We start from the raw sequence: 57671 nt of genomic DNA, 5'->3' as shown, positions 1-57671 counted from the left end.
GGGCCAACCCTCACCCTCGGCGTGGCCGTCGGCATGTGGTCGCTGTTCTGCGGATTTACCGCGCTGGCGACCGGTTTCTGGTCGATGCTGATCCTGCGTATTCTGTTCGGCATGGCGGAGGGCCCAATCTGCGCCTCGGCCAACAAGGCGATTAACGGCTGGTTCCCGAAAAAACAGGCGGCCACCGCGATGGGGCTGCTCAGCGCCGGTTCACCGCTCGGCGGCGCGATTGCCGGCCCGATTATCGGCTATCTGTCGCTGGCTTTCGGCTGGCGCCCGGCGTTCGCCATTATCTGCTCGATCGGCATTATCTGGATGGTGGTGTGGTTCTTTATCGCTGCCGATAACCCGCTGAAGAGCAAGCTGATTAGCGAACGCGAGCGCGCCCTGATCGCCCAGATGAAAGACGAGCAGCTGAGCGCCGAGGAAGAACTGTCCCAGTCGCAGCACGGCCTGGGCCACTATCTGCGCCAGCCGATTATTCTGGTCACCGCCTTCGCCTTCTTCTGCTACAACTATATTCTGTTCTTCTTCCTCAGCTGGTTCCCGGCCTATCTGGTGCAGTCGCACGGGCTGGATATCAAGGCGATGAGCATCACCACCATGATCCCGTGGATTGTGGGCTTCGTGGGGCTGGCGCTGGGTGGGATCATTTCCGACAAGATTTTCCGCATGACCGGCAAACTGTTGCTGTCACGAAAAATTGTGCTGGTGGTGTGCCTGCTGGCGGCGGCGGTCTGCGTAGCCTGCGCGGGAACGGTGAAAGACGTGGTGCCTGCGGTTGGACTGATGTCGGTGTCTATCTTCTTCCTGTATATCACCGGGGCGATCTACTGGGCGATTATTCAGGACGTGGTGCATAAAAGCCGCGTCGGCAGCATCAGCGGCTTTATCCACCTGATCGGCAGCATCTCCGGGATTATCGGGCCGATTGCGACCGGCTACATCGTGCAGCATACCGGTAAGTTTGACAGCGCCTTTATCCTCGCCGGTGGCATCGCCGCGCTGGGTGCCCTGCTGGTGCTGGTGGTGGTACGTCCGCCGAAAAAATACAGTAAGACTGTTTCAGTTTAAATGGTTGTGCGGGGCGCTCCCCCGCACCTTCAATTAAGGATCATTTATGTTGTCTGTGGAGAACCTTCCAGCAAGCGTGCAGAAACCCGCTTACGACCGTAGTGCATTACGAACGCGAATGGTGCATATCGGCTTCGGTGCCTTCCATCGTGCGCACCAGGCGGTGTGCAGCGACAGGCTGGCTGCCGAGCAGGGCAGCGACTGGGGTTACTGCGAAATCAATCTGAACAACGGCGAGGCGATTCATGCGCTGCGCCAGCAGCAGCTGTGCTACAGCGTGGCGGAAATGGCCGATGACCGGCTGGATCTGCGGATTATTGGCGTGGTCACCCAGGCTCTGCACGGGCAGTCGGACGGCGTGGAGGCGGTGATTGACGCGCTAAGCCAGCCGGAGGTGGCGATTGTATCGATGACAGTAACCGAAAAAGGTTACTGCCACCATCCGGCCAGCGGCGAGCTGAATCTGCAACACCCGGCGATCGTTCACGACCTCGCGAATCCCGATGTTCCGCAGTCGCTGCCGGGGATTATTCTGGCCGCCATCCGCCGCCGCCGTGAACGGGGTCTGCCACCGTTTAGCGTGATGTCCTGCGACAATATGCCGGAGAACGGCCACGTCACGCGCCGGGTGATTAGCCAGCTGGCGCGTCAGCAGGAGCCGGAACTGGCGGAGTGGATCGCCGATAACCTCACCTTCCCTTCCACCATGGTGGACCGCATTGTTCCGGCAATGACCGATGAAACGCACCGTGCCCTACGTGAACAGCTGGGCTGCGACGATCCGGCGGGCGTGGTGTGTGAGCCGTTTTTCCAGTGGGTGATCGAGGATAATTTCGTCAGCGGACGCCCGCGCTGGGAGCTGGCGGGGGCCGAACTGGTGGAAGACGTACTGCCGTTCGAAGAGATGAAACTGCGCATGCTTAACGGCAGCCACTCGTTCCTCGCCTATCTGGGTAATCTGGCAGGCTACGAGCATATCAGCGACTGCATGGATGATGAGCTGTTTCTGCTGGCCGCACGCCGCCTGATGCTGTCTGAGCAGGCGGTAACCCTGCGCACCCGCGGCGTGGACCTGGAAGCCTACGCAGACTCGCTGATTGCCCGCTATCGCAACCGCGCCATCAAACATCGCACCGCGCAGATTGCCAATGACGGCACGCAGAAGCTGCCGCAGCGCTGGCTGGACAGCATTCGCTGGCATTTACAGCACGGTAGTGATTTCGATTTGCTTGCGCTGGGCGTGGCGGGCTGGATGCGCTACGTTGGCGGCGTCAGCGAGCAGGGGGAAGCGATTAGCATCAACGATCCGCTGCGCGCTGAGCTGGCCCAACGCGTGGCCGGGAGCCGGGAAGGCAGCGAACGCGTCGCCGCGCTGCTGGCGCTGAGCAGCGTATTCGGCCACGATCTGCCCGCCAGCACCGCGTTTGTCGCCAGAGTGAATCATTTCTACCGCCTGCTGCTGGATCAGGGGGCAAAAAGAACCGTTCATCAACTGGTCAAGCCGGACTGCTGACCGCATTTGCACCACCCACATGCCGGGGCCGATAAAGCCCTGGCGCTCCGCCATCTTGCTGATTAGACTGAACGCTTTGCTACCATGCGCAGACGGGTTGAGATGACCTGCCGCTAAAGGGACGTTGCCGAATGTCGACTGTATATACCATTACCGCCAGCGAACCGGTAAATCAGCAGATTTACCGCTATCTGCGCCATGAAATTGTCACCTGTGCCATTCCTCCCGGCTGCCTGTTGTCCGAAAAAGACGTCTCCAACCGCTTTAACGTTTCTCGCCAGCCGGTGCGAGAAGCCTTTATCAAACTGGCCGAGGCCGGGCTGGTTCAGGTTCTGCCGCAGCGCGGCACCTTCGTACGCAAGATCTCCGCGCAGCGGGTGGCTGACGGGCGTTTTATCCGCGAAGCCGTAGAAGTGGCCGTGGTGCGCAGAGCGGCGCAGGAAGCCAGTGCAACCGGGCTTGCCGCGCTGGAGCATAACCTGCAGCTGCAAAAGCTGGCGGCGGAGCGCCACGACAGCCAGGCCTTTCTGGTACTGGATGATGAGTTCCATCGCCTGATTGCCGAAAGCATTGACTGCGGGCTGGCGTGGGAAACGGTAGAAAACATCAAGGCCACCATGGACCGGGTACGTTTTCTGACCCTCAGCAAGGTCTCGCCGCCGGAGAGTTTGATAGAGCAGCACTGGAAAATCTATCAGGCGCTGGTGGCGAAAGACGCTAATGCTGCTGAAAGCGCCATGCGCACTCATCTGCAGGAGATGATCTTCTCTATAACTCCGATAGCAGAACAGAATAGCGAGTGGTTCGAAGCTGTATAAAACAGCGCTTCGGGGCGAAAAATGCGCCCCGCCCCTCTTTTTTCACTATTCATGAGGCGTACAGACAAGAATTGACGGTGTAAGACATTTGCGGCTGTACACTGAGCCTTTATAGTAGATCTACATCACAAGATCGGCGTAATTAGCGACTCCTGATATTTCATTAATATCAGCACCTGCTGATTTTCTTCCAACGTCATCACTATTCGTTATCGATATTTAGTGTTTCATAATAAATAACAGCAATCATTGCAGTTAACCAACTTAAATAAGGCTGTACTTTATGAGTTATATCATATTAAATAAATGTGATTATTTCAGCCATGGATTAAAAAGCGTTATCAATGAAGCAGGCGGTAAAAAAAAGGATATTCATCTGCTGGATAATCTTCCTAACTGCGCACGACTATTACAGCAAGGCTCCACGCAAATAGCGTTTATTTGCGAATCCGTTTACAACACGGAAAACGACAGGGAAGAGATAAAAAAACTGATTGCAATGAATCCGGAAACCCTGTTTATTATCTTTATGCGGGTGGTTCATTCATCATTTGAAGATTACATTTACATCAAGCCGAACGTGGTGATTATGGCGCAGAACGTGTCAATCAACACCGTAAAAAACCTGTTTTCAAACAACAGGTTAAAGCAGGCCGCTCAACCTGTTGGGCTCTATCCGGCTGATGAAACACCGCTGTCGTTCAGCAAGCGCGAGTCTGAAATACTTAATCTCTGGATGAAAGAAAGAAGCTCGGTAGAGATTTCTGAACATATTAACATCAAGCTGAAGACCGTACTTTCTCATAAAAACAATCTGAAGAAGAAAAGTAAATCAAAGCGGACTAAAGTGCTGTTCCAGATAATCAATCTAGCCAAAAGCCTGACTCACGTACCGCATTTGAGTTAGTCGTTTGTTGGTGGGAAGATTGCGCCAACACCAGGGTGTTTTATATAGCAAGTGGCAGGATATGACAGGCGGATATTTTATGTCCGCCTGTCATATTATTAAGCTATGGTGACTTTTTTATCCAGATAGACATCCTGAACGGAATTAATAAGCGCCACGCCGTCTTTCATTGATTTCTTGAATGCTTTACGGCCAAGAATCAGCCCCATTCCTCCGGCACGCTTATTAATCACGGCAGTACGTACGGATTCCGCAATATCGGTATCCCCCGCTGCTGCACCGCCGGAGTTAATCAATCCTGCTCGTCCCATATAGCAGTTAGCCAGCTGATAACGCACCAGATCGATGGGGTTATCAGTGGTCAGCTTGCTGTAAACCCGCTCATCGGTATGACCGAAGTTCACCGCCTTGTAGCCGCCATTATTTTCCGCCATTTTCTGCTTAACGATATCTGCACCGATGGTCGCCGCCAGATGGTTTGCCTGACCGGTGAGATCCGCACTGGCATGATAATCCACACCGTCTTTTTTGAAGTCGTTGTTGCGCAGATAGGCCCACAGCACCGTGACCAGCCCCAGTTCATGCGCGCGCTCAAACGCTACCGAGATCTCTTCGATCTGACGGCGCGACTGCTCGGAACCGAAATAGATGGTTGCCCCCACGGCAACGGCCCCCAGGTTAAAAGCCTGCTCAACGCTGGCATACAGGGTTTGATCGTACTGGGTAGGATAACTGAGGGTTTCGTTATGGTTCAGCTTGACCATAAACGGAATGCGGTGCGCATAGCGGCGGGAAACGGAAGCCAGCACGCCATAGGTGGAGGCGACGCAGTTACAGCCCGCTTCAATCGCCAGCTCGACGATATTCTTCGGGTCGAAGTACAGCGGGTTTGCGGCAAAAGAGGCGCCGGCGGAGTGCTCAACGCCCTGGTCAACCGGCAGGATAGAGAGGTAACCTGTCCCGGCTAAACGACCGGTGTTATACAGGGTTTGCATATTGCGTAAGACCGCCGGGGGACGGTTATTATCAACCATCACCCGGTCTACGTAATCCGATCCCGGAAGATAGAGGCTGTCTGCTGGAATAGTCATGCAGCGATGTTGCAAAAGAGAATCTGCTTCTTTGCCCAATAACTGTACGATGTCCGTCATGATAACTCCTGTCAAAGGTAGGGAGGGCCACGACCAGCCAACGGTCAAATGGCCCGCTGTTCAGAAATACGACTGATTTCTGACCTCAACAGGGTGAACCTAAACCTTTAACCAGGCAAATTGCTGACTGGATTTTTCAGACTAATGCGCACAAAAGCGCGTTTGCCCCTGCATTCATTACCACCATTGGTGGAAGTGATGAACCGGACCAATCCCCTGCCCGACTTCAAGCGAATCCGCCTGCTCCAGCGCACCCTGCAGCCAGGTCTTCGCCGCCTGCACGGTTGCCACCCAATTATCGTGGCGCGGGCGCAGCGCGGCCAGCGCCGCAGAGAGCGTGCATCCGGTGCCGTGGGTGTGGCGGGTATTCACGCGCGGCGCGGTGAAGCGCTGTTCCAGCTCGCGGGTGAACAGCCAGTCCGGGCTTTCCGACTCGCTGAGGTGGCCGCCCTTCATCAGCACCGCCTGGCAGCCCATCGCCAGCAGTTCCCTGCCCTGCTCGCGCATCTCCTGCTCGTTGCTCGCCATCGGGCAGTCCAACAGAGCAGCGGCCTCCGGCAGATTTGGCGTGATAATCGACACCTGCGGCAGCAGGCGTTCGCGCAGTGTGGCAACCGCCCGTTGAGAAAGCAGCGGATCGCCGCTTTTTGCCAGCATCACCGTATCCAGCACAACCCAGGGTGTGGTGGCTGCCTGCAAACGCTCGGCCACCACTTCCACAATGTCGGATTCCGCCAGCATACCGATTTTGATCGCATCGATACGTACATCCGACAGCACTGAATCCAGCTGCGCGCCAACAAAATCTGGCTCAATACGATAAACCGACTGCACGCCCCGGGTATTCTGCGCAACCAGCGCGGTGATCACGCTGGTGCCGTAAGCGCCCAGCGCCGAGAACGCTTTCAGATCCGCCTGGATACCCGCTCCGCCGCTGGGATCGGTACCGGCAATGGTCAGTGCATTAATCCGCTTCATGCCAGTTCCTCCGGGGTCAACAGATAGAGCGCATCAAGGAAGGCAGGGATAAAGCTCCCCGGTCCTGTTGCGATCGCGGCGGCACGCTCGCCGGCCAGTGATACCACGCGGCAGGCGCTGGCAACGTGGATCAGGCGATCGCCGGGCAGCGAGGCAAAACCCGCCACCACCGCCGACAGCGCACAGCCTGTACCAACCACGCGCGTCATCAACGGTGAACCGCCGCTGACACTGAGAGTCCGCTGACCGTCAGTAACAAAGTCCACTTCTCCGGTGACCGCCACAACCGCCCCGCTCTGCAAAGCGAGCTTCTGTGCGGCCTGGATCGCGGCATCGGACTGATGCCGGGAATCGACGCCGCGCCCTGAAACGGCTTCCTGCGCCAGCGCCTTGATCTCTGAGGCATTACCGCGGATGGCGGCAGGTTGATGATTCAGCAGCTGATGGCAGAATTCGGTACGGAAGGCTAACGCCCCGACCGCCACCGGGTCCAGTGACCAGCTGCGCCCTGCACGGTTTGCTGACTCCACCGCCGCCAGCATCGCCGCGCTGCGCGAGCGGGTCAGCGTGCCGACATTGACCAGCAGCGCGCTGGCTACCGCACTAAACTGCGCAGCCTCTTCGGCATCGATCACCATCGCCGGGGATGCCCCAAGCGCCAGCAGAACGTTGGCCGTAAAGGTCTGTACCACATCATTGGTCATGCAGTGAATAAGGGGGGATTGCTGGCGGAACAGCGCCAGAGAGTGCGCCACATCGTGGTGGCTGAGGGGAATGGGTTGGCTCATCTATACTCCCAACCGGCGATCAAGAAGGCGATGCCGGTTGGAGGCATCTGACTTCCCTCCGCTGGCATTATCCAGTTCAGGTTATGCGGGTTTTTCTCAGCCTTGTCCTGGGAAAACAGGAGGGGCACCCCGAGTCATGTGTTTCGACGGAAAGAATATGTAAAGGGATGGGCTAAATCAAGCATAAGAATTCTAAAGTAAAAAACCCGCCGAGGCGGGTTTTTATTCATCTTAAAGCCTGTCCGACATAGTCTTATCATAAGGTCCAGATTAATAAGCAGCTTTATTAACGAAACCTTTAAAGAAAGTCAGGAAAATAATTTTCAAATCCAACCAAATGCTCCAACCACGAATATAAATCAGGTCGAAATCAACACGCTTTTGCATTTTGTCCAGCGTGTCCGTTTCACCACGGAAGCCATTAATCTGCGCAAGCCCTGTTATCCCCGGCTTAACTTTGTGGCGCAGCATATAACCTTCAATAAGTGAGCGATACTGTTCGTTGTGCGCAACGGCATGAGGGCGTGGACCCACTACTGACATCTGACCAAAAAGCACGTTAAAGAACTGCGGCAGTTCATCCAGTGAGGTATTGCGTAAAAACTTACCGACTTTGGTCACGCGAGGATCGTTTTGCTTAGCCTGGGTAACTTTAGCGCCGTTTTCCATGACTGACATGGTTCTGAACTTCCATACCATTATTGGTTTACCGTCCATGCCATAACGAATCTGGCGGAAGATAACCGGACCAGGAGAACTCATCTTCACAGCACAGGCAATAACAATCAACGGCAGTGAGATAAACAGCAGAATAATCGATGACACAATAATGTCTTCAAGACGCTTGAATACCATATTGATACCGTTAAGAGGCGTATCAAATAATGGGACTACCGGCACACCATTAATCTCTTCAGTACGAGACTGAAGAATATTGAAAGTGAAAACGTCCGGTATTAGTAAAACAGAACAGGTAGTGTCCGTTAAGCGTTTGACAATATCTTTAATTTTGGATTCATCTTTCATGCTCATCGCAATGTAGATACGATCCAATTTGCCTTCGCGGGCATCCTCGATTAGTTTGTCAAAGTCACCCGCGTATTTAATACCATTGGTGTTTTCAATTGGCTGCTCATCATAGACGCCGGCAACAACAAAACCCATCCACGGCTCTTCAAGAAAACTGCTGATCAAGTTGATACCGGCTGGCATAGTCCCCACAAGCGCCACGTTACGTGTGTTGTATCCCATCTTTCTTAGCATCCCGGAACCAATACGAATGGCCATACGGCATACAAGGAAACCGGCAACGACAACCAAATACCATTGAATGAATATTTTGAAGCTCAGATCAAAGTCACTTAACAGGGAGCTTAACCCCAAAGTCAGTAACAGACTTAACGTCCAGTTCTTGGAGATCAGGATCAGCTCTGCGGAAGATTTCACTCCTCTCCAGGAACGGTAAAAATCGGTCATTCCACCGATCATTTGGAAGACAACCAAAACTACGAGTGCAATCAATACATGTTTATAGTCGAACTGCCGATCGTTGAAATAGGCAACAACATATAAACCCAAGAATATAATAGAGATATCTGAAAAACGCTGCACCATTGATATCAATGAGGCATTGGCATTTGAGCGTGTTCGATGATGTAGAATTGTCATTCTAGTGTCACTCTTGTTAGCTGTAGGTCAACAACCTGAAGTGATTAGGTATATTTATAGCATCAGATGATTGCGTTCTTAAATCAGGCTGAGTTCGTGAAAAAGCCCAACCATGATTAAATCAGTAACGAATTTTTTTAGTTTCGTTAAATAAAGACCATTTTCCCTCGACGTAATCAGCAATTTCCTTCTTAAATCTTTCGCTTGAGAAACGCACAGCATTTTCACGGCAGTTTTGTGGCGTGATTGCATCGTCAATCGCATCGAATTTTTTAACAGCTTCAATTACGGATTCAATCGTTTGATGATCGAAGAATATTCCCGTTGGTTTTTCAACCCCGTAAGGACGAATTGTTTCCAGGGCACCACCTTTACCAAAGGCAATTACTGGTGTACCACAGGCCTGAGCTTCTACCGGAGTAATACCGAAATCTTCCTCTGCGGCGAAAACAAAAGCCTTAGCTCTTTGCATATGATCAACCATAACTTCGTTTGACTGGTATCCCATAATTTCAACGTTACTTCCGGCTTTAGACTTAATCTTAGCCATTTCAGAGCCATCGCCGATAACAACTAATTTTTTATCCGGCATTTTACTGAAGGCTTCAACAATCAGATCGATACGCTTGTAAGGAACCATTCGTGAAGCTGTAAAATAGAAATCATCTTTCTTTTCATGCAGTGTAAATCTATCCACATCTACCGGTGGATAAATGACATCAGCTTCACGCCCGTATACTTTCTTAATTCGACGCGCGATGAACTGAGAGTTAGCAATAAAATGATCTACACCGTTTGCCGTTCTATAGTCCCACACTCGGACTTTATGCAGCAACCATTTCGCCAGGAATCCTTTAAGACCTTTATTCAAACCAGCTTCTCGCAGATATTGGTGTTGCATATCCCAGGCATAGCGAATCGGGGAATGCACATAGCTGATATGCAGTTGATCGGGCCCGGTCAGAACTCCTTTTGCAACAGCATGACTGCTTGAAAGCACAACATCATGTTTTGAAACATCAAGCTGCTCAACGGCCATCGTCATAAAAGGCAGATATTTTTGATATTTCTTTTTCGCTGATGGGAATTTTTGAATGAATGTAGTGTTAACTTTTTTATTGTGGAAAAGTTTTTTTGCATCATCATTTAAAAACTCAACAACTGAATAAAGCTCAGAGTTTGGATAAACATCCACAAAATCCTTCACTACTCGCTCGGCACCAGCATAAGTCACTAACCAATCAACAACAATGCCAATGTTTTTTTCCGTAGACATATCATACCCTCTGGCTTAAATATTAACCCTGATGAATAGATTTTTTATTTATTCTTACATCAAGATTTTTGAAAAAATGAGTTATACAGGTGGGTATCCCCACCTGTCAGAAATAAACTATTTTCGTAAAATTTCCAAGATCTCATTCGTTCTTGACTGCATAAGAGCTTCATCAGCACGAGACTCAACATTCAAACGTACTACAGGCTCAGTGTTGGAACTGCGGAGATTGAAGCGCCAGTCGGCATACTCAACGCTGATTCCGTCGGTGTAATCCACATTGATGGCATCATGCTGATATTTTTCGAGAACGCGGGCGATTGCATCTTTCGGGGCAGATAACGAACTATTGATTTCGCCGGATGCAGGATAAGCCGCCATACGATCGCCAACGAGTTCGCTGAGGGTTTTGCCTTTAACACACAGCAGTTCGGCAACCAGCAACCATGGGATCATACCGCTGTCGCAGTAAGCGAAATCACGGAAGTAGTGGTGCGCACTCATTTCACCGCCGTACACGGCATCTTCCAGGCGCATACGCTCTTTGATAAACGCGTGGCCGGTTTTGGACATCACAGGTACGCCACCAGCTTTTTCTACAATGTCTACGGTGTTCCAGCTCAGGCGAGGGTCGTGAATGATGCGCGATCCCGGGTTTTTCTCCAGGAATGCCGCAGCCAGCAGGCCAACAATGTAGTAGCCTTCAATAAAGTTACCTTGGTTATCAAACAGGAAGCAGCGGTCGAAGTCACCGTCGAAGGCGATACCCATATCTGCCTGATGAGCAACAACGGCATCCGTTGTGTCCTGGCGGCATTCTGGCAGCAGCGGGTTAGGAATACCGTTAGGGAAGTTACCGTCGGGGGTATGGTGAACCTTAATAAACTCTACATTAACCCCTGCCTGCTTAAAGCGGGCCTCAACAGCATCGACTACGTGCCCCGCAGCACCATTACCGGAGTTCAGAACCAGCTTCAATGGGCGATTAAAGTTGTTTAAGTCAACGTAGCTAAGCAGCTTGTCTACATAGGCATCAAGAATAGAAAGCTGCTTGTAAGAACCGCGCTTGCTTTCATCAACGGCAGCAAAATCGTTAGCTTCAGCGAGTTTTTGAATATCGCGCAGACCGGTATCACCACTGATTGGCTTTGATTCTTCACGCACCAACTTCATGCCGTTATAGTCTAACGGGTTATGGCTGGCAGTGACTTCAATGCCACCATCGACGTTCAGGTATGAGGTTGCGAAGTAGATCTCTTCAGTACCGGTCAGGCCGATATCAATGACGTCAGTACCGGCATCCTGTAGGCCTTTTGCCAAAGCCAGCTTAAGGCCTTCACTCGTCAGGCGAACATCGCCGCCCAGGACCATTTGTTTTGGCTTAAGGTATTCACCGTAGGCACGGCCAATGCGATAGGCGATATCTTCATTAAGCTCTGCACCTAATTTTCCGCGGATATCGTAAGCTTTAAAGCACGTTAATTCACCAGACATATTGTTTTCCCTGAAATTAGCAATGGCCGTAATGGTCTTTTAATCGAATAATGTCATCTTCACCCAGATAGGAACCGGAGGAAATCTCCAGAAGCTCCAACGGGATTTTCCCCGGGTTTTCCAGCATGTGGACAGAACCGATCGGGATAAAGGTGGACTGGTTTTCAGTCAACAGATAGGTTTTGCCTTCAAGAGTCACTTCCGCAGTTCCCGACAGCACAACCCAGTGTTCCGCACGGTGTAAGTGCTTTTGCAGCGAGAACTTGCCGCCAGGTTTAACCGTTACACGGTTAATCTGATAGCGCGGCGCATCAACCACTTTGTCGTGGCGGCCCCAGGGGCGATAAGATTCGCGGTGCACTCTGTATTCACGACGGTCGTTTGACTTCAGGAACTCAACAACCTTCTTAACATCCTGAACCTGCGATTTATCAATGACTAATACGGCATCTTTAGTGTTAACAATCACCAGATTCTCAACACCAATTGCAGCAACCAAGGTGTCGTCGGTGTTGATATAGCAGTTGGTGGTTTTATGAGTGAAGATGTCGCCAGTCAGGGCATTGCCATTATCATCGCGCTCGTTAACTTCCCAAAGGGCTGACCATGAACCAACGTCATTCCAACCTGCATCCAGAGGGATAACAACAGCGTCGGTTGTTTTTTCCATTACGGCGTAGTCAACGGACTCATCCGGGCAGGCAGAGAAGGCTTCAAGATCGACACGAATAAAGTCCTGCACCGAATCAATCTTCACATCAGCCATTGCCAGCTGGCATGCAGCCAGGATGTCTGGTCTGAATTCACCCAGCTCTTCCAGATAACGCTTCGCGCTAAACAGGAACATTCCGCTGTTCCAGTAGTATTCACCGCTGGCAAGATATCCAGTTGCAGTGGGCAGATCAGGTTTCTCTACGAATCGTTTTACGTTAAACGCTGAGTCGCCGAAAGAATCACCACGTTGAATATAACCATAACCTGTCTCTGGGCCAGTTGCCACTATACCAAAGGTGACCAGATTGCCCTGCTCTGCCAGAGGCGTTGCTAACTGAATTGCGTGGTGGAAAGCATCCTTGTTCTCGATCACGTGATCGGCAGCCAAAACCAGTAAAAGTGGGTCCTCGCCGTTGGCAGTGGCACTCAGAGCTGCAAGTGCAATGGCCGGTGCAGTATTACGCCCTACCGGCTCGAGGATAATATTATTAGACAGCTGATTGATTTTACGTAACTGCTCAGCGGCCAAAAAGCGATGTTGCTCGTTACAGATCAGCAGTGGTTCTGAAACATTCAGGCCATCCAAACGAGTCACTGTATCCTGTAGCATTGACTGCTCACCATTGAGGCGCAGAAATTGCTTTGGAAAAAGCTCTCGTGACATTGGCCATAAACGGCTACCGGTACCACCGGCCATAATAACTGGAAGAATCATAACTGCCTCCGCAGTAAAAAAATCAAAATGAATATGGAAGATTGATTTCAAGCAGAAATATTATTTCAATGAATCCACTTTCCGATACTTAATCATATGAAAAATGCCAACAATGTCTCTTTTGAAAAAGACATACGTACTCAAGGCATAAATTAAAGCACAAGAAAAAATCTGCACAAATAAATACAAGAATAAATTTATGGAGTGAAAGTTTTCTTTTAAAATTAAAAAAGATATTACAAGAACACCCAGCGGAAGAAAAGGCTTCAATATAACCTTCAAATAGTCAAAAACTGAAATATCGAGCAACCTGCTGATATAGTAAATAGTATATGGCCAAGTCAGATAAGTTTTTATTACAATGGCCATAATCACATACTCGGGACCATAGCCTGCCAACATTAGAGCTAAGATACCAGTAGTTACTTGCTGAAATAGTTGATATTTAAATATCCACCCTGTGAATCCTTTCGCCTTAATCAAAGATAACTGTAAACTTCCTATGCACGATAAAAAACCGAACGCGAAGAAGAACTTTATCGTAGGCACTGCTGAAGACCATTGCTGACCAAATATAAAAGGAACTATATCATCCGATATCAATATAAGCCCCATAAATATAGGCATGCTTACTAAAACCGAAAAATATATCGTTTTGAGATATATTGCCTTCAATTTATCACCATCACCATGGCTTAGCGTAGAATATATAGGATATGATACGTTGGAAATTGCACTACTTATGATATCAGTGAAAATGCTTAATACTCGCTTTCCAAAGCCATAAATACCAAGTGTTGAAAGACTACCAAAAAAACCCAAAAATATATTATCAAAATTGAATGAGTTTACAATTTTTGTCAGAGAGTTATTAATCCCAAAGTTATAAATCTCAGATAAATTCTTTCCAGGGTACACTAACCGGGGTTTATAACCAGCGGAAAGCCACAGCACAGAAAAACTAACCAAACTTGTAGTTAGCAAACTTATAATTATTGCATAAAAACCATTATGAGTAATTAACGCAGGCACAGATATCAATGCCGACAATATTGAACATAGGATAGTCCTTATTGCAATTTTTTTAAATTCCATTTTTCTTGAAAGAATAGCAAGGGGAACAAAAGAGACTGAATCCAAAACCAATTTAATACCTAAAACTGGATATGTGTTTGCTACTAAGGGACTTACACCGTAATTTACAAGAAAAAAAAGGACGGACACCGAAAATATATAAAAAAGAATGCTTAATGAAAAAATCAAAGTAAATATAGCATCGATTTCAGCTTTTTTCACATCCTGCCTATTGACAATAGCATCAGCAAACCCAACAGCACTTACATTTATTAAAATAGTTATAACTGTAGTGCAAAGGGTGATACTACCTAATTCAATAACAGATATCGAATGGGATGCAAAAGTGAAAATAAAAAAAGCACTTAATGCTGGAAAAACATTACTTATAAAATACCATACGATGTTTAATATGGATAGCTTAGACTTATTCATTACGAAATCCTATCCCCTCTCATAGAGAGGGGTACAATTATTTTAACTTCAATAACGATTCTTTACATTCAAGCAAACGTTCAATGTTTCTATAGAAATCAACATCCTTACTGAGGAAACCATTACTTGATTTTAATTCAACTAAAGCTTTGATGATAGCAACTTGATATTTCTCATCAAATAACCTCTCAACTAAATCATTTGAGAGAAGCTTATTAGGCGCTGAAAAAACCAGTTTTTCTGTAGTCGTTTTATATGTACGCCACCAGGAGTTTGATTTTAAATTTCTTTTCCGATAAAAATCTGAAACTGCATCATCAATCGATAAGCTTTTTATGAAATAATTCTCACCATATAGTGAAAGTGTTCGACTTCTGTATGCTTCCCTGAAACTACTGGAACCCAATATTTTTGGTTCATATGATAGATTTACAGTTTGTGTCCAATCCAACCATTTGAACGTATTAATTTGAGGTGATGTTATGACAGGGACCCATGGAACACGCATAGCATCTGCAATGATTGCAGCATGCATAGCATCAGCAATTACTAGTTTTGCATGTCTTATCTTCTGTATCACGAGTTTAGAATCCCATTGAGGGTTCACGAACTCCACGCCAGCATGCTTGCAGGCTAATTCCCATTTTCCTGAAAGCAGTGCATGATGATGAGGTATGAAAATTACACCATTCCTTTCGCTTTCAGGCAATGGCTGGAATTCATCAAGCGTATTAAGTAGCGCAGCTCCGTCTGTAATAGCCTTACTTTTGTCAAGACCAAGCACTTTTGCAGACAAAGGTCCACGAACACTAAGCACATTCCAACTATCATCGCCAAAGTTTACTGGTGGGTAGCCATATCCAACACCGCTAGTAAAAACATACCATTTTTTTGCCGGTGGCATTGAAGTATTAATTATGGTGCCGATGCCTGATAGTCTTACTGTATCATCAGTATCAAAATAATTTGGAAGTAAAGCATCCCACAACCAAGAATTCAAGTCATCACCAAAGTTACCGACGGGGTCTTTGAAATAATATATTTGCATGAAACACCTTAAAATTGTTAGCTCAAATACAATCAAAATAATTAATGAGGTAAGACTATTTTTCCAACCTGGATAGGAACAAGATATGGTTATATAACCAATCATTGAGAGAATTATAAATATTTATATTTTGAAATGTTATACAACTAAAAAATCATGAATTTGATTGCAATTGCATACTTATAGTAAGTTATGATAGTATTTCAAATCATTAAAACTTTATTCACTGGCACTGAAATTCATTTTATCTTTATGTTCGACGATGCGTTTCTTTATCTTTTCCCCTAAATCCTCAATGGAATCGAACAACTTCTCACTATCTAAATAATCTATCATACCATCAATATTTGAAGCCAACACATCTATCCTTAACTCTATAGATTCAAGCATAACTAATGGGACACCTTCAAATCTTGAAGGAATAACAATCAAGTCTACATGATAGATTTTTTCCCATGGTTCTTTACACCATCCATGATAAACAACACTCAGATTGGCACAGTTTTTAGATACAAGATTTTTAAGCAACTTCAGATCTTTGCCATCTCCTACAATATGTAGTCTGATCTTATCACTTATTTCGGTTGGAAGTTGGGCAAGAGCTAAAATCAGTTTATCATGCCCCTTCTGCTTAAGTGAGATGCGCCCCACAATCGCAATTTCGTACTTCATGTCAGATTTATCGCAACATTCTTGTCTCTTATTCTTTATGTCATCGAGACATCTCACATTATTTTCCACAATATAAACATTCGAATTACTGTTTAAACTTATTAATTCTTTCTTGAATTGCTCACTTATTGTGATATAGTTTTTAACTTTTTTATACAAGACTGGATAATAAAGATCACGAAAAAAAGCCAAAGCTTTATTCATTTTCTTCGCAGAATGCGCATAGGGAATGTAAGAATATAAATCAATATTATTTTTTTTGGCTGAGTTAATATAGGCCGCACCTAGTTCGATATCTCCTTGAACCACTACTATATTTCCGCTTGCGAAAGAATCCATCTTCAGCATTGATTTATCAACTTGATTACAGTAGTAAAAGTTAAATAAAGCATGTAAAAACTCAAACCTTGGTTGTTTTAAATTAATAACCATGAAATCAATATCAATGCCATTTTTTGAAACTCTTTCTTTAAGCTCTTCATTCTGTGACAAATAAGCAACACTGATACTTTTTCCCTTTTCATAAAGCTGCTTTATTAATTCAATAGCCATTAATTCATGGCCACCTATTATTTTAGAAGGGAAAAAAAAACATATTGGTTCATTAAGAAGATCGTGAGGTAAACTACTAATGCTGTACTTCATTAATCACCTCACTCCATTTTCTTTTTATGTTATTTATATCATACTCCATGGCCGTTTTCCGTGCACCAGCCCTTATGAAATCAAGTTCCATATCTTTAAGGTTATTAATACTTTTGATTAAATTATCTTTCAAATTTACATCTGATATCAAAAATCCATTTTTTCCGTTGCTTATTATTCCTCTTGGCCCAATGTGATCACTTGCAATGACTATCAAACCACATGCCATTGCCTCAATTATCACCAAACCAAATAACTCTTCCCAGCCATCAATTTTTTTTGAGGGTAGGACTAATATATCGTGTTGCTTAAAAACCTCTGCAACTTTACTTTTTTCGGCTATGTGCCCCAGAAATTCAACATTTTTGAATTGGTTCAACTCACTTACAAGTTTTTTCTCTTCAACACCTGCACCTACTATTGTAAAAGTATATTCAGAATCTAATTCTCTAATTGCTTCAGCGAGTTCGAAAACACCTTTTTCTTTAACCAATCTACCTACATATAGTATTTTTTTTGCCGAATTTTTTTCACCACCGTCATGTTTAAATAAATCTATATTGACCGCGTGAGGGATAAAAGAACACTCCAATTTTGAATTGGTTAGTTCGCTACTGATACTTTCAATACAAGGTTCGGTTACACCTACGACCTTAAAATTTAAATTATTTAAGTAAAATTTGAAAATATTTTTTATTATTAAGTTTTTTCCATTATATGGATAAGGAACATTATCCCCCCACCAATATGGCCATGAAGTGTGATAAATAATATTGTTTCTAATACCTAACAATCCATAAAAAGCAAAGCGTAAATTATAAGGTGCTATACCGAATATAATTGTTTTGTTCTTTAAAAATGGCAACTGCAATCTGAACAAAGTATTACTCAGCCCGCGCTTGAACCATAATGAGACATCTTTTCTTTTAATTATGGCTGATAACATTTTTTTTAGAACAGAAGTCTCTCTATATTTTATGCTTCCAATTAATTTGTCATCTGAAAGTTTTTTTAATGCTTCAAAATAAATTCGCCCATCGACATCATGAAGAATTATTAAATCTTTATTTTCCTTCATCCAATCCCCCTAATGTATTAGATAAAAAAACTACCCAACCATGGATAGTTAAACCATAATCCATAAATGTTATTGGCATACGGCCCCAGTCTAACAAACCTTAGAATGCAGTAGGCCAAAAGTAATAATCTGAATATTGTCACATACCTTTTGAAGCATATAAAAAATAAACCGCCAAGCATGAATCCCGTTATTGGCATAAACAACCTGTCTGAAGCAAAAGGGATTAATGTCAGTGCTAAATAAGCCGGGCAAGAATAAAAGATAAGGCTTTTATATGATTCAGTTGAATTATCACGGATAAATCGTGACAAGACAAATAGCACAATAAAATGTAGAACAAACCCGGCACCAGCCGTTGTTTCTATTACATCATTTTCATATACGGCCATTTTATATGTAGCTACGCCAAAAATGTTGTGCGCTACAATAAACCCAATAAGAAACTTAAAGGATATGACAGAAAAAACGATAAAAGACACAAATGCCACTTTAAGATACTTTCTGCTACTGAGGAAAACTATAAACAACGGAATTATAATGGCTGATGATAGATGACAAACACAAGCGATGATAAAGAAGATAATACCTTTTCTATTTTTATGCTCTTGAAAATAACCAATACTGAACAAAACAAATAATGATGCCAATGACTGACGCATCAAATGAACTAAAATTAGATAGTTAAAGAAAAGTAATAAAGCTGCCAAAGCTATTCCTTTATACTTATCTTCAATGTTCTTTAGAAAAAAACGCTCTACCCATAAGATGAATATAAACGAATAGATAAATGTAATAATCCCACTCAGTTGAATGTAGTTAGCATCAGGAAAAAATTTATTTATTATATAAAAAAATAAAGGCAATCCAAATTCTACACCGCCAGAGAAAAAGGAGAAAATACTACCACCTTTACCAATTGACTCATAGACTGGAATATAAACATTATAATAATCATCACCATGCCCATATCCAACTTGGATTGAGGCGGCAATAACACTCATGCAAATAATTGCGAATATTTCACCGGGTAATCTTAATATTACAGAATCCACCTTTACAAACAAAAAGTATAATATAGTTAAGTAGAGCCCTAATAACGGGGAAACAAAAAGAGTAATAGAGCAGGCTATCGAAACCAACAGGAAAATAACATATTCTCTAGATAAGCCCATATGGCAAAATGTGTTCATCTTTTTTCAACCTTATAAATAGTTTATTATAGCCCCTTCGCCATTGAAATAAACTTGTTTACTACTGGCTTATCCATTTTATTTACATTCAATAATCCAAAATTATGCTCGATATTGTCCTTATTATCTCCATCATCAATTAAATCATACCACCAAACACCTTTAATATAACTTTTTGATTTTAACAAGGGTATCAATCTTTCAAAATAATCAGCTATATCACTATCGTTATAGCGGGCTGATGAAATTCCAGGCACACCAATCTCTGTAATATAAAACGGAATAGGGATTCCATCCTTGCCACTTCCACTTCCATGGAGATAATTTTGTAATTCATCCAATTCTTTAACTACACTTTCAGCATTTATTGTTTTTCTTTTCGGGAAATAATGATAAGCATGTAAAGAAATCCCATCAACACATTTCATATCAAGGTTGGTAATTAATGATCTTAACCAAAAATTAGATTTATTATCAAATGGACTCGTAGAGCCGATAATAACTTTTGCATTTCTATTATTGTTTTTTATTGCAAAACACGTTTTATTTATTAAATTTGAGTAACTTCTAAGGGAAGCATCACTCAACGTAATTTTTTTACCACCACCGCCTCCCTGCACCCATTCATTCCATATTTCGAAAATAACATCTTTATCTGCAAAATGATTTGAAGCCCACGTTGCATAATTTACAAAGCCAGCAACAGATTTTTCTCCAATAGGTTTCATCCTTGGGTTATTTTTTGTTTTTTCATTATATATTGGATTTCCATAACCTAGGATTATGATCGGTGTAATATTTTTATCTATTGCTTTATTTAGTGTATCTTCTATTTCTTTATTAGGTACTGTATAAACTCCTTTACTACCCTCAACCTGATACCAAGGATAATCTGTTCTAATAGATTGCGCATGAAGCCTTTCTATTTGCCTAAAGAGAGACTCAGCCCCCCCCGGAAAAGACTGAGGATGTACACCAACTCCTAAAAGAAAATCGTTTGCCAAAGCGATTGACGGCCCTATTAGTATCGTCAATAGGGATAGATAATGTACCATTTTTTTAAGCATATTCGCCTTCTTATTTAAAAATCAATATTTTTTTCAACCCTTTAATTATCTTGTATATTTTTGTGTTAAATGGAATCATATATATAATATCAGACCAGTGTAGCAATGGAAAAACACTAAGGCCCTGTTTTTTGTGCTCTTCAAAATAAAATTTTGGAATATCTTTCCTTCCATAAATCATAAGCTCCTTGCATAGGATTGTTATATTTTTCTTTTTTTCTATAGTAACATCAGATTTATATGAGGAAATAATTTGGATATTTTTTTCATTCACCAGTCTTATATTTTCAATTTTCTTGTATGACTTTACAGTGCTCAGCGTTCCATCTTCATATATTATATGGTTGTAAATAGTCACATCGCTAACGTAGCATTGCCCTTGATTTGAAAATATGTTTAAGTTGAACATTCTATCTTCAGCATTCGATAGTTTGACATCAAAGTTGTGGCCCTCAAGAATACTTCTACTATATATCTTATTCCACAACGTACTAATTCCATTATTTTTACCGAAGTAATCATGCTCTAATAAATAATCCCTAAAATCATATTTTTTATTTTCCGCCCCTATGTCGCGGAAAATTATTTTTTTTCCTTGCTTACTTTCCTCATATGAAAACACATATAAGTCTGCATTTTCTCTCTCTAACAATTGAGTTATTGAATCTCCATTAACAATAACTTCATCATCGGGGTCACAAAACCAAATATATCTAGCGGTTGCTAGCTTCAACCCCATATTTCTGGCAGATGACACCCCTCCATTCTCTTTATTGAAAATTTTTATATTTTTGTTTTTGTATTTCGAAACAACTTCTTCTATATTATCGGTTGAGCCATCATTAATCAAAATAAGATTAAAATTTCCATCGGATAAGTTATTCAAAAACGAGCGAATAAATAAATCTATAAGATGGGCTTTATTATAGACAGGGCAAATAATATCGACCGAATAGCTTTGTGAGATTTTATTCATCTGGATACCATTTTCAATTGTATTAAATTATTCATACATTCTATTATGACTCATTTAATACATCAGTTTTTTTAAATAGGTATCAACATGCTTGGCAGTTTCATCCCAATTGAATCTTCTACTATTTATTATACCATTCGCTACTAATGAATCTCTCAAAGAGATGTTATTGCAAATATCAGATATACCTTTTGCTATTTCATCAGTGCTATTGGGATCAACCAAACAAGCAGCATCTCCAGCGATCTCCTCTAGCGAAGAGCCGTATGATGTTAGAACTGGTACTCCACTCGCCTGAGCCTCTGCAACTGGCAAACCGAATCCTTCATAAAAAGAAACAAATACAACACCTAAAGCTGAACGGTATAATTTAGGTAAATACTCTTCCTCCAAATAGCCAGTAAATACTACTCTTTCTTGAAGACCAAGTTCAGCTATTTTATTTTTTATGAAACCATCGGGATTCCCAGTAAAAATAATTTTTATTTCAGGATCAATTTGAGCTTTTTTAAATCCTAGCAAAGTTCCTAATTCGTTTTTATGTCCTTTCCTATTACTAACACACAGAAGATATTTAAAACCCAAATGCACCCTTTCACCATTAGGGAAAAACAATGGAGATACACCATTACCGACATTTATCACTTTGTCGGCATCAACACCAGACCATTCTACAATACGAGTTTTGGAGAATTCAGAAACTGTAAAAATATAACCAGCTCGAGAGCATCCTTTTTTTATAACTGTATTGTAAAATATTTTTTTCGAGACACTTGAGTTTTCCTTCCTATCCAAATGATTCAAATCATGTATCGTGAAAACAAATGGAACTTTGGAGTATAATGGCGGTATATATCCAGGGAAGAAAACAACACCATCATTAATTTTCATTAATGCTTTCGAGGAATTCCAACAATCAACTGGATTGAATGGTTGGCCGACTATATTAATTTTCTTATATTCATTAATATGGTTTATATTATTATAAAACGTGCCTATTCCACCGGCTCCATCCCAACGAGGATCAATATATATTTTTTCTGAGTTCACTTCAAATCCCTATATTATATTAACAATATCTTAGCTAAAGATTAAATAAATATCGCACTATAGTAAACCAGAATAGGAATCTATCATTCAAATATAATCAACTGGCCCTGACTTTAGGGCCAGTTGGAAAATTACTACTTATCGTCTTTATCAGAGTAAGAGTAACCATAATAATTATAACCATAGCCATAATAACTACTGGCTTTTCTCACAACACCATTAAGAATACATCCTTTTACATCCACGCCACTTTGTTCAAATCTTTTGACACTAAATTCGATTTCTTTAACTGTATTTTCTTCAAAACGGGCGACCAGCAAGCTTGTACCAGCATAGCCACCTATAATTGCGGCATCAGTTACGGCCAAGATTGGAGGTGTATCAATGATAACAATATCATAGTGCTCTTGGCCCCATTTTAATAAATTCTCGAAACGAGGATGCATCAGCAATTCAGCAGGATTCGGGGGAACAGTTCCTCGGCCAATGTAGTCAAATCCAGCATCTTTTACTTTTTCAATTACCATTTCGGCCGCAATTTGTCCCGACAAAATCTCGGAGAGCCCTTTATCTTGTTGTCCTCCCAACATCTTATGGACATAGCCTTTGCGCAAGTCAGCATCAATGAATAATACTTTTTTTCCGGTCAAAGCAAGTGTTACCGCCAAGTTGCTACTTATGAATGTTTTCCCTGCATTAGGGCTTGCTCCTGAAATCATGAGCACATTATTTTTAGCTTCCATCATTGCAAAATGCAGGCTAGTGCGCAGACTTCGTATAGCTTCAATTGCCAAGTCAGTTGGATTCTCCAATGCTAACAATATTTCCGATTTATTCTTGCGCAATTGATTTGATTTTCTATTATTTTTTGCAAGCCATTCAGAGATCGGCACACTAGCATAAACATTAATCCCGATTTCTTGCAGTTGTTCTGGTGACTCAATGCCGCGACGGAGAAATACTCGTAATAAAACCAGACCAATCGAAATAAACAAACCTAAAATTAAACCGATTGCGACCACCAATATCTTCCTTGGCTTCACCGGTTTAGTCTCAGTGACTGCATCATCGATGATTCTAACATTACCAATTGCACTGGACTTCGCAATATTTAGTTCCTGTTGTCGATTCAGCAATTGCAGATATACTGTACGACCAGATTCAACATCTCTACTCAAACGTAGAACTTCTTGCTGCGTTGATGGCATCCCGCTAACTCGTTTATTGAGTTTGGATTTTTCGTCCTGGAGAATATGTCTTTTTTCCATCAATGCTTTGTAGGTTGGGTGTTCTACAGTATATAACTGCGATATTTCTGCTTCACGAAAAGTCAATTCATTAAGTTGATTATCAACATTAACAATCTGATCGAGAACTGACTTAGCTTCCATGTTAAGATCAACAGAATCTTTCTGTTTACGATAAGCATTTAACTTATCTTCAGCTATATCAAGATCGCTACGAACTTTTGGTAATTGCTCATTCAAAAATTCTAAGCTCTTAGCATCTTGGGCTGCCTGACGATCGATATTTTGTGCCAGATAATTTTGAGTAATACTATCTAGAATGCGAGAAATCAGCTCTGGATTATCACCTGTCAACGTTAAATTCAACATTCCAGAATCCTTTCCTTGATCTGAAACGTTAAAGATTTCTTGAAGGTCACTAATTGCTTTGATTCGGGTTAGTTGTTTAATTGTAAATTTGTCACCGGGTTTAGCATCGATAGAATTAACTAACAGAGAAATACCATTTTCAGCAACTAAAGTCCCCACTGTACCATCAATACTGAAAGTTGCGCCCTCAACTGAGTAGTGTTTATCATCTTTAACCGTAAGAGTTAATGTATTATTATCGGTATCATCATCCACATTAGGCTGATACAGACGACTAATCGTAATGCTTCCTGATTTATCTCCCATAAGTTGAGCGATTCTACGGCCAAAAAGTGGAAAATACTTTTGTTTTACCTGTATTTGTAAGTTTAGATCATCAACTGTTTTACCAAGTACCATACGAGACTGCAGTAAAGCAATTTCTGGCGCAGACTGAGGTTGACTATTTGGCAGCATTTGGCTCAAGCTGCTCAAGATTGCATTCCCCTGTTTTTGCTCTACTTGGACTAATGCGTCAGCTTGATATATAGGAGTTGCTAATAAAGCATAAAGTACCGCTAATACTGCAAAACCAGTAGTAACGGCGATGATTAATTTTCTATGATCTATTAATTCACCAATCAAGCGCCCCAAATCTATCTCATTGATATCCTGCGAAGCCGATATTTTTTTCGTGACTGAAGTCATGCCTTATTCCCTGAAAATTATCCACCTAACTTGGCAATCCAATGTTGGCTGGCCAAATCAATTAACTGATAAACTGAATCAAACGCCTCTTCGCTTTTGCGATATGGGTCTGGGATCTCTTTACCCCCAAGCCAGTGGCCAAACAACATTGTTTTACCTCGCACTTCTGGCGCAATCCTACTTACCTGCTCCAAATGGCTATTATCCATTACAAGCACCAAACTATATTGACTTCCTAGACTAGAAGTAAACTGTCTTCCTTTATGATCTTCAAGAGAAAGACCATATTTCTCTGCAATTTTAACGGCTGAAGCATCTGCTGTATGGTTAACTAATGCACCTACACCAGCAGAGTCAATTTTTTTATCAGGGAAAGCTCTTCGCAACATTCTCTCTCCAATAGGAGATCGACATATGTTTCCAGTGCAAACAACAAGAATAGAATCAAACATAATTAATTCCAGTTCCGAATATAACGAACGTTTTCGGTCATATCATGTACGCCAGTGATTGTTGGTACCAGCTGGGAAATCACGCGGTTCCAGCGAACTATCGGCGCTGTAGTGACGTATACGATATCGTAAGGCTGCAGCTGGAACTCAGTCCCCAGCACCATCGCCGACGCATCCTTGGCATTCAGCTGGTAGATATTGGCAATCTTACCGTTTTTATCGCCCTTGAGCTGGCGCACTACGAAGATACCCTGCGCATCACTCATGTTCTGCGAAATACCTTCCGAGTTACCCAACGCCTCGGCCAGCGTCATACCGCTACGGTCCATTTTCAGAGTCGACTGTTTACCTACTTCACCCATCACAAACACTTTTAGGTCGTCGTTGCGCGGTACGTAAAGAATATCGCCAGGGAACAGCAGTTTGTTCTGGGTCAGGTCACCTCTTTGCATCAGCGCATACAGGGAGAGTTTTGATTCCTGGCCGTTGTGGGTCAGTACCACGTTGCGCCAGTCGGCATCTGCGGCAAGGCCACCTGCGGCATTGATGGCATCCATTACGGTTAATGGGATATTGGTGATCGCCTGCTGGCCGGATTTGGCAACTTCACCGGTTACGTACGCTTTCTGGGAACGGAATGCCGCAATGCTCACGTCAACCTGCGGGCTTTCAATATAGGTCGTCAGACGGTTGCTGATCTCCTGGCGGATCTGCGCCAGGGTTTTCCCGGCAACCTGCACTTTACCAATATAAGGATAGAAAATGGTACCATCGGCATTGACCCAGTTACCGGTGTCGCTGGCGCTGCGGTACTGGCCTGCCGGGGTGGTCAGCTCAGGGTGATCCCATACGGTTACCATCAGCACGTCACCTACGCCGATGCGGTATTCATAGTTGCTTAGTAACGCGTCAAGCTGCGGGTTAGGACGGGAGATCACCGGGGCCGGGCGCAGCTGGTCGATCAGATTTGGCGTCATCGGGAACACGTTAACCATTTTGCTAACGTCAAAATCGCTGTCCTGGGATTTAATCACGTCCTTGTCGGAAGTGCTCAGGCCCTGCCCAGGTATCACGGTACAACCACTTAATAACCCAATTGCTGCTGCAACCACCGAAAGTTTCAAATATTTCTTCGTCATAAGTTCATATCATCAATGAATAAGAGAGTTATCTGTCAGTGTCCGTTTTAAGGTGCAATTACTGACAGTCGTCATTTTTATCTGCTGCATTCAGCAGCAATAAATAGCCTGAGCTTAGAAGGTGAATGCTCTATCGGGTCTCTTTACCAACCATAGCCAAAACGTTATGAAAAGTTACCGTGATTCTGGGAGCCCATCCTGGTATCACATCGTGACCGCAGCCACAGTGGCGAAAGGGGTGTATTGCTTCGGGTAGAGTTCTACCGGCTAAAAGTGGAACAGTCGGCGCTGCTGTTGCTCTCATATGCTTAGATTTCCCCCTGAGCATCCCCCCAGGATGCTGTGTTACGTGTGCACACTGTAAAATGTGTTGTCGATGCTGATAATTCCGGCCTTGCGGAAGTATCAAAACGTGCTGTTTGAATCTGCACAATACTACTTCAGGCCTGATAATGAGGCCACTTATAACCACAATTTTTCGCTAAAAATTATCTTCGGTTTCGGGCTGCAAGAGCGATAACTCTGAAAACATCTCAGACAGACCGTAAATATTTCACGTACTACGTTTTTGCGGTCAGGAATGAAGCCATTCCCGTATTAAAGCGAGGAGTTTAATTAAACTTTTTGTAGGGTAAAACGCTGCGGATTATCCTTAATCCTTATATGGGATTAGCCATTATTCTGAGATGTAAAGCCGACTGCACTGAAACAACCGAAAACAAAAACCTTATTTATCAGCAAGATAAAATCACACTATCGCTATATCAGTCCTTTAACTGGTAACCAGGCGAACTCAAATTCTAAAAAAAGAAAATATAGCAAGTGGTTATAGCTGGAATAAATCTGAATTTTTTGCACGTTTTCTGATTATCAACTATAAAATTTCAGGTATACGAAAATTAGATGACACTATGATTAAATTTGCTGTTGCGGTGTAAAAACGAGCGGGCTGTTTGATTAAAAAATATCACCCGTCCAGGCAGGCTACCGCCCCTGGCTCAACAGCTACCAGTGTACTGTGCTACTCGGCGATAATCATTAACCACATTCAATGTCCGGTCAGGTCGCGATCGGATAGAGCCTCCGAACGCGTTCCAGGCTGGTGTGGTTGTACTAGTGAATTGGAATTATTCTAAGGTAAATATCTGTCAATTGGGAGTGCTATATCCCGGTTCACGCGTTTTCCAGACGGCTCTGAGTGGCGGAAAATTTATGGTATAAATCCTAATAAACATCAAAGAATAAATTATAACCATATGATTTATAAGTAATTTTATTTTTATGTATATATTGATAGCCACAAAAGGAATTATTAGCAGCGGAAATAATAGGAATTTTCTCATTAGGCCTAATCTCGTAAAACGCACACCCCAGCGCATATAAATTAATCAGCAAGGGTTATTTTTCACGATATTTAACTGCCTCATCGTGGTATTTAAATTCAAAGCCTCGTCATTCGTGTCCATCCTCACTGTAATCCCACCTCTACAGCCCCATTAAACAGATTAATATCTTGCTTGCCAGGCATTCAAGGCGGATACAATTCTGCTTGAAACTAAATTTTCAGCATCTACATTAACTTACTCCCTCCCCCCTGCTGCGCGTTGTTTTCCCAGAGTATTCTCCACCGGTTTTGCTATACACTCTGCCGATTGCCATCCGGCGCGTTCATTTCAGGAGTCAGTAGATCATGATTATCCGTCCCTACACTGAGGCCGATCGCCCTTTCCTGCGTACGCTGTTTCTTGCTGCTCGCAGGCACAGCTGGACCTGGCTGGACGATAGCGACTGGCGTTTAGAGGATTTTGACCATGCCACGCTGGGTGAACGTATCCTGGTGGCGGAACTGGATGGTCATCGTGTAGGTTTTGCCGCCGTACTGGAACAGGATAACTTCCTGCACAGCCTGTTTGTGGACCCGGAGTGGCAGGGAAGCGGTGCGGGAAGCGCACTTTTACAGGCGGTACAACGCTCGTTTACCTCGACCGGAGCGTTAAAGTGCCTGGCCGAAAATTTACAGGCGCAAAGTTTCTATAAGAAACATGGATGGCGAACGGTGGCACAGGGAGAAAGCGAACAGGGTGAGTATCTTTTAATGCACTTTGTGCTTTAAGGGTTAATACCGCAACTATGGCACAGGAATGCTGCGGCGTTGCACACATCATTTTACCGCTTATAACTCCCCGGCTTATCACTCCATTTTGGTTCATGCAGACAAGGGATGTTTGGCATGCTGAATATTTTTCACACTATCGATCTGATAGGGACTTTTGCTTTTGCCCTGAGCGGTGCTACCGCTGGGGTAAGAGAGGATTTTGATATTTTTGGCGTGTTCGTACTGACGGCGGTTACTGCCATCGGAGGCGGCGTCATGCGCGATATCTGCATCGGTACGTTACCGCCGGCTGGCCTGGTCAGCCTCAGCTATTTGCTGGTGATTGTCGCGGCGGTCATCTGCGTGGCTTTCTTTCAACGTCTCATCCTTTCATTTGAACGTGCCACGCTGTTTTTTGATGCGCTGGGGCTGGGATTTTTTGCCGCCTTTGGTGCCAATAAAGCCTGGCAGCATACGCAAAATGTTGAGCTGTCTATACTCCTGGGGTGCGTCAGCGCCGTTGGTGGAGGGTGTTTGCGCGACCTGATGATCGGTAAGCCGCCAACCATCTTCAGCCAGGATATCTATGCCAGCGCAGCGTTAATTGGCGCAGCAATAGAAATAAGCGGTTCGGCCGGGTGGGTCCCGCACATCTATAGCACCTGGGCGGCGATTATCATCTGCACACTGCTGCGGCTGGTGGCGCTGAAATATAAAATCGGCTTGCCGTCCATTAAACATAACGGACTATAATACCCCTTTCGCAATAAGATCACGCCAGTAAAGACGATGACCAGCAGACCCCTTCACGAACAGACAGGCATCAGTAAAAATGCCTATAGCATGTTGCAGTATTTGCAGCGTATCGCCCGTGGCGACCGGAATTTTATCATGCAGGATACGCTGCTCAATCATCGCTGCAACGTGTCGCCCAACAACGATTTCACGCTGATACTTGAGCTGTTTGACGCCGGAAAAATAGATTTTGACTATTCGATGGTGGACGGCTTTCAGCAGCGGCACGTGCGCCTGGCGTAACGGCCGGGCGATGATGCCCGCCCGTTAACGGCGCTCTGTTTAAACTGCGCGGAAGGAAATATCTTCCGGAATCACTTCACCCTGCCAGTAAAGACGCGCAGCAACGCTACCGGCCAGCTGGCGATAGAGCGTGGTGAACTCGCTGTCCGGCCTGCGCACGACCGTCGGTTCGCCGTCGTCCAAATCTTCCCGCAGGCTGATATGCAGCGGCAGCTGGCCAAGCAGCCGGGTGTGATACTGCTCCGCCAGCCGCTCTGCCCCACCGGTGCCGAAGATCGGCTCGTGGTGGCCGCACTGGCTGCAAATATGAATGCTCATGTTCTCAACAATGCCCAGCACCGGCACGTTCACCTTCTCGAACATCACTATCCCCTTACGGGCATCAATCAGCGCAATGTCCTGCGGCGTGGTGACCACCACCGCCCCGGTCACCGGCACGTTCTGCGCCAGCGTCAGCTGTATGTCACCGGTTCCCGGCGGCATATCCAGCACCAGGTAGTCCAGATCCGGCCACAGCGTTTCGTTCAGCAGCTGCATCAGCGCTTTGCTGGCCATCGGGCCGCGCCACACCATGGCGTTATCTTCAGTCACCAGATAGCCGATAGAGTTGGTCGCCAGGCCGTGGGCGATAATCGGTGCCATATGCTTGCCGTCCGGCGAGCTGGGGCGCTGCGCTTCGGTGCCCAGCATATCCGGGATCGACGGGCCATAGATGTCCGCATCCAGCAGGCCGACCTTCGCGCCCTCGGCGGCCAGCGCCAACGCCAGGTTAACCGCCGTGGTGGACTTCCCTACCCCGCCCTTGCCGGAGCTGACGGCGATGATGTTTTTCACGCCGTTCACCCCGGGGCGGTTTTTCACCCGCTGCAGGGTGGCAACATTCAGCGACAGCCGCCAGCTGATGGCTGAGGCACCGCTGAGGCGCAGCAGTTCGGCGCTGACGGTGGACTTCAGCGTTTCAAATGCGCTCTGCCAGGCAAACGGCAGAGTCAGTTCGATGTGCAGCGTGTTGTCTATTAATGCGCAGTGTCGAAGTGCCTTCAGCACGGTAAGATTGTGCTGCAGGGTTGGATGCTCAAAGGTGGCCAGCACCCCCATGACGATTGCGCGCAGCGCTTCGGGCTTCGCTTGTGACGTCATCCCGGCTCCTTGTTCTGGTCTGTAATAAAGAATGCGTTATAGCGCTAAGCATATCAGATCCCGCCCTGCCCCGGGGAAGCGGGGCCGTAAAAATCCCCCTGTGGATGAACCCCTTGTTTACGCAGGGAGTGGCTTTCGGTTACCATCTAAACCCCTTTTTCAACAGGTAAAGCAAGTCTCACTATGACTCAAGTCGCGAAAAAAATTATGGTAACGTGCGCCCTGCCGTACGCCAACGGTTCAATTCATCTCGGACACATGCTCGAGCATATCCAGGCAGATATTTGGGTCCGTTACCAGCGAATGCGCGGCAACCAGGTTTACTTCATCTGCGCCGATGACGCACACGGTACGCCGATTATGCTGAAAGCCCAGCAGCTGGGCATCGCACCGGAGCAGATGATCGCCGAAATGAGTCAGGAACATCAGACCGACTTTGCCGGTTTCGATATCAGCTACGACAACTATCACTCAACACACAGCGAAGAGAACCGTGAGCTGTCCGAACTGATCTACACGCGCCTGAAAGAAAACGGTTTTATCAAAAACCGGACCATTTCCCAGCTTTACGATCCGGAAAAAGGCATGTTCCTGCCGGACCGCTTCGTTAAAGGCACCTGCCCGAAATGTAAGGCGCCGGATCAGTATGGCGACAACTGCGAAGTGTGCAGCGCCACCTACAGCCCAACCGAGTTGATCGATCCGAAGTCGGTGGTTTCCGGCGCTACGCCGGTGCTGCGTGATTCCGAGCACTTCTTCTTCGACCTGCCAGAATTCAGCGCCATGCTGCAGGCCTGGACCCGTTCTGGCGCGCTGCAGGAGCAGGTGGCGAATAAGATGCAGGAGTGGTTCGAGTCTGGCCTGCAGCAGTGGGATATCTCCCGCGATGCACCTTACTTCGGCTTTGAAATTCCTGGTGCGCCGGGCAAATATTTCTACGTCTGGCTGGATGCGCCTATCGGCTACATGGGTGCGTTTAAGAACCTGTGCGATAAGCGCGGCGATATCGACTTCGATGCGTTCTGGAAGACCGACTCCGACGCGGATCTCTACCACTTTATCGGTAAAGATATCGTCTATTTCCACAGCCTGTTCTGGCCGGCGATGCTGGAAGGCAGCAACTTCCGTAAGCCGACTAACCTGTTCGTGCACGGCTATGTGACGGTTAACGGCGCGAAGATGTCCAAATCGCGCGGCACCTTTATTAAGGCCAGCACCTGGCTGCAGCATCTGGATTCCGACAGCCTGCGCTACTACTACGCGGCGAAACTCTCTTCCCGCATCGACGATATCGACCTGAATCTGGAAGATTACGTGCAGCGCGTGAATGCGGATATCGTCAATAAAGTGGTTAACCTGGCCTCGCGCAACGCCGGCTTTATCAATAAGCGTTTTGGCGGCCAGTTGTCTGCGGAACTGGCGGACCCGGCGCTGTATAAAACCTTTACCGATGCGTCAGAAAGCATTGGCGAAGCCTGGGCCAGCCGCGAGTTCGGCCGTGCGATCCGTGAGATTATGGCACTGGCCGACGTGGCCAACCGCTACGTCGACGAGCAGGCTCCGTGGGTAGTGGCGAAGCAGGAAGGCCGCGATGCCGATCTGCAGGCCATCTGCTCAATGGGCATTAATCTGTTCCGCGTGCTGATGACCTGGCTGAAGCCGGTGCTGCCGCAGCTGAGCGATCGCGTGGAAGCGTTCCTGAATCAGGAACTGAGCTGGGAAGGCATCAACCAGCCGCTGCTGAGCCACAATATTGCGGCCTTCAAGGCGCTGTATAACCGCGTTGAAATGGATAAAGTTAACGGCCTGATTGAAGCGTCGAAAGAGGAAGCCGCTGCCGCCGCGAAACCGGCGGTAACCGGTCCGCTGGCCGACGACCCGATTCAGGACACCATTACCTTTGACGACTTCGCCAAAGTGGATATGCGTATTGCGCTGATCCAGAATGCGGAATTCGTTGACGGCTCCGACAAGCTACTGCGCCTGTCGCTGGATCTGGGTGGGGAAAGCCGCCAGGTGTTCTCCGGTATTCGTGCCGCCTATCCGGACCCGGCGGTGCTGGTCGGTCGCCTGACGGTGATGGTGGCAAACCTCGCACCGCGTAAAATGCGCTTCGGCGTATCCGAAGGAATGGTGATGGCCGCAGGCCCTGGCGGTAAGGATATCTTCCTGCTCAGCCCGGACAGCGGCGCGCAGCCTGGTCAGCAGGTGAAGTAAGCCGTTCTTAACAGGGGCGAGCGGGCAACCGCTCGCCCCTTTGTTATTTCTGACGCTTCCCGCCCGGGTAGCGCAGCAACTCAATTAATCGTATGATTAACATTCTGAAATTCAGGAGGTTATCATGCGCCGCGCCCCGCTGATTCTGTGGCAGTTTATCCGCGCTTTTTTCATTATCTACCTCTGCCTGTATGTGGGTATCGGCATTTCCAGCCTGCTTCCCGTCACCATTCCCGGCAGTATTATCGGTATGCTGGTGCTGTTCGCCCTGCTGGCTACGCAAATCCTTCCCGTTGAGTGGGTCAGGCCCGGCTGTAGCCTGTTTATCCGCTATATGGCGCTGCTGTTCGTGCCGATTAGCGTCGGCGTGATGAACGACATGGATATTCTCACCGCGCAGTTTGGCCCGATAGTGGTTTCCTGCCTGGTCAGTACGCTGATTGTGCTGGTGACCGTTGGTGTTCTTTCACAGCGTATGCACCGCCAGCCGCTGGCACCTGAGGGAGAACGCGATGAGTGATATGTGGTGGTCCATTCCGTTAACAGTCGTGGTGTTCCTGGCGGCGCGTCAGCTTGCCGCACGGGTGAAGATTTCTATTGTGAATCCCCTGCTGATCGCCATGGCAGTGATTATTCCACTGCTGCTGCTGCTGCAAATCCCCTACACCCGCTATTTCCAGGGCAGCGCCATCCTGAACAGCCTGTTGCAGCCCGCCGTGGTCGCCCTTGCGCTGCCGCTGTATGAGCAAATGCATCAGATCCGCGCCCGCTGGAAGTCGATTATCAGCGTCTGCTTTATCGGCAGTATCACCGCGATGACCTCCGGGACTGCCATTGCCCTGTGGCTCGGTGCCACACCCGAGATCGCCGCCACCCTGTTGCCGAAATCAGTGACCACGCCAATTGCCATGGCGGTGTCCGGCTCGCTGGGCGGGATACCGGCGATTAGCGCAATCTGCGTGCTGATGGCCGGGGTGCTGGGTGCGGTGTTTGGCCATATGCTGCTGAATCTGCTGCGGGTGCGTGCCGCCTCCGCCCGTGGGCTGGCGATTGGCAACGCCTCGCACGCTATCGGCACCGCCCGCGCGGTAGAAATGGATGCGCAGGAAGGGGCGTTCAGTTCGCTGGCGCTGGTGCTGTGCGCCATTATTACCTCACTGCTGGCACCGTTTATTTTTCCCGTACTGCTGCACTGGTTAGGATAAAACTTGCGAGAGATCTCGCATTTTATTTATCAATTTCATTTATTACACTGACAGAGGGATGCAGATCACATATAACTGGCTGCCGGCTCGTTAACATGAGCCAGCATCCAGCATAAAGAGGCCTAAAATGCATCCAAGATTCCTGGCAGCCTTCGCCACGCTTCCCGAGCCATTACAGCATGCCATTCGGCCGATTCTCTCTTCTGCGGAGTTTTCTGCCCGCATCAGCGCCGATGAAGCGGCAATATTGAAAAAGCAGTGTGGCTATAACGACAGCGAACTGGCCTTTGCCCTGCTGCCGCTGGCCGCAGCCTGCGCACAGGCCGCGCTGTCCGATTTTAAAGTTGGTGCCATCGCACGGGGTGCCAGCGGCACGCTGTGGTTTGGGGCCAATATGGAATTCAGCGGCACCACCATGCAGCAAACCGTTCACGCCGAGCAGAGCGCAGTGACCCACGCCTGGCTCCGGGGCGAACGCGCGCTTGAAGCGATCACGGTCAACTACACCCCCTGCGGCCACTGCCGCCAGTTTATGAACGAGCTGAACAGCGGCACGGCGCTGACTATCGAGCTGCCGGGCCGCGCGGCGGCCACGCTGGGCGACTATCTGCCGGATTCGTTCGGTCCGCGCGATCTGAACATTACCACCCTGCTGATGGATAACGTCGATCACGGCGTGGCGATCCGGGGCGATGCGCTGGAACAGGCCGCACTGGCGGCAGCCAACAGCAGCCATGCGCCATACAGTCAGGCCTGGAGCGGCGTAGCGCTGGAAACCACCGACGGCACGATCTTTGCCGGGCGCTATGCGGAAAACGCCGCCTTTAACCCCACTCTGCCGCCGCTGCAGGGCGCGCTGAATCTGCTGAATCTTGCCGGATACGCCAGCAGCGATATTTCCCGCGCAGTACTGGCCGAAGCGCCAGAGGCGAAACTCAGCCAGCGGTCCGCTACCGCCGCCACCCTCAGCGCGCTGGGCTGTACCGACTTCAGCGCCATTCCTCTGATCAATTCGTAAAAATCCGCCAGCAATTCGAGAAAGATCCCAGCTTTTGTTATTACTTGTTAACAAAAGCTGTATTTTCAGATGATTTATTCTAGGATTGGCCCCACATCATCACGATAGCAACCAGAGTACGAATTGCATGGAACTCGAATACGAAAGTAAACGATCGCTTTACATCCCTTACGCCGGTCCGATCCTGCTGGAATTTCCCCTGCTGAACAAAGGCAGCGCCTTCTCGATTGAGGAGCGTAATGACTTCAACCTCAACGGCCTGCTGCCTGAAACGGTTGAAACCATTGAGGAACAGGCCGAACGCGCCTGGCGGCAGTTCCAGGATTTTAAAAATAATAACGATAAGCACGTCTATCTGCGTAATATCCAGGACACCAACGAAACCCTGTTCTACCGCCTGCTGGACAACCATCTGGAAGAGATGATGCCCATTATCTACACCCCAACGGTGGGTGCAGCCTGTGAGCACTTCTCTGAGATCTACCGCCGCGCGCGCGGTCTGTTTATCTCCTATCCGAACCGCGCCAGCATTGAAGACATGCTGCAGAACGCCACCAAGCAGAATGTAAAAGTGATCGTCGTGACCGACGGCGAGCGCATTCTCGGCCTGGGCGACCAGGGCATCGGCGGCATGGGTATTCCTATCGGCAAGCTGTCGCTCTACACCGCCTGTGGCGGCATCAGTCCGGCCTATACCCTGCCGGTGGTGCTGGATGTCGGCACCAACAATCAGCAGCTGCTGAACGATCCGCTGTACATGGGCTGGCGCCACCCGCGCATTACCGGCGAGGAGTACGATAACTTCGTCAACGAATTTATCACCGCCGTGAAAAGCCGCTGGCCGAACGTGCTGCTGCAGTTTGAAGACTTCGCGCAGAAGAATGCCATGCCGCTGCTGGAGCGCTATCGTAACGAAGTTTGCTGCTTCAATGACGATATCCAGGGCACCGCCGCCGTCACGCTGGGTACCCTGCTGGCCGCCAGCCGTGCAGCGGGCAGCAAGCTGAGCGAGCAGAACGTGGTGTTCCTCGGTGCCGGTTCCGCCGGCTGCGGTATCGCCGAGCAGATTATCGCCCAGATGAAATCCGAAGGGCTGAGCGAAGATGAAGCGCGCGCCCGCGTATTTATGGTCGACCGCTTTGGCCTGCTGACCGACAAGCTGCCGAACCTGCTTAACTTCCAGAGCAAACTGGTGCAGAAAAGCGAGCGTCTGGTCAACTGGGACAGCAGCAGCGATTCGCTCTCCCTGCTGGACGTGGTGCGCAACGCGCGCCCGAGCATTATGATTGGCGTTTCCGGCCAGCCGGGGCTGTTCAGCGAAGAGATCGTGCGTGAAATGCATAAGCACTGCCCACGCCCGATTATCATGCCGCTGTCTAACCCGACTTCCCGCGTAGAAGCCACGCCGCAGGACATTATGGCCTGGACCGACGGTCAGGCGCTGGTCGCCACCGGCAGCCCGTTTGCACCGGCGATCTGGAAGGATAAAACCTACCCGATTGCCCAGTGCAATAACTCCTATATCTTCCCGGGTATTGGCCTGGGCGTGATTGCCTCCGGCGCGACCCGCGTAACCGACAGCATGCTGATGGCCGCCAGCCGTGCGCTGGCAGAGTGCTCGCCGCTGGCTAACGAAGGCTCCGGCCCGGTGCTGCCTGAAGTGAAGGATATTCAGGGCGTGTCAAAAGTCATTGCGATGGCCGTAGGCAAAGCCGCACAGCTGGCGGGCGTGGCGGTTGTCACCTCGGAAGACGTGCTGTCCAAAGCCATTGCCGCCAACTTCTGGCTGCCGCAGTATCGTAACTATCGCCGTACTTCTATCTAAGAAGAATCTGCCGGGCGTCACACTACGCCCGGCTATTTGTGTGAAAAAACGCCATACGGCGCGCCGTTGCTTGCTTCCCCTCTCTCCCTACAGTAGCCTTGAACCACCTTATCTCCGCAATTTCGAGCACCGTTCAGTATGTTGAAACGCCTGGCTTATGGTCTGATTATCATCATCGTTCTGATGGTTCTGACCGCGCTTGGCCTGGATCGCTGGATGAGCTGGAAAACCGCCCCCTATATTTACGACGATTTGAAATCCCTGCCCCATCGTCAGGTTGGCGTGGTACTGGGCACCGCCAAGTATTACCGCACCGGGGTAATCAATCAGTATTACCTCTATCGTATTCAGGGTGCGATGAACGCCTATAACAGTGGCAAGGTGAACTATCTGCTGCTGAGCGGCGATAATGCCCAGCAAAGCTATAACGAACCGATGACCATGCGCCGTGACCTGATTGCGGCCGGCGTGGAGCCGTCCGATATCGTGCTGGACTATGCCGGTTTCCGTACCCTCGACTCCATCGTGCGCACCCGCAAGGTGTTCGATACCAACGACTTTATTATTATTACCCAGCGCTTCCACTGCGAGCGCGCGCTGTTTATCGCCCTGCATATGGGGATTCAGGCGCAGTGCTATGCGGTTCCCTCGCCGAAAAACATGCTCAGCGTGCGGCTGCGTGAAGTGGGTGCTCGCCTTGGCGCACTGGCCGATCTGTACCTGATGAAGCGCGAGCCGCGATTCCTCGGGCCGCTGGTGCCGATCCCGGCAGTGCATGAGGTGCCGGAAGACGCACAGAGTTACCCGGCAGTCACCCCGGAGCAGCTGCTTGAAATCCAGCAGAAAGGAAAGTAACTACCACTCGCATTAGCCAGACATGGACCGGGAGTTGTCGAATGAATGAAGTCACCACACGCAAACGCTGGATAGCGGAACTGCTGCTGGTTTGCGTTGCCGCCGGTTGGGGAATTGGCTTCCCGGTGATGAAGCAGGCGGTCGCCCTGCATCCGGTGCTGATGGTGCTGGGGTTGCGCTTCCTGCTCTCTACCCTGCTGATGTTACCCTTCAGCGCCAAAAGCCTGGCGGGCATCGGTGGCCGAACGTACCTTGCGGGCATTTCTCTGGGTCTGCTGCTGGGCGCGGCATTCGTCTTTCTGATCCTCGGGCTGCAAACCACCACCGCATCGAATACCGGGTTTCTGGCCGGGCTGGCGGTAGTCTGGGTGCTGCTGCTCTCCGGCCCGCTGGCAGGGAAGCTGCCTTCCGCATCGGCGATTATCGCCGTGCTGTTTGGCGTGGCCGGTTTGCTGGTGATGTCCGATATGCACGACTGGCATTTACAGTGGGGCGATTCGCTGGTGATTATCGGTTCGGTGTTCACGGCGCTGCATATTCTGGCGCTTGATAGGCTCAGCGTCCGCCACAACAATACCGCCCTGACGTTTTTACAGGTTGCCACCATGGCGGCGGTGATTATGCTGATGCAGCACGCCACCGGCGGCGAGTGGTTTCCGCAAACGTGGGACGGCCCGCTGGTGTGGGCCCTGCTGGTGACGGCGCTGTTTTCTACGGTGATCGCCTTCTGGGTGCAGACCCACTATCAGCGCTATACCTCGCCGACGCGCGCGGTGCTGATCTACAATCTTGAACCGGTGTTTTCCGCGCTGTTCGCCGTCTGGCTGCTGCATGAAAGCCTGTCGGTCAACGTTTTGCTGGGCGGCGCACTGATTCTGACGGGGATGTGTATGCCGGGGCTGATTTCTGTTCTTGCGCAGCGGTTTGGAAAGGAAAAGGTGCCTGCGGCGGGCGCTATTGACTAATGGATTGGCAGAATTGCAGAAAGGTGGCATCACCCGCTTCGATATGAAAAGGGCTGCATCACGCAGCCCTTTTCACAAACAACTTACTTCTTACGTGCGTACTTCAGTGAATCCAGCGCCACCGCGAAGATGATGATGCCGCCCTTGATGATGTACTGCCAGTAAGGGTTGACGCCGATATAGGTCAGGCCGTAGTTGATCACCGTAAAGATGATCACCCCGGTCACCACGCCTGCTACCGTACCCACGCCGCCGGCGAACGACACGCCGCCCACCACGCAGGCCGCAATCGCATCCAGCTCGTACATAAAGCCAAGGTTATTGGTGGCAGAACCGATACGGCCCGCTTCCAGCATCCCACCGAAGGCATAGAACACGCCGGACAGGGCGTAGACCAGGATCAGGTTGAACGGGACGTTTACGCCAGAGACTTTCGCCGCTTCCGGGTTACCGCCGATAGCAAAGATGTTTTTACCGAAGCGGGTTTTATTCCACAGTATCCACACCAGGAAGATGGCGATAATCGCGTAGAAGGTGATGTACGAGAGTTTAAAGTCGCCCAGGCGGATAAAGCCCTGCGCAAAGGTAGAGAACTTCTCGTCAAAACCGGCCACCGGCGACGCACCAACATAGTCGTAGTACAGCGAGTTAATGCCGTAAACGATAATCATCGTACCCAGGGTGGTGATAAACGGCGTCACCTTGAGGTAAGCGATAATCAGGCCGTTCACCAGGCCAATCAGCGCGCCCACCGCACAGACAATCAGAATAACCAGCGCAATCGGCATGGTTTCCATATGCGGAAACACCTTGTTGGCGTTATCCATCGACTGCAGCAGCGTTGCCGCCACTACTGCCGCCAGGCCAACCTGACGACCGGCAGACAGGTCGGTCCCTTGGGTAACGATCAGCCCCGCCACGCCCAGTGCAATAATGACGCGCACGGAGGACTGGGTAAGAATATTACTCAGGTTCATTAAACTTAAAAACGTTGGGTCCTGGATAATGATGACTGCCAGCAGAACCAGCAGCACCACGTAAATTCCGCCCTCTTTTAACCAGGTGAGCGCATTCTTTTTATTCACTGCATTCATAGTAACAGCCCTTACATCATTAAAGGTGCAACGATGCCAAACGCAATATTTCGTTTTGCGTGGTGTTTTTCGTTTCGACAATGCCTGCAACCAGGCCATTACTCATTACCAGTATCCGGTCGGTGATGCCTAATAACTCCGGCATTTCCGATGAGATAATAATGATTCCTTTTTCTTTCTTCGCCAGTTCGGCAATCAGCTGATAAATTTCAAACTTAGCGCCAACGTCAATACCGCGCGTCGGTTCATCCAGCATTAATATTTCCGGCTGAGTCAGCAGCCAGCGGCCAATAATCACCTTCTGCTGGTTACCGCCGGAAAGCGAACCGATTGACGTTTTATGACCCGGCGTTTTTACCCGCATGGAGTCAATGACCCACTGGGTATCGCTTTTCATCCGGCTGTTATCTAACAGGCCAATATTATTTTTATATTTACGGATATTCGAAATCAGCGAGTTAAAGCCGATATCCAGATAGGCGTAAATACCGGTTGAACGGCGCTCTTCGGTGACCAGCGCAAAGCCGTGGTTAATCGCTTCGTTGGCGCTGTTATTTTTGATCGGCTTGCCGTGCAGCTTAATGGTGCCCGCTGATTTTTCGCGGATGCCGAACAGCGTCTCAACGATATCGGTGCGCTTAGCTCCCACCAGCCCGGCAATACCCAGGATTTCGCCTTTGCGCAGGTCGAAGGAAACGTCGCGGATCGACGGCTGGCGCAGCGAGGTCAGATTTCTCACCTCCAGAATGGTTTCCCCCGGTACGTTGTGCTTATCCGGGAAACGCTGGTTAAGCGAACGACCGACCATCATGGCGATAATCTTATCCATATCCAGCCCTTCCAGCGACTGGGTGGCAATCCACTGGCCGTCGCGCAGAATGGTTATTTCGTCACACAGCTGGAAGATCTCTTCCATTTTATGCGAGATATAGATAATGCCGCAGCCGCGATCCTTCAGTTTACGAATAATGGTAAACAGATGGTTAACTTCTTTTTCGGTCAGCGACGACGTTGGCTCATCCATAATAACGATTTTAGCGTTATAGGAAAAAGCCTTGGCGATTTCGATCATCTGCATCTGCGAAACGGAAAGTGTCACCACCTTATCGCGCGGATCGATATCAATATCCAGTTCGTCGAAGATCGCTTTTGTATCGCGATACATTTTTTCCTGATCGACGAAGAACCCTTTTTTTGGATAGCGGCCAAGCCACATATTATCCATGACGGTACGTTGCAGAACGAGGTTTAATTCCTGATGCACCATCGATACGCCGTTTTCCAGCGCCTCTTTGGAGCTTTTGAAATTAACTTCCTCCCCCTGAAAAATAATGCTCCCCGAGTCTTTACTGTAAATGCCAAAAAGGCATTTTAATAAGGTCGACTTACCGGCACCATTCTCCCCCATCAAGGCGTGAATTGAATGCGGACGGACTTTTAGATTCACATTATCAAGCGCTTTAACTCCCGGGAATGACTTATTTACATTCGTCATCTCGAGCAAAAATTCGCGCTGCGTTTGCACGTTATCACTGCCCATAATTCTACCTGGCTGAAAGGGTGACCTGATTCAACGCCTGGTGCGGAGCAGAGCGCTCCGCACCAGGTGATACTTATTTCGCGAACTGTGACAGATTGTCTTTATCTACAGGAACGTAAGCGACGCGAACCACTTTACCGTCCAGTTTGTAGTTGGTGCCTTCGGTGGCCGGTTTACCCTCTGCCAGGTTTTTCGCCATATCGAAGGTGGCTTTCGCCTGGTTATCCGCATCGTTCAGCACGGTACCGGCCATTGCACCGGATTTCACCAGCGCCAGCGCTTCCGGCAGTGCATCCACGCCGAATACCGGTACGGAAGACTTGTTGTGTGCCTTCAGGGCTTCAACGGCACCCATCGCCATCGCGTCGTTGTTAGCGATCACTACTTCGATTTTGTTGCCGTTCGGGCCGGAGAGCCACGCATCCATCTTATCTTTCGCCTGAGCGGTATCCCACATCGCGGTATCCAGATGCAGCTGCTGAGTTTTCAGACCGTCTTTGTTCAGGGTATCGATCACGTATTTAGTACGCGCTTCGGCATCCGGGTGGCCCGGCTCGCCTTTCAGCAGCACGAACTGAATCTGGCCGTCTTTGTTCAGATCCCAGGCCGGGTTGGCCTTCCAGTGTTTTTCAATCAGCTCGCCCTGCTTAACGCCGGACTCTTTAGAGTCGGTACCGACATAATAGGCTTTGTCATAGCTGCCCAGTGCTTTCGCCGATGGCTCTTTGTTGAAGAACACTACCGGAATATCGTTGGCTTTAGCTTTGCTAATCACAACGTCAGCCGCCGCCGGGTCAACCAGGTTGATGGCCAGGGCCTTCACGCCTTTCGCTACCATGACGTCAACCTGGTCGTTCTGGGTTGACTGGCTGTTCTGGGAGTCATTCATCAACAGCTGAACGCCTGAGCTGTTTTTGGCTTCTTTCTCAATGGCCTTGCGCACCACCGACATAAAGTTGTCGTCATACTTATAAATGGTCACGCCGATACGGGTATCAGCAGCGTGAGCAGCAGCGCCAAACATCATGCTGGCGACCAGGGCGGTGAGAGTGAAAACCTTCTTATTCATGGTATCTCCGGTTTTTTTGTAGGGTAGTACTCAACGCAATGCGGGCACAGCGTGCTCGCGTGGCGATCGATTCGTGGGCGGCGAAACAGAGTTGTTACGCGGGCCGACTATGGCTAACACCAAACCCGACGTCCGTGTGCGGAAAGGCTTCCTGAATGCTGTATGTAAACACGTTTAGCAGTGCTGATTAACGACAGCGAGAAAGCCAGCCCTGTCGTTACATCATGTTTCAGCCCCTGCAGACGCTGCCATCATAGAGAAGGCCATGTTAATTAACTGTGAATTTACTCACAGATTGAAAACGGTTACACCAGCAAATCGCCTGAGTTAGTGACGGCCGACACACTTTGCCGCAGCGCCACCGAGTGACGGCGCACCAGCGTCGGCATAAAGCAGTGCTGGGCACTGTGATCCAGCTGCCCGGCCGCGCCTTTCAGCGCCAGCTCAGTAGCGAGTTTTGCCATGGAAACAATAGGATAGCGTACCGTACTGAGCTGAGGATCGGTGTAACGCGAGATGGGAATATCATCAAATCCAACGACGGAAAGCTGTAACGGCACGGCAATGCCGTTGTCTTTCAGCGCTGCCAGCGCACCGGCGGCCATGCTGTCGTTGTAGGCAAACACCGCGCTGAGCTGAAGATTACGCCCCAGCAGCTCGACCATGGCCGCTTCTCCGCCCTGTAAATCCGGCTCGCCGCAGGCAGACCAGCTCTCGGCCGGGGTAATCCCCTGCTCGTTCATCGCCTGCATCCAGCCGTGGCGGCGCTGATCGTCATCTTCAATCGGATGGGCAGAGCCAAGATAACCGATGCGCTGATGCCCGTGCTGTAACAGCATGCGGGTCGCCATCAGTGCACCGCTGACGTTGTCCAGGCACACGCAGCGATGGGCAAATCCGGGCACGATGCGGTTGATCAATACCATACCCGGCACCTGCTGCATCAGCGACGACAGCTCGTCATCACCCAACGCTTTTGCATGAACAATCAAGGCATTACAACGCTGGCGGATCAGCACTTCAATGGCGTGCCGCTCTTTATCCGCCTGATGATAGGAGTTGTTGATGAGTACATGTTTGTGCAGGCGCTGGGCAACGGTATCTACCGCTTTCACCAGCGCGCCAAAGAAGGGATCGGATACATCCATCACCACCACGCCGATGGTATCGCTAACCTGGCTGGCCAGCGCCTGCGCGTTGGCGTTGGGGCGGTAGCCCAGCTGCTCAACAATTTTTAACACGACGTCGCGGGTTTCCCCGGTAACCGCCGCGCTGTTATTTAACACGCGGGAGACGGTTGCCACGGAGACGCCCGCCTCACGGGCGACATCACGAATGGTAATCATGACCGATTACCGCAGAAGATAAGATTTTGCATAGCCCTTCCTGACCTTGACGCGTTTCTGCCGTCTATTTTGTCAGCCAGGCCGTTCCAGCTTCGTGAGTTGCGTCACACGCCTGAAAACGGTTACATACAAACTTTTAACCTTTGTGATGCCTGTCATCTTCTCCCTACGCTGGCAGCCCCAGCGACGTCAGTCGGCGCCAGAACCACTCCAGCGGCCCCTGACGGAACAGTCGCAGCCAGAAAAGAGAAAACAGCAGGTTAACCAGCCAGATAGCCGGGACAATCGCCAGGAGTTGCAGACGGCTAAAGTGGTTAAACAGCGCAAAATGGTTGAACAGCGTGGTGCAAATCAGCGTCTGTAGCAGATAGTTGCTGAGCGCCATTCGACCGACGGCGCTGACCGCTTTGGTGATTGCGCGCCGCTGTAGCTGTGGCCAGTAGCCGAAACAGAGCGCGGCATAGCCCAGTGCCTGCAATGGCGCGCTGACTTCGCGCGGAACCTGTAAGAAAAAGCCCGACCAGCGGAAGCTCCAGCCGGTCATCCACTGCAGGGCAATCGACGGAATTTCAATTGCCACGCCGGTCAGCACCAGCAGCCAGCCCGTGCGGCGATAGTGCTGCACGCTGAACGTACCGCGCAGCCAGCCGCTGCGCATCAGTGCCGCGCCGCACATCATCAGGCCAGCCAGCTGCCAGCCGTACTGTGCGGCCAGCGCCATCAGCGCCGATCCCAGCATATCCAGCCGGTTGCGCAGCGCTTCCCAGCCACCGTGAGTGCGCCAGAAGGTTTCATATTGGATGTCTGCGGCACCGGGTAGCCACGAGCTGTTGGGATTTGGCCCGGAGGCCATTCCCAGCACCACCAGAATGGCGCTGCCGACCACATACAGCATCAGGCCGGTATTAAACAGCTGCCGCGTGCCGGGCACATCTCGGATCATTCGCCACACCACCAGCCCCACAAGGCCGTACGCCAGCAGAATATCCCCTTCCCAGAACAGCAGGCCGTGCAGCAGCCCGAAGATCACCAGCCACGAAAGCCGCGACTGTAGCCAGCGCTTACCGCGCGGCAGCAGCATCTGTAGCCCGGCACCGAACAGAATGGCAAACAGGGTCAGGAATTTAGCCTGCGCCAGCAGATCCATCGCCGACCAGACCCACAGCTCGGAAGCGGCAGGCATGCCGTGCCAGGCCGGATTAAGGTAGGCGGCTTTCGGTAAGGCAAAAGAGGTGATGTTCAGTAGCAGGATGCCAAGAATGGCGACCCCGCGGATAAAATCCAGCGTGGCAATACGGGTTACGGGTGCATTCATCCAGGGAGGTTCATCTCTTCCGGTCGCCCGGGCGTGGATCGACAACGGGCAGACCGGCAAAACCGGCCTGCCCCTACAGTGCAGGATGTCGCCTCAGGCTGTCAATCAACTGTGACGTACCGCACGCAGGAACTCCTGCCGGGTATTCTGGCTGGACTTGAACAGCCCGCCCAGGGAGGTCGTGGTGGTGGCGCTGGTGGCATCGCGAATGCCGCGCGCCTTCACGCAGTAGTGCACCGCGTCGATGGACACCGCCACGTTGTTGGTGCCGAGCAGCGTTTGCAGCGCCACGAGGATCTGCTGCGTCAGTCGTTCCTGCACCTGTGGGCGCGAAGAGAAGAACTGCACGATGCGGTTGATCTTCGACAGGCCAATCACTTTATCTTTCGGGATATAGGCCACGGTTGCCTTACCGTCGATAATCACGAAGTGATGCTCGCAGGTGCTGGTCAGCGTGATATCACGCACCGTCACCATTTCATCAACCTTCATTTTATTTTCGATCACGGTAATTTTCGGGAAGTTGGCGTAATCCAGGCCGGAAAACACTTCATTCACGTACATTTTGGCAATACGCTGCGGGGTTTCGCGCAGGCTGTCATCATCCAGATCGAGGTTCAGCAGCTGCATAATTTCGGTCATATGGCCGGCAATCAGCTGTCTGCGGGTTTCGTCATCCATTTCACGCACGGGAGCGCGTAGCGGGGTTTCCAGCCCACGAGCAAGCAGTGCTTCATGAACAAGTGCGGCTTCCTGACTCAACGTCGCCATGTGATTTTCTTCTCCAGCAGGTGACCAGCCGGGCGCAACGGGCCCGGCGAAATTTCTGAGGCGGTATTTTGTAATACAATCGGCGCGCGATCCAGTGAATCAATTTAATTGTCGATGAAACTGTTTCATTCAGCCGCCGCATCGCGCCGCCAGACCAGCGCAGCGGCCACCAGCAGCGCCACCCCCGCCACGTACAGCGCCGGTTCCAGCCGCCCGACCAGCGCGGTGGATATAGCCGACAGTAGCGGCCCCACCAGCTGGCCGAGGGCATAGCCGGTGGTCAGCAGCCCGGCCAGATAGCGGGTATGCCGCGGTGCCAGTTCGCGACCGTACTGCAGGGACAGCTGCACCACGCAGAGGAAACCGCCGCCGACCAGCACCGCGCCCAGCACCAGCCCCCCGATCCCCGGCAGTAAATCGGACGCGAATACACCGACGGCCTGCAATACCAGTACGTATGCCAGCCGCCGGTTGCTGTGGCCGTAACGGCGGGTCAGAATCCCCGCGATAATGCCCACTACCGCCGCGCCGCCGAACACCGGCCAGGCGAATTGGGCGAAGGCGCTGCCCGGAAAGCGCGCCGCTGCCATCTCTGACAGGAACGTCGCCGGCAGGATATAGCCGAACCCCGCCAGGCTGTAGCTCCAGACCAGCTTTTTCAGACCGGCGGTCAGCTTCAGCGGCTCCGGCGCGGTGTCAGGACGATGCAGCTGGCCGCTGCGCGGCAGGTTGCGGGCAATCAGCAGAACCAGCAGCAGCGCCATCACGCCGTAGGCCAGCCAGGCCATGGCGGCACCGATCTGCCACTGATGCAGCAGCACCGCCATCATTCCGCTGAGGAAAATTCCGGTGCCCGGCCCGGCATACACCGCCGCGCTGAGCGCCGGGCGCCCGTAGTGATGCAGCTGTTCATTACTCCACGCGGCGATAAGAACCATCGCCCAGCCGCTGGCCCAGCCGATAAGAAAACGCACCACGCCGTGCCACCACGGCCCTGCAATGCAGGCGGAAAGCAGCGTCAGCGCCACCGCGCCCCAAATTCCCGCCTGAAGTCGCCACTCCACTCGCCGGGTGGCGCGCATCGCGTCCCAGGAGCCAAACAGATAGCCGAGGTAGTTTAAGGCGGCAACCACCCCGGCGCTGGTCAGCGACAGCTGACGATCGTCTATCATTAAAGGAACCTGCGGGGTAAAGGCGAAACGCCCGATCCCCATTGCTACCACCAGCGCCAGAAACGCGCTGAATGCCACACGCACTGCCATTTTGTTCTCCCATGCCCGATTTTCATTGCCAGTAGTCTATGCGATCGGTAAACTCTCAAAAAGTGAATAATTCACACAAAGTTGCTTACGAAAAAAGAATATGGACCTGACCCAGCTTAAAATGTTCTGCGCCGTTGCCGACAGCGGCTCGGTTGTTCGCGCGGCGGAACAGCTTAACCGCGTACCCTCTAACCTCACCACTCGCCTGCGCCAGCTGGAAGAGGAACTCGGCACGGACCTGTTTATTCGCGAAAAGCAGCGCCTGCGGCTGTCGCCGATGGGGCATAACTTTCTCTGCTACGCGCAGCGTATTCTGGCACTCAGCGCCGAAGCGATGGCGATGGCCCACAGCGGTGAACCCGCCGGGCACTTTGCGCTGGGCTCGATGGAGAGCACCGCCGCCAGCCGCCTGCCCTCGCTGCTGGCTGAATTTCATCAGCGTTATAAAAACGTCACCCTGTCGCTGACCACCGGCACCTCCGGCGAGATCCTCGAGCAGGTGCGCGCGGGCACGCTGGCCGCCGCCCTCTCCGACGGACCGGTCAATATGGACGAGTTGAACAGCTGCGTGGCCTTTTCCGAGCGGATGGTGCTGATCTCCAGCCTTGAGCATTCGCCAATCGCCGGCCCGGCGGACGCGGCCGGTGCCACGCTGTTTACCTTTCGCCCCAGCTGCTCTTACCGCCAGCGTTTTGAAAACTGGTTTCTTGCCGATGGCGTGCAGCACGGACCGGTGATGGATATTCCCTCTTATCACGCGATGCTGGCCTGCGTCGCCAGCGGCGGCGGTATCGCGATGCTGCCGGAAGGCGTGCTGACGCTGCTGCCGGGCCATGAACGCGTGCGCCAGCATCCGCTGTCGGCGGAATTCCGCGATACCGACACGCGGCTGGTGTGGCGGCGTGATGCCTTCACGCCGAATGTTGAAGCGCTGAAGTACCTGATTATTGAACAGTTTGATAATAAGTCTAGCGACTGACCGGGCTTATCACCCTCTCTTAACCTTAAACACCCTGCTCACGACCGGAAACCGCCGGATCGGAGTAACTGACAGGAGCATAAAATGCAGATGATTAAAACACGTGCCGCCGTAGCCTGGGCCGCCGGTGAGCCGCTGAAGATTGAAGAACTGGATCTGATGCCGCCGCAGAAAGGCGAAGTGCTGGTGCGCATCACCGCCACCGGCGTGTGCCATACCGACGCCTATACCCTGTCGGGTAAAGATCCTGAGGGCGTGTTCCCGGCGGTGCTGGGCCACGAAGGCGGCGGTATTGTTGAAGCCGTGGGCGAAGGCGTGACCAGCGTTGCCGTGGGCGATCACGTGATCCCGCTGTACACGCCGGAATGCGGCAAATGTAAATTCTGTCTGTCCGGCAAGACCAACCTCTGCCAGGCGATCCGCGCCACCCAGGGTAAAGGTCTGATGCCGGACGGAACCACCCGCTTCTTTAAAGACGGTCAGCCTATCTTCCACTATATGGGCACCTCTACCTTCTCCGAGTACACCGTAGTGCCGGAAATCTCACTGGCTAAAATCAGCAAAGAAGCCCCGCTGGAAGAAGTCTGCCTGCTGGGCTGTGGCGTAACCACCGGTATGGGTGCCGTGCTGAATACCGCAAAAGTAAAAGAAGGCGACACCGTGGCGATCTTCGGCCTGGGCGGCATTGGCCTGTCGGCGATTATCGGTGCGAAGATGGCGAAAGCCGGTCGCATCATCGGCGTGGATATCAACACCAGCAAGTTCGATCTGGCCACCAAGCTGGGCGCTACCGATCTGATCAACCCGAAAGATTTCGATAAACCTATTCAGGAAGTGATCGTTGAGATGACCGACGGCGGCGTCGACTTCTCCTTTGAGTGCATCGGCAACGTTAACGTCATGCGTTCCGCGCTGGAGTGCTGCCACAAAGGCTGGGGCGAATCGGTGATTATCGGCGTGGCCGGTGCGGGCGAAGAAATTGCCACCCGTCCGTTCCAGCTGGTGACCGGCCGCGTGTGGCGTGGTTCCGCGTTCGGCGGCGTGAAGGGCCGCTCGCAGCTGCCGGGCATTGTCGATCGCTATATGAACGGCGAGTTCCAGCTGAACGACTTTATTACCCACACCATGCCGCTGGAAGACATCAACGAGGCGTTCGAGCTGATGCACTCCGGCAAATCGATCCGCTCCGTGGTGCACTTCAATAAATAATAGCCGGGCAACGGTAAGCTATAGTCAGAGACGGGCCTGCTCCGGCGGGCCTGATTCTGAACGACGACAGACAACATCAGGAGGATACATGCCATCCACTCTGGAGCTACTTGAAGAACACCGGCTGTACGGCGGCTGGCAGCAGCGCTACCGCCATCTGTCCAGCAGCCTGAACTGCAGCATGACCTTCAGCATCTTCTTACCCGGCCCGAAAGACGGCACGCCGCCGCCGGTGGTCTGGTGCCTTGCCGGTTTAACCTGCACCGATGAAAACTTTAGCGTGAAGTCCGGCGCACAGCGCGTAGCGGCCGAGCTGGGTCTGGTGCTGGTGATGCCGGATACCAGCCCGCGCGGCGAAGGCGTGGCCAACGACGAAGGTTACGATCTCGGCCAGGGGGCGGGTTTCTACCTTAACGCTACCGAAGCGCCGTGGTCGGCCAATTTTAAGATGTACGACTACATCAACAGCGAGCTGCCGGCGCTGGTTGCCGGTAACTTCAGCGTCAGCGATCGTCAGGCGATTATGGGGCACTCGATGGGCGGCCACGGTGCGCTGACCATTGCACTACGCAACCCGGGCCGCTTCAGTTCGGCCTCCGCCTTTGCACCGATCGTCAATCCGCTGGAAGTGCCGTGGGGACAGAAAGCGTTTCGCGCCTATCTGGGCGATGATGTGGAAAGCTGGAAGGAGTACGACAGCTGCTGGCTGATGCGCAACAGCGCTAACCAGCTGCCGGTGCTCATCGATCAGGGCGACAGCGATCAGTTCCTTGCCGATCAGCTACGGCCTGAACGTCTGGAGGAGATTGCCCGCGAAGTGGATTTCCCGCTGACCGTGCGCGTGCAGCCGGGCTATGACCACAGCTACTTTTTTATCAGCAGCTTTGTGGAAGATCATTTACGCTTTCACGCGAAGTATTTGCTGGTGTAGTAGACAGTTTGGGGCCAGCGGCTTGCACCGCTGGCCCCGGCGGGGATTAGAAGGAGTAATCTACCGCGGCAAAGTAACGACGACCGTCTTCGTTGAAGGTGTAGTCGTCGCGGTTCAGGTCTTTATCACCCAGGTTCATCACCCCGGCTCGCAGCTTGACCGCTTTGGTCGCCTGCCAGGCTCCCCCGGTATTCCACAGCACGTAACCGCCCGGCGTCGGGCCGTCTGCGGTCAGCGAACGGCGCTGGCCGGAGTAGTTAGCCTGCAGGAAGAATGACCAGTCCTGCAGCGGCTTCCAGTCCAGGGTACTGTTGGCGGTGTGCAGCGGCAGCTCCTGCAGCGGTTTATTGCCACCGCCGCTCAGGTTACGTCCGTCGGTATAGGTGTAGTTCAGCGTCAGCTTCCACTGGTCGTTAAACGGCACCGTCATTTCGGTTTCCACACCGGTAATGCGCGCCTTGTTCACGTTGTAGTAGCGGAACACCGGCTTACCGTCGACGATATCAACATAGTTCGGATAGCTCGGTGCCAGGCCAACGTTAGCGGTACGGGCAATATCGATCATATCGTCAACGTTGTTCTGGAAGGCGGTCACGCTGCCGGTCACGCCCTCCAGCAGCCCTTCTTCCCCGGCGTAATACAGGCCCAGCTCAAAGCTTTCGCTGGTTTCCGGCTTCAGCTCTTTGCTGCCGACAATGGTACAGCTGCCGCGGCAGGAACCGCTCTGCCAGTCCGGGCTCAGCTGCAGCAGTGAAGGCGCTTTAAAGGCGTTGGCCCAGCCGCCCTTCACGGTGATAGTATCGGTGGCGTTATACACCAGGTAGGCGCGCGGGCTCCAGTGATCGCCGAAGGTCTGGTGATCGTCCATACGCACGCCGGTGGTCAGCGCCAGCGATTCAATAATCCGCCACTCGTCTTCCACAAACAGCGCGTACTGGCTGGCCGAGGTTTTGCCGCTGCCTTTCAGGGTGCCGCTGTCTTCCAGCTTATCGTGGCGCACTTCACCGCCGAAGGTCAGCATCTGATTGATGTCCGCCAGCGGCAGAACCAGCTTACCGTCCAGCGAGTTGTTTCTCGCTACCGCATTACCGGCGCTGCTGTTGTAGTTTTCCACGCGATCGCCGTAGAAGCGCAGTTCGGTGTTGCCCCAGTCCCAGCGGCCGTTATGGCCAAGAGAATAGTTCTGGCGCTCAATGCGGTTTTTATCCAGCGAATCGGAATCACGGTCCTGGCGGTCAAAGCCGTAGCCGAGGCTGATATCCTGCTCTTTGGTCGGGGTCAGCGCGAATTCCACGTTGGTGTTGCGGTTGGTGTAACCCTCAATGCGCGGCGACAGGCCGTTGGCAGCGGTATCTGAGTGCTGCTGTTTGTCTTTTTCGCGCTTGCCGAGATTGCCGTACACCTTCACACCCAGCAGATCGTCAATCAGCGGACCGCTGGTGAAGAAACCGCCGTTGTAGCTGTCGCCGCGATCGCGGTGTTCCTGCACCGTGGTGTCGGCGCTTAGCGTACCGTGCCAGGCTTTGCCGACTTTACGGGTAATAATATTCACCACGCCACCCAGCGCATCGGAACCGTACAGCGATGACATCGGCCCGCGAACCACTTCGATGCGCTCAATGGCATCTGCCGGTATCCAGTTAAGGTCGAAGTCGTTGTGGCGGAAGGCGGCATTACGCGAGTTAACGCGCTTGCCGTCAACCAGGATCAGCGTATAGCTGCTGTTGAGGCCGCGCAGGCTGACGCCTTTACGGTTATCGCCCTCGTTGGTCAGCTGTACGCCAGGAACATCGCGCAGTACATCGCGCAGATTCTGCACCGGACGGCGCTGAATATCTTCGGCGGTGATCACGCTGATACTGGCGGGTGCATCTTTCAGATTCACTTCGGTTGCCGAAGCGGTCACCACCATTTGCTGTTCACGTTGTTTCGCTTCTTCAACTTCAACGTCTTCAGCCAGCAGCGGGAAGGATAAAATAATAGCAGACGCGCAGAGGCCCCCGCGCATAACAGGGTTCAACCTAAACATAACTTTCTCCATGAATGCAAAGCAGTAACAGCAAAAATGATTACGGCAAATACCGTAATAGTCTTAATCGGCGGAGTTTATCCGCTCGATTTTCCGGTTATATTCCGGTTAATTGACGCTTGTCCTGCGCGGTAAATTTCCGGGGCTGGACGGGCCCCGGCACGCACTTGCCAGAACTAAAAAGAGGGTGCTTCAACTAATCCATCGATTAATACCTGCGGCGTTCCCAACGTACAGCGTTCAATTCGACCACGAACGCCGTACACGCGCGCAAGACTCTCCGGCGTAATCACGTCTTCCGGTAAACCATCAGCAATCAGTTCACCGTTTTGCAGCATCAACACGTGCTGGCCGTGGCGCAGGGCGATATTGATATCGTGGACCACCACGACGGTGACGATATTTCGCTTCTCCGTTTCACGGCGCACCAGCTCCATCACGTGGAACTGATAATTTAAATCCAGTGCGCTGAGCGGCTCATCAAGCAGCAGCAGGCCAGGGCGGCGGATCAGCGATTGTGCCAGGCCAACCAGCTGCTTCTGCCCGCCGGAAAGCTGGTCCAGATAGCTCATCGCCAGATGTGCAATGCCCAACTGCTCCAGCAGCTCCATCACTTCGGCTTCACTGGCCGCACTGCTGCGCCCGCCGGAAGCCCGCTGGGCAACGATAATCGACTCAAGCACGTGCAGATGCACCCCGGCAGGCAGCGACTGCGGCAGATACACTACGCGGCTGGCGCGCTGGGCAAACGGCAGCGTCATCAGCTCTTCACCGTTAAGCCACATTTCACCTTTTGCGCGGTTCAGGCCCGCCAGCGAACGCAGTAGCGTTGACTTACCGCAGCCGTTCGGCCCCAGCAGCACGGTAATTTTTCCGCGTGGCAAAAGAGGCACGTTGAGGTTGGTAATGATCTGGCGCTTTGGATAGCCGGCGTTGAAACCGCTGATTTTCAGTCCCTGCATCAGATATTCCCCCGATGGCGCAGAATAATACTCAGGAAGAACGGCACGCCGACCAGCGAGGTGACGATGCCAACCGGAATGATCACCCCGGGGATAATGTTCTTCGAGACGACGGAAGCCATCGACAGCACCAGCGCACCGGTCAGCGCACTGGCGGGTAGATAGAAGCGGTGATCTTCACCGAAAATCATGCGCGCGATGTGCGGTGCCACCAAGCCGATAAAGCCGATTGGCCCGACGAAGGCCACCGACAGCGCGGAGAGAATACTGATGCGCAGCAGGGTTGCCAGACGCAGGCGGCGCACGTCAATGCCGAAGCTGACTGCGCGATCTTCACCGAGGCGCAGCGCCGTCAGCTTCCACGAACTGAGCAACGACAGCGGCACCAGAATCAGCAGCGCCAGGCACAGCACACCCAGCTTGTCCCATGAAGCGCGCGCCAGGCTGCCCATGGTCCAGAACACCAGCCCCTGCAGGGTGTCTTCGCTGGCGATAAACTGCATCATCGACACCAGCGCGTTAAAGGTAAACACCAGCGCGATACCGAACAGCACCACGCCAGAGGTGGCGACTTTGGTCCAGCGGGTGACCGCATCCAACATCAGTGCGGCAAACAGCGCGAAGACAAAGGCGTTGGCGGAGATGAACCACTGATCGGGAATGCCGGGAATACCAATGCCCAGCACAATCGCCAGCGCGGCACCAAAAGCGGCGGCGGAAGAAACGCCAAGGGTAAACGGACTGGCCAACGGGTTATTCAGGATGGTCTGCATTTCGGCACCGGCCAGCCCCAGCGCAAGGCCCACAACCACTGCCATCAGCGCATACGGCAGGCGGATATCCCAGACGATCACTCGGGTGCCGGCATCGACGGATTCAGGGGAAAGCAGAGTTTGCCACAGCGCGTGCAGCGTCAGGCCGGACGGGCCAAGGGTAAAATCAAGGATTAATGAGGCAACAATCGCCAGAAACAGCACCCCCATCATCAGAAAGCGATGCTTCAGTACCCGATGATAGCGCCCCATTGCACTGTCGGGCGGCGTTACTTCGGATAACTTTTCGGGATCGTGGGTCACACTCATCTTCAATACCTGTTCGGGAAAGCCCCGGATCGTTCCCTGGCCGGGAGAAAGGCAAGATTGTAGAAATTATGGAGGGAAAAATAAAGCTAATGATAATACTTATCAATAATATTTGTACCCGCGCGTGGGAGATAAAAAAGGCGCGGAATTCGCGCCTTTGAAGATATTCAGCAATATCACTTATCTAATTTGGGAAATTCCATCTCGCTGTATTTCACAAACCGCGTCTTGCGCGTCAGTTTATAGCCGAACCAGATAATCAGGAACAGTGGAATCCCGATATAGGTTGCTGCCGCACCGTACCAGTCAATCTTATCGGCAAGGAACGCCTGATAGTTCTGGCCCAGAGTGATGATCAGGCACAGCACGAAGGCGAAAATCGGCCCCAGCGGGAAGAAACCGGAACGGTAAGGCAAGTCTGCCACATCGCGGCCCTGGGCGACGTAGCCCTTACGGAAGCGATAGTGGCTGATGGCAATTCCCAGCCAGGCGATAAACCCGGTCATCCCGGAGGTATTCAGCAGCCACAGATACACGGTCTGATTACCAAAGATTGAGGTCAGGAAGCACAGACCCGCAATCACGGTGGTCGCGTACAGCGCGTTACGCGGTACCCCCCCCTTCGACAGCTTGCTGAAAATGCGCGGCGCTTTGCCTTCACAGGCCAGCGCGTAGAGCATACGCGTGGAGGCGTACATGCCGGAGTTACCCGCCGACAGCACCGCCGTCAGGATCACCGCATTCATCACCGCCGCCGCCGACAGCAGGCCTGCATGCTGGAAGACCAGGGTGAACGGGCTGACGCTGATATCTTTAACATCGTTACGCAGCAGGCTTGGATCGGTGTACGGGATGATCAGGCTGATCACCAGAATCGCAAAGACGTAGAACAGCAGGATACGCCAGAACACCTGACGCACCGCACGCGGGATATTTTTACCCGGATCTTCAGATTCACCCGCAGCAATACCGATAAGCTCGGTTCCTTGGAAGGAGAAACCGACAATCATCGCCACGCCGATCATCGCCGCGAAGCCCCCGGCGAACGGCGCATCGCCAATCTGCCAGTTATGCCAGCCGGCGCTTTCGCCGCCGCGCAGAATGCCGACGATCATCGCGACGCCGACAATAATAAAGATAATCACGGTAGCGACTTTAATCAGCGAGAACCAGTATTCCGCCTCACCGAAGCCTTTCACCGAAATATAGTTAAGCAGGAAGATCACACAGAGGAATAAGGCACTCCAGATCCACCCCGGGGTGTCCGGGAACCACCAGCTCATCACCAGCTGCGAGGCCACCAGGTCAACGGCGATAGTCACCGCCCAGTTGTACCAGTAGTTCCAGCCGAGCGCGAATCCGAAGCCTTCTTCTACGTATTTTGCACCGTAGGTGGAGAATGAGCCGGATACCGGCATATACGCGGCAAGCTCACCAAGGCTGGTCATCAGGAAGTAGACCATCAGGCCAATCAGCGCGTAGGAAAGCAGTGCTCCGCCCGGTCCCGCCTGAGAGATGGTCGCACCTGAAGCGACGAAGAGACCGGTACCAATTGAACCGCCAATGGCGATCATCGTTAAGTGACGAGCTTTGAGTTCACGCCTTAACCCAGGCTGTTGTGTTGTTTTTATGTCATGATCCATGTTTAATCGCTGTGCTTTTCTAAAATGAGGCGCGATTGTAACAAACTACCGGGGAGCGTATAGCGATAACGCGACGTTATAAGTTAGCTTCATGATCGTCCGGCGATCATTAGAATAAGACGTGATGACAACGGCAACGCTGCGACGGTTTTCCCGCCGCACCAGCAATGACAACTACCTGTTACTCTTTGCAGTAGCTGAGAAAACGGCTCAGGGCTTTTGATACATGCTTCTGCCGGTGGCAGATCCGGTACAGGGTGCGTTTCAGCTTCGGCAGCGGCAGCGGGACTTCCACCAGCGTTCCCAGCTCCAGCTGTTCGGCAATGGTCCGGCGTGACAGACAGCTGATGCCCATTCCGTGCCGCACCGCATTTTTAATCGCCTCGGAATTACCCAATTCTAGCGCCAGGTCGAACTGCGGCAGGTGGGAAAGCAGCAGATAGTCGACGATTTCGCGGGTCCCGGAGCCCTGTTCGCGTAAGATCCACGGTGCCGCCGCCAGGCTTTGCAGCGTCACCGGATGGCTCAGAATATCCGCACCCGGCGCAGCAAACACCACCAGCTCATCTCCCATCCACGGTTCGGTAATCAACTCGGGCATGTGGCATGGCCCCTCAATCAGCCCGATATCAACACGGAAATCAGCGACGTCATTGATCACCTTCTGGCTGTTCCCCACGCTAAGTTCAAGCGGCAATAATGGAAAATCACGACGGTAGTGGGCGATCATCCCCGGCAGCAGGTAGTTGCCGATGGTGCTGCTGGCGGCAATGCGCAGGGAGCCATTGTCTTCACGAAATAGCTGTTCGATCTCCTGCGCCTGCTCCAGCAGGCCAACCGCACGCGGATACAGCAGGCGTCCGTGCTCATTGATCACCAGCCGTTTGCCAACGCGATCGAAAAGCTTAACGTCAAGCTGGCCTTCAAGATCGGCCAGCGCGGCACTGACCGCGGACTGGGACAAGGCCAACACCAGAGAGGCCTGGGTTGTTGACCCGCTTTTGAGTACCTCGGTAAAGACTTCCAGCTGGCGTAAAGTGATGTGCATAATGCTTCCTTAATATAAAGATACAGCCTTGCAAAACGTGCCGCGATTCCAGCCCTCCGCCGACGCCGCTTAACACTAATAGTGGTTTATAATAAAAATATTATCAATTTCTCTTTTAAGCCGAATTCTTACATGATCGACGTGGCTTTTAAGGAGAAACCGATATGACCGACATGACTTACACCAAACCGCTCCCTGCTCCCGTTAAGTTTATACCCGGACTGGCGCTGGTGGCAGGGATTGCCACCCTGGCGATCGCCGCCGGGAGCAACCCGCAGCTTTCAGGACTGGGGCTGGGCGCACTGACGCTGGCTATTGTCTTCGGTATCCTTATCGGCAATACGGTTTATCCCTATATTACCCGGCCCTGTAACGATGGGGTGGCTTTCGCCAAACAAAAACTTTTGCGTGTGGGGATCGTTCTGTACGGTTTTCGTCTGACCTTCCAGCAAATTGCCGACGTAGGCATCAGCGGTATTGTGATTGATATGCTGGTTCTCAGCTCGACGTTTTTCCTTGCCTGCTGGCTGGGACGCAAAGTTTTTGATCTCGATCGCGAAACCGTCTGGCTTATCGGTGCGGGTAGCAGCATCTGCGGCGCGGCAGCGATTCTGGCAACCGAGCCGGTGGTAAAAGCCGATCCGGCCAAAGTCACCGTCGCCGTTGCCACCGTGGTCCTGTTCGGCACCCTGGCTATCTTTCTTTATCCTTTATTGTACCCGCTGGCAGCAGCACTGTTCCCGTCGGTTACCGCAGAAAGCTACGGCATTTTTATCGGCTCCACCCTGCATGAAGTGGCACAGGT

Annotated in this window: 49 protein-coding genes and 1 riboswitch (2 of these 50 only partly in view); of the genes, 18 read left to right on the top strand and 31 right to left on the bottom strand. The window is 50.5% G+C overall.

Features of this window, described 5'->3' with window-relative positions:
• The 4 genes from OMR58_RS06660 to OMR58_RS06645 all read left to right on the top strand — a co-directional run.
• Positions 1-1074, top strand: the 3' portion of a protein-coding gene (locus OMR58_RS06660; RefSeq protein ID WP_264545648.1) for an MFS transporter. It extends 210 nt beyond the left edge of the window; the window shows 1074 of its 1284 coding nt (coding positions 211-1284); the start codon falls outside the window, past its left edge; its stop codon occupies positions 1072-1074.
• A gap of 46 nt (positions 1075-1120) precedes the next feature.
• Complete coding sequence (locus tag OMR58_RS06655) at positions 1121-2587, top strand: mannitol dehydrogenase family protein (protein ID WP_264545516.1); 1467 nt, start codon at positions 1121-1123, stop codon at positions 2585-2587.
• A gap of 131 nt (positions 2588-2718) precedes the next feature.
• Positions 2719-3405, top strand: a complete 687-nt coding sequence (locus OMR58_RS06650; protein WP_264545515.1) for a GntR family transcriptional regulator — start codon at positions 2719-2721, stop codon at positions 3403-3405.
• Between the two features lie 283 nt (positions 3406-3688).
• Positions 3689-4312: a LuxR C-terminal-related transcriptional regulator gene (locus OMR58_RS06645; protein WP_264545514.1), complete on the top strand. Its 624-nt coding sequence runs from the start codon at positions 3689-3691 to the stop codon at positions 4310-4312.
• Positions 4313-4410: 98 nt separating this feature from the next.
• Here OMR58_RS06645 and fbaB read toward each other — a convergent pair whose 3' ends face one another.
• The 18 genes from fbaB to OMR58_RS06555 all read right to left on the bottom strand — a co-directional run bounded on the left by fbaB (position 4411) and on the right by OMR58_RS06555 (position 26228).
• Positions 4411-5463 (bottom strand): class I fructose-bisphosphate aldolase, encoded by a 1053-nt coding sequence (gene fbaB / locus OMR58_RS06640; RefSeq protein WP_105591385.1) that lies wholly within the window; start codon positions 5461-5463, stop codon positions 4411-4413.
• Between the two features lie 177 nt (positions 5464-5640).
• The gene (thiD, locus tag OMR58_RS06635) at positions 5641-6441 is read right to left on the bottom strand and encodes a bifunctional hydroxymethylpyrimidine kinase/phosphomethylpyrimidine kinase (protein ID WP_264545513.1); all 801 of its coding nucleotides are present in this window, start codon (positions 6439-6441) and stop codon (positions 5641-5643) included.
• Complete coding sequence (thiM, locus tag OMR58_RS06630) at positions 6438-7229, bottom strand: hydroxyethylthiazole kinase (protein ID WP_264545512.1); 792 nt, start codon at positions 7227-7229, stop codon at positions 6438-6440. The genes thiD and thiM overlap by 4 nt, the downstream gene beginning before the upstream one ends.
• A 36-nt stretch (positions 7230-7265) precedes the next feature.
• Positions 7266-7371, bottom strand: a riboswitch (TPP riboswitch).
• Between the two features lie 128 nt (positions 7372-7499).
• Complete coding sequence (gene wcaJ, locus OMR58_RS06625; RefSeq protein WP_264545511.1) at positions 7500-8897, bottom strand: undecaprenyl-phosphate glucose phosphotransferase; 1398 nt, start codon at positions 8895-8897, stop codon at positions 7500-7502.
• A 121-nt stretch (positions 8898-9018) separates the two neighbouring features.
• Positions 9019-10173 carry a glycosyltransferase family 4 protein gene (locus OMR58_RS06620; RefSeq protein WP_264545510.1) on the bottom strand — a complete coding sequence of 385 codons (1155 nt, stop codon included), beginning with the start codon at positions 10171-10173 and terminating at the stop codon, positions 9019-9021.
• Between the two features lie 117 nt (positions 10174-10290).
• Entirely contained in the window at positions 10291-11667 is a 1377-nt protein-coding gene (gene cpsG / locus OMR58_RS06615; protein WP_264545509.1) for a phosphomannomutase CpsG, read from the bottom strand.
• A 16-nt stretch (positions 11668-11683) separates the two neighbouring features.
• Positions 11684-13096, bottom strand: coding sequence for a mannose-1-phosphate guanylyltransferase/mannose-6-phosphate isomerase (locus tag OMR58_RS06610; RefSeq protein ID WP_264545508.1), 1413 nt, complete (start codon positions 13094-13096; stop codon positions 11684-11686).
• A gap of 60 nt (positions 13097-13156) precedes the next feature.
• Positions 13157-14605, bottom strand: a complete 1449-nt coding sequence (locus OMR58_RS06605) for an oligosaccharide flippase family protein (RefSeq protein WP_264545507.1) — start codon at positions 14603-14605, stop codon at positions 13157-13159.
• Positions 14606-14642: 37 nt separating this feature from the next.
• Positions 14643-15653, bottom strand: coding sequence for a polysaccharide pyruvyl transferase family protein (locus OMR58_RS06600; protein WP_264545506.1), 1011 nt, complete (start codon positions 15651-15653; stop codon positions 14643-14645).
• Positions 15654-15872: 219 nt separating this feature from the next.
• The gene (locus OMR58_RS06595; protein WP_264545505.1) at positions 15873-16970 is read right to left on the bottom strand and encodes a glycosyltransferase; all 1098 of its coding nucleotides are present in this window, start codon (positions 16968-16970) and stop codon (positions 15873-15875) included.
• Positions 16954-18048: a glycosyltransferase family 4 protein gene (locus OMR58_RS06590; protein ID WP_264545504.1), complete on the bottom strand. Its 1095-nt coding sequence runs from the start codon at positions 18046-18048 to the stop codon at positions 16954-16956. The genes OMR58_RS06595 and OMR58_RS06590 overlap by 17 nt, the downstream gene beginning before the upstream one ends.
• A gap of 17 nt (positions 18049-18065) precedes the next feature.
• On the bottom strand, positions 18066-19241 hold the full coding sequence (locus OMR58_RS06585; RefSeq protein WP_264545503.1) for an EpsG family protein: 1176 nt from the start codon (positions 19239-19241) through the stop codon (positions 18066-18068).
• A gap of 26 nt (positions 19242-19267) precedes the next feature.
• A complete protein-coding gene (locus tag OMR58_RS06580) occupies positions 19268-20308 on the bottom strand; it encodes a glycosyl hydrolase (protein WP_264545502.1) in 1041 nt (346 codons plus the stop codon).
• Positions 20309-20318: 10 nt separating this feature from the next.
• Positions 20319-21284, bottom strand: coding sequence for a glycosyltransferase family 2 protein (locus OMR58_RS06575; protein ID WP_264545501.1), 966 nt, complete (start codon positions 21282-21284; stop codon positions 20319-20321).
• 54 nt (positions 21285-21338) lie between these two features.
• Positions 21339-22334, bottom strand: coding sequence for a glycosyltransferase family 4 protein (locus OMR58_RS06570; RefSeq protein WP_264545500.1), 996 nt, complete (start codon positions 22332-22334; stop codon positions 21339-21341).
• 134 nt (positions 22335-22468) lie between these two features.
• On the bottom strand, positions 22469-24637 hold the full coding sequence (locus tag OMR58_RS06565) for a polysaccharide biosynthesis tyrosine autokinase (RefSeq protein WP_264545499.1): 2169 nt from the start codon (positions 24635-24637) through the stop codon (positions 22469-22471).
• 17 nt (positions 24638-24654) lie between these two features.
• Positions 24655-25089, bottom strand: coding sequence for an arsenate reductase/protein-tyrosine-phosphatase family protein (locus OMR58_RS06560; protein ID WP_279355974.1), 435 nt, complete (start codon positions 25087-25089; stop codon positions 24655-24657).
• Positions 25090-25091: 2 nt separating this feature from the next.
• Positions 25092-26228 carry a polysaccharide export protein gene (locus OMR58_RS06555; RefSeq protein WP_264545498.1) on the bottom strand — a complete coding sequence of 379 codons (1137 nt, stop codon included), beginning with the start codon at positions 26226-26228 and terminating at the stop codon, positions 25092-25094.
• A gap of 1690 nt (positions 26229-27918) precedes the next feature.
• Between OMR58_RS06555 and OMR58_RS06550 the strand changes: the two genes are divergently transcribed.
• The 3 genes from OMR58_RS06550 to OMR58_RS06540 all read left to right on the top strand — a co-directional run bounded on the left by OMR58_RS06550 (position 27919) and on the right by OMR58_RS06540 (position 29361).
• Entirely contained in the window at positions 27919-28341 is a 423-nt protein-coding gene (locus OMR58_RS06550) for a GNAT family N-acetyltransferase (protein ID WP_200545962.1), read from the top strand.
• 117 nt (positions 28342-28458) lie between these two features.
• On the top strand, positions 28459-29076 hold the full coding sequence (locus tag OMR58_RS06545; protein WP_264545497.1) for a trimeric intracellular cation channel family protein: 618 nt from the start codon (positions 28459-28461) through the stop codon (positions 29074-29076).
• Between the two features lie 36 nt (positions 29077-29112).
• On the top strand, positions 29113-29361 hold the full coding sequence (locus tag OMR58_RS06540; protein ID WP_264545496.1) for a hypothetical protein: 249 nt from the start codon (positions 29113-29115) through the stop codon (positions 29359-29361).
• A gap of 39 nt (positions 29362-29400) precedes the next feature.
• Here the strand turns inward: OMR58_RS06540 and apbC are convergent, their stop codons facing one another.
• Positions 29401-30501, bottom strand: a complete 1101-nt coding sequence (apbC, locus tag OMR58_RS06535) for an iron-sulfur cluster carrier protein ApbC (protein ID WP_105591362.1) — start codon at positions 30499-30501, stop codon at positions 29401-29403.
• Between the two features lie 183 nt (positions 30502-30684).
• Here apbC and metG point away from each other — a divergent pair, with 183 nt between their 5' ends.
• From metG to OMR58_RS06500, 7 genes are all read left to right on the top strand, one after another.
• On the top strand, positions 30685-32718 hold the full coding sequence (gene metG / locus OMR58_RS06530; protein ID WP_105591361.1) for a methionine--tRNA ligase: 2034 nt from the start codon (positions 30685-30687) through the stop codon (positions 32716-32718).
• A 124-nt stretch (positions 32719-32842) separates the two neighbouring features.
• Positions 32843-33238 (top strand): CidA/LrgA family protein, encoded by a 396-nt coding sequence (locus tag OMR58_RS06525; RefSeq protein ID WP_200545957.1) that lies wholly within the window; start codon positions 32843-32845, stop codon positions 33236-33238.
• Positions 33231-33923 (top strand): CidB/LrgB family autolysis modulator, encoded by a 693-nt coding sequence (locus OMR58_RS06520; protein ID WP_105591359.1) that lies wholly within the window; start codon positions 33231-33233, stop codon positions 33921-33923. Before OMR58_RS06525 ends, OMR58_RS06520 begins: the two co-directional genes overlap by 8 nt.
• 127 nt (positions 33924-34050) lie before the next feature.
• Entirely contained in the window at positions 34051-34941 is an 891-nt protein-coding gene (cdd, locus tag OMR58_RS06515) for a cytidine deaminase (protein ID WP_264545495.1), read from the top strand.
• Between the two features lie 127 nt (positions 34942-35068).
• Positions 35069-36766, top strand: a complete 1698-nt coding sequence (locus OMR58_RS06510) for an NAD-dependent malic enzyme (protein ID WP_264545494.1) — start codon at positions 35069-35071, stop codon at positions 36764-36766.
• A 138-nt stretch (positions 36767-36904) separates the two neighbouring features.
• A complete protein-coding gene (gene sanA / locus OMR58_RS06505) occupies positions 36905-37621 on the top strand; it encodes an outer membrane permeability protein SanA (RefSeq protein WP_105591356.1) in 717 nt (238 codons plus the stop codon).
• Between the two features lie 41 nt (positions 37622-37662).
• A complete protein-coding gene (locus OMR58_RS06500) occupies positions 37663-38586 on the top strand; it encodes a DMT family transporter (protein WP_264545493.1) in 924 nt (307 codons plus the stop codon).
• Positions 38587-38669: 83 nt separating this feature from the next.
• Here the strand turns inward: OMR58_RS06500 and mglC are convergent, their stop codons facing one another.
• The 7 genes from mglC to OMR58_RS06465 all read right to left on the bottom strand — a co-directional run bounded on the left by mglC (position 38670) and on the right by OMR58_RS06465 (position 46983).
• Positions 38670-39680, bottom strand: coding sequence for a galactose/methyl galactoside ABC transporter permease MglC (gene mglC, locus OMR58_RS06495; protein WP_105591354.1), 1011 nt, complete (start codon positions 39678-39680; stop codon positions 38670-38672).
• Between the two features lie 19 nt (positions 39681-39699).
• Positions 39700-41220 (bottom strand): galactose/methyl galactoside ABC transporter ATP-binding protein MglA, encoded by a 1521-nt coding sequence (mglA, locus tag OMR58_RS06490; RefSeq protein ID WP_105591353.1) that lies wholly within the window; start codon positions 41218-41220, stop codon positions 39700-39702.
• Positions 41221-41293: 73 nt separating this feature from the next.
• Entirely contained in the window at positions 41294-42289 is a 996-nt protein-coding gene (gene mglB, locus OMR58_RS06485; RefSeq protein WP_264545492.1) for a galactose/glucose ABC transporter substrate-binding protein MglB, read from the bottom strand.
• 305 nt (positions 42290-42594) lie between these two features.
• Positions 42595-43635 carry an HTH-type transcriptional regulator GalS gene (gene galS / locus OMR58_RS06480; RefSeq protein ID WP_105591351.1) on the bottom strand — a complete coding sequence of 347 codons (1041 nt, stop codon included), beginning with the start codon at positions 43633-43635 and terminating at the stop codon, positions 42595-42597.
• 166 nt (positions 43636-43801) lie between these two features.
• Entirely contained in the window at positions 43802-44950 is a 1149-nt protein-coding gene (gene yeiB, locus OMR58_RS06475; RefSeq protein WP_264545491.1) for a DUF418 domain-containing protein YeiB, read from the bottom strand.
• A gap of 105 nt (positions 44951-45055) precedes the next feature.
• On the bottom strand, positions 45056-45721 hold the full coding sequence (gene folE, locus OMR58_RS06470) for a GTP cyclohydrolase I FolE (RefSeq protein ID WP_105591349.1): 666 nt from the start codon (positions 45719-45721) through the stop codon (positions 45056-45058).
• 125 nt (positions 45722-45846) lie between these two features.
• Positions 45847-46983 carry an MFS transporter gene (locus OMR58_RS06465; protein ID WP_264545490.1) on the bottom strand — a complete coding sequence of 379 codons (1137 nt, stop codon included), beginning with the start codon at positions 46981-46983 and terminating at the stop codon, positions 45847-45849.
• A 100-nt stretch (positions 46984-47083) separates the two neighbouring features.
• Here OMR58_RS06465 and ptrR point away from each other — a divergent pair, with 100 nt between their 5' ends.
• The 3 genes from ptrR (at position 47084) to fghA (ending at position 50102) form a co-directional block, all read left to right on the top strand.
• Entirely contained in the window at positions 47084-47962 is an 879-nt protein-coding gene (gene ptrR / locus OMR58_RS06460; RefSeq protein WP_264545489.1) for a putrescine utilization regulator PtrR, read from the top strand.
• Between the two features lie 84 nt (positions 47963-48046).
• Positions 48047-49171 carry an S-(hydroxymethyl)glutathione dehydrogenase/class III alcohol dehydrogenase gene (locus tag OMR58_RS06455; RefSeq protein WP_105591346.1) on the top strand — a complete coding sequence of 375 codons (1125 nt, stop codon included), beginning with the start codon at positions 48047-48049 and terminating at the stop codon, positions 49169-49171.
• A gap of 88 nt (positions 49172-49259) precedes the next feature.
• Positions 49260-50102 carry an S-formylglutathione hydrolase gene (gene fghA, locus OMR58_RS06450; protein ID WP_105591345.1) on the top strand — a complete coding sequence of 281 codons (843 nt, stop codon included), beginning with the start codon at positions 49260-49262 and terminating at the stop codon, positions 50100-50102.
• Positions 50103-50148: 46 nt separating this feature from the next.
• Here the strand turns inward: fghA and cirA are convergent, their stop codons facing one another.
• The 5 genes from cirA to yieE all read right to left on the bottom strand — a co-directional run bounded on the left by cirA (position 50149) and on the right by yieE (position 56866).
• Entirely contained in the window at positions 50149-52131 is a 1983-nt protein-coding gene (cirA, locus tag OMR58_RS06445) for a catecholate siderophore receptor CirA (RefSeq protein WP_264545488.1), read from the bottom strand.
• A gap of 176 nt (positions 52132-52307) precedes the next feature.
• Positions 52308-53093, bottom strand: a complete 786-nt coding sequence (locus OMR58_RS06440) for an ABC transporter ATP-binding protein (protein ID WP_172606542.1) — start codon at positions 53091-53093, stop codon at positions 52308-52310.
• Complete coding sequence (locus OMR58_RS06435) at positions 53093-54175, bottom strand: FecCD family ABC transporter permease (RefSeq protein WP_264545487.1); 1083 nt, start codon at positions 54173-54175, stop codon at positions 53093-53095. Before OMR58_RS06435 ends, OMR58_RS06440 begins: the two co-directional genes overlap by 1 nt.
• A gap of 176 nt (positions 54176-54351) precedes the next feature.
• Positions 54352-55818 (bottom strand): amino acid permease, encoded by a 1467-nt coding sequence (locus OMR58_RS06430; protein ID WP_200561306.1) that lies wholly within the window; start codon positions 55816-55818, stop codon positions 54352-54354.
• 181 nt (positions 55819-55999) lie between these two features.
• On the bottom strand, positions 56000-56866 hold the full coding sequence (gene yieE, locus OMR58_RS06425; protein WP_264545486.1) for a DNA-binding transcriptional regulator YeiE: 867 nt from the start codon (positions 56864-56866) through the stop codon (positions 56000-56002).
• Between the two features lie 164 nt (positions 56867-57030).
• On the opposite strand from yieE, the gene OMR58_RS06420 reads away from it, so the two are divergent.
• Positions 57031-57671, top strand: the 5' portion of a protein-coding gene (locus tag OMR58_RS06420) for a YeiH family putative sulfate export transporter (protein ID WP_264545485.1). 424 nt of this gene lie beyond the right edge of the window; the window shows 641 of its 1065 coding nt (coding positions 1-641); its start codon is at positions 57031-57033; the stop codon falls past the right edge of the window.

The sequence above is a fragment of the Erwinia sp. INIA01 genome, assembly GCF_025947915.1.
GTDB lineage: Bacteria > Pseudomonadota > Gammaproteobacteria > Enterobacterales > Enterobacteriaceae > Erwinia > Erwinia coffeiphila.
The sequence above is the reverse complement of the archived record's forward strand: the minus strand, read 5'-3'. Positions and strand labels throughout refer to the sequence as shown.

Excerpts from the sequence above, each read along its gene's own strand:
- yeiB (WP_264545491.1), bottom strand. The coding sequence starts at position 44,950 with ATGAATGCACCCGTAACCCGTATTGCCACGCTGGATTTTATCCGCGGG.
- OMR58_RS06590 (WP_264545504.1), bottom strand. The coding sequence starts at position 18,048 with ATGAAGGAAAATAAAGATTTAATAATTCTTCATGATGTCGATGGGCGA.
- OMR58_RS06655 (WP_264545516.1), top strand. The coding sequence starts at position 1,121 with ATGTTGTCTGTGGAGAACCTTCCAGCAAGCGTGCAGAAACCCGCTTAC.
- galS (WP_105591351.1), bottom strand. The coding sequence starts at position 43,635 with ATGATTACCATTCGTGATGTCGCCCGTGAGGCGGGCGTCTCCGTGGCA.
- OMR58_RS06545 (WP_264545497.1), top strand. The coding sequence starts at position 28,459 with ATGCTGAATATTTTTCACACTATCGATCTGATAGGGACTTTTGCTTTT.
- folE (WP_105591349.1), bottom strand. The coding sequence starts at position 45,721 with ATGGCGACGTTGAGTCAGGAAGCCGCACTTGTTCATGAAGCACTGCTT.
- OMR58_RS06645 (WP_264545514.1), top strand. The coding sequence starts at position 3,689 with ATGAGTTATATCATATTAAATAAATGTGATTATTTCAGCCATGGATTA.
- thiM (WP_264545512.1), bottom strand. The coding sequence starts at position 7,229 with ATGAGCCAACCCATTCCCCTCAGCCACCACGATGTGGCGCACTCTCTG.
- wcaJ (WP_264545511.1), bottom strand. The coding sequence starts at position 8,897 with ATGACAATTCTACATCATCGAACACGCTCAAATGCCAATGCCTCATTG.
- OMR58_RS06610 (WP_264545508.1), bottom strand. The coding sequence starts at position 13,096 with ATGATTCTTCCAGTTATTATGGCCGGTGGTACCGGTAGCCGTTTATGG.
- OMR58_RS06650 (WP_264545515.1), top strand. The coding sequence starts at position 2,719 with ATGTCGACTGTATATACCATTACCGCCAGCGAACCGGTAAATCAGCAG.
- OMR58_RS06550 (WP_200545962.1), top strand. The coding sequence starts at position 27,919 with ATGATTATCCGTCCCTACACTGAGGCCGATCGCCCTTTCCTGCGTACG.
- OMR58_RS06500 (WP_264545493.1), top strand. The coding sequence starts at position 37,663 with ATGAATGAAGTCACCACACGCAAACGCTGGATAGCGGAACTGCTGCTG.
- OMR58_RS06585 (WP_264545503.1), bottom strand. The coding sequence starts at position 19,241 with ATGAACACATTTTGCCATATGGGCTTATCTAGAGAATATGTTATTTTC.
- metG (WP_105591361.1), top strand. The coding sequence starts at position 30,685 with ATGACTCAAGTCGCGAAAAAAATTATGGTAACGTGCGCCCTGCCGTAC.
- OMR58_RS06525 (WP_200545957.1), top strand. The coding sequence starts at position 32,843 with ATGCGCCGCGCCCCGCTGATTCTGTGGCAGTTTATCCGCGCTTTTTTC.
- fghA (WP_105591345.1), top strand. The coding sequence starts at position 49,260 with ATGCCATCCACTCTGGAGCTACTTGAAGAACACCGGCTGTACGGCGGC.
- mglB (WP_264545492.1), bottom strand. The coding sequence starts at position 42,289 with ATGAATAAGAAGGTTTTCACTCTCACCGCCCTGGTCGCCAGCATGATG.
- OMR58_RS06560 (WP_279355974.1), bottom strand. The coding sequence starts at position 25,089 with ATGTTTGATTCTATTCTTGTTGTTTGCACTGGAAACATATGTCGATCT.
- cirA (WP_264545488.1), bottom strand. The coding sequence starts at position 52,131 with ATGTTTAGGTTGAACCCTGTTATGCGCGGGGGCCTCTGCGCGTCTGCT.
- OMR58_RS06455 (WP_105591346.1), top strand. The coding sequence starts at position 48,047 with ATGCAGATGATTAAAACACGTGCCGCCGTAGCCTGGGCCGCCGGTGAG.
- OMR58_RS06580 (WP_264545502.1), bottom strand. The coding sequence starts at position 20,308 with ATGCTTAAAAAAATGGTACATTATCTATCCCTATTGACGATACTAATA.
- OMR58_RS06605 (WP_264545507.1), bottom strand. The coding sequence starts at position 14,605 with ATGAATAAGTCTAAGCTATCCATATTAAACATCGTATGGTATTTTATA.
- OMR58_RS06465 (WP_264545490.1), bottom strand. The coding sequence starts at position 46,983 with ATGGCAGTGCGTGTGGCATTCAGCGCGTTTCTGGCGCTGGTGGTAGCA.
- OMR58_RS06510 (WP_264545494.1), top strand. The coding sequence starts at position 35,069 with ATGGAACTCGAATACGAAAGTAAACGATCGCTTTACATCCCTTACGCC.
- fbaB (WP_105591385.1), bottom strand. The coding sequence starts at position 5,463 with ATGACGGACATCGTACAGTTATTGGGCAAAGAAGCAGATTCTCTTTTG.
- OMR58_RS06555 (WP_264545498.1), bottom strand. The coding sequence starts at position 26,228 with ATGACGAAGAAATATTTGAAACTTTCGGTGGTTGCAGCAGCAATTGGG.
- mglC (WP_105591354.1), bottom strand. The coding sequence starts at position 39,680 with ATGAATGCAGTGAATAAAAAGAATGCGCTCACCTGGTTAAAAGAGGGC.
- mglA (WP_105591353.1), bottom strand. The coding sequence starts at position 41,220 with ATGGGCAGTGATAACGTGCAAACGCAGCGCGAATTTTTGCTCGAGATG.
- cdd (WP_264545495.1), top strand. The coding sequence starts at position 34,051 with ATGCATCCAAGATTCCTGGCAGCCTTCGCCACGCTTCCCGAGCCATTA.
- OMR58_RS06540 (WP_264545496.1), top strand. The coding sequence starts at position 29,113 with ATGACCAGCAGACCCCTTCACGAACAGACAGGCATCAGTAAAAATGCC.
- OMR58_RS06435 (WP_264545487.1), bottom strand. The coding sequence starts at position 54,175 with ATGAGTGTGACCCACGATCCCGAAAAGTTATCCGAAGTAACGCCGCCC.
- OMR58_RS06620 (WP_264545510.1), bottom strand. The coding sequence starts at position 10,173 with ATGTCTACGGAAAAAAACATTGGCATTGTTGTTGATTGGTTAGTGACT.
- OMR58_RS06430 (WP_200561306.1), bottom strand. The coding sequence starts at position 55,818 with ATGGATCATGACATAAAAACAACACAACAGCCTGGGTTAAGGCGTGAA.
- OMR58_RS06600 (WP_264545506.1), bottom strand. The coding sequence starts at position 15,653 with ATGCAAATATATTATTTCAAAGACCCCGTCGGTAACTTTGGTGATGAC.
- OMR58_RS06565 (WP_264545499.1), bottom strand. The coding sequence starts at position 24,637 with ATGACTTCAGTCACGAAAAAAATATCGGCTTCGCAGGATATCAATGAG.
- sanA (WP_105591356.1), top strand. The coding sequence starts at position 36,905 with ATGTTGAAACGCCTGGCTTATGGTCTGATTATCATCATCGTTCTGATG.
- cpsG (WP_264545509.1), bottom strand. The coding sequence starts at position 11,667 with ATGTCTGGTGAATTAACGTGCTTTAAAGCTTACGATATCCGCGGAAAA.
- OMR58_RS06520 (WP_105591359.1), top strand. The coding sequence starts at position 33,231 with ATGAGTGATATGTGGTGGTCCATTCCGTTAACAGTCGTGGTGTTCCTG.
- yieE (WP_264545486.1), bottom strand. The coding sequence starts at position 56,866 with ATGCACATCACTTTACGCCAGCTGGAAGTCTTTACCGAGGTACTCAAA.
- OMR58_RS06575 (WP_264545501.1), bottom strand. The coding sequence starts at position 21,284 with ATGAATAAAATCTCACAAAGCTATTCGGTCGATATTATTTGCCCTGTC.
- OMR58_RS06440 (WP_172606542.1), bottom strand. The coding sequence starts at position 53,093 with ATGCAGGGACTGAAAATCAGCGGTTTCAACGCCGGCTATCCAAAGCGC.
- apbC (WP_105591362.1), bottom strand. The coding sequence starts at position 30,501 with ATGACGTCACAAGCGAAGCCCGAAGCGCTGCGCGCAATCGTCATGGGG.
- thiD (WP_264545513.1), bottom strand. The coding sequence starts at position 6,441 with ATGAAGCGGATTAATGCACTGACCATTGCCGGTACCGATCCCAGCGGC.
- ptrR (WP_264545489.1), top strand. The coding sequence starts at position 47,084 with ATGGACCTGACCCAGCTTAAAATGTTCTGCGCCGTTGCCGACAGCGGC.
- OMR58_RS06595 (WP_264545505.1), bottom strand. The coding sequence starts at position 16,970 with ATGAAGTACAGCATTAGTAGTTTACCTCACGATCTTCTTAATGAACCA.